The sequence below is a fragment of the Segatella bryantii genome (assembly GCF_022024215.1).
GTDB classification, from domain to species: Bacteria; Bacteroidota; Bacteroidia; order Bacteroidales; family Bacteroidaceae; genus Prevotella; species Prevotella bryantii.
The window spans coordinates 1,488,872-1,546,542 of record NZ_CP091798.1 but is presented as its reverse complement, the minus strand read 5'-3'; the positions used below and the strand labels follow the sequence as shown (position 1 = coordinate 1,546,542).

Sequence of the window (57,671 nt, the reverse complement as noted above, 5' to 3'; positions counted from 1 at the left end):
GATGCTTCGTAAACAGTTTGAAGTAGAATGTGTACAGTGCAATCAGCTTCTTCGGCGAGAAATAAAAAAAGTTGCTTTATGCGGTGGAGCTGGTAGCTTTATGCTCGATACGGCTATTGCAGCAGGGGCAGATGCTTTTATCACTGGTGAAATGCATTATCATGAATACTTTGGACATGATCAGGAAATTCAGATCTGCGTAATCGGTCACTATCAGAGTGAACAGTATACTAGGGAGATCTTTAAGCAGATTATCGAAGAAAAATGTCCTGGTGTAAGATGTGTATTATCTGAGATTAATACCAATCCGATTATCTATCTTTAATAAATAGTTATAAAAGAAAATAATAAAGATAATAGAATTACATAAATTATATCATTATGGCAAAGAAAGATCCAACAGATTTGACAGTTGAAGAGAAATTGAAAACCCTCTTCCTGCTTCAGACTACTTTGAGTCAGATAGACGAAAAGCGTGCTTTAAGAGGTGAACTTCCATTGGAAGTAAAAGACTTGGAAGACGAAATCGAAGGTCTTCATACTCATGAAGAGAAAATCGGAAGAGAAATTGAAGATTTCCGTCGTGCCGTTATTCAGAAGAAAGGCGAAATAGAGGATGCTGAAGCAAGTGTTGAGCGTTATAAAATGCAGCTTGATACTGTTGCTAATAACCGAGAATATGATACTCTTACAAAGGAAATCGAATTCCAAACTTTGGAAATAGAACTTTGTAATAAGAAAATTAAAGAGGCTCAGTTTAAGGTAGAAGATAAAACTGCAGAGTTAGAGAAAACTCGTCGTAAAATTGAGGATCGTACTTCTGCTCTCGAGAGCAAACAGGCTGAGCTTGATGACATTATGCAGGAAACTCGTGAGGAAGAAGAGCTCTTAAAAGAGAAGGCTGCAGAATTAGAAAAGAAGATAGAACCAAGATTGTTGACTAGTTTCAAGCGTATTCGTAAGGGTGCTCGTAATGGTTTGGGTATCGTGTATGTACAGCGTGATGCATGTGGTGGTTGCTTCAATAAGATTCCACCTCAGCGCCAGCTAGATATTAAGATGCATAAGAAAATCATTGTTTGTGAGTACTGTGGTCGTATTCTTATTGATCCTGAATTGGCAGGTGTAAAGGTAGCAGCTCCAGGTTTGGAAGAAAAGCCTAAGCGTAAGCGTGTTATTCGTAAGAAAAAAGCTGACGACGAAGAGGCAGAATAATTATATAATGTAACCATGGGAAAATTAATTGTAAATAGCTATGATGAGTTTGCCTCTTATTTAGGCAAGGAACTCGGTACGTCAGAGTGGTTGAAGGTAGATCAAGAGCGTATTAATGCTTTTGCTGATGCAACACTCGATCATCAATGGATTCATGTTGATGTTGATCGTGCTAAGGTGGAGAGTCCTTATAAGAGTACTATAGCTCATGGATATCTTACTTTGTCATTACTTCCTTATTTCTGGAATCAGATTATCGAAGTTAATAACCTCACAATGATGGTAAATTATGGTATGGATAAGATGCGTTTCGGTATCCCTGTGCCAGTAGGAAGTAAGTTGCGCCTTGTGACTAAGTTGGCAAGTATAGAGAATCTTCGTGGTATCTGTAAGGCTACCATAGACTTCCAAATGGAAGTGGAGGGTCAAAGAAAACCAGCATTAAAGGGTGAGGCTACTTTCCTCTATTATTTTAAATAAATGAGTGTTCTAAGATATTCTAAAACAAGAGTGACTTAGATAAAAATAGTTAAGGTTCCTTTGCTAATACATAGGAACCTTAATTGCTTCTTTTAAGATGTTGTGAACATTTTGAATTTACAAATTGAGCAGCCACAATGCTGCTGTAACAAGAATAAATACGAATAGAATTTTTTGTTTTTTCATGTGAAGTTTTCTGGTTTATGCTAATCGCAAATATAATTTGTATTTCTCGGTTACAAAATTAGTCAAAATGTTACATAGTTGCAAGTATTTATAACGAAAATCTATCTTTGTTTATTAAAAAAAATATTTTTAGGCGATTTTGCTTTTATTTTCATACAAGACACCTTTTTATTTAAAGAAAGTTCTTAGCATAGTGATTGATGCCATTTGGATATATATGTGCAGCCAACTAAAATGCTGGTTAGACACCATGAAATAGGATAGCATAACATAAGATGTCCAAACCCTGGCCATATTGGACATATGAAGGTTATCCATGTTAAACGGAGCAAGCATGTTCCTATGATTGTAAGCAAGGCTGGTGTGAGTGAATATCCAAATCCTCTCATAGATGATGCAGGTATGTCATAACATGCAGCTATCGATTGGAATATTAAAACATAGTCCATTCGTAATTTGGCATATTTTATCACGTTTCCATCTGTCGTGAATAGATTCAATACTGAATCTGCAAATGTAATGAAGAGCATGTTGGCGATAAAGCATACTAAAGCTCCATTTATAAAGCATATCCAAAATATGTGTTTGCATCTATCGTACTTTGCTGCTCCGTAGTTCTGTCCTGTAAAAGTAACAGCAGCTCCGCTAAAAGCTAACATCAGGTAATAACAATAACTGTCAAATGTCTGAGATATAGATGCCCCAGCTATTGCTGCAGAACCGTAACTATTAATAGCAGTTTGGACAAATACGTTGCTGAATGAGAATACCATTCCTTGTAAACCTGCTGGTATACCTATCTTTAGAATGTGTTTTAATTCCGTTGTATAGATTTTTGGCTGGCTGGGATGTAATCGAAAAGCTCCGTTCTCATGGAGTAAAAGCCATATTATTGCTGCAGCGCTAAAAGCATTGGCAATGCCGGTAGCAATGGCAACGCCAGCTACATTCATCTTAAACACGATTACTAAAATAAGGTTGAGAATTGTATTCAAGACGCCTGCTGCTAATAGAATGTAGAGAGGCCGTCGGGTATCGCCCTTGCTCCTTAAAATGGCAGCTCCAAAATTGTATGTCATGAAGAATGGTGCACTAAGAAAATAAATTCTAAGATAGGTCGTTGCTGCATGAATAATATTTCTTGGTGTACCCATAGCCTTTAGTATTGGATCAGATAATAGTAAACCGAGGGCAAGAAGAATGGTACCACTGATAAGTGCTAGACTATATGTGGTACTTATTGCGTGTTTTATTTTGGTATCGTCATGTTGTCCTATATGATTAGCTAATATGACATTAGCTCCTATAGATATACCTATAAATAGATTTATCATCAGATTGATGATAAATGTATTAGCTCCAACGGCAGCTAAAGCTTCGCTGTTAGCAAATCGTCCAACGACAGCAACGTCTACTGTATTGAATAGTTGTTGTAGAATGCTGCTTGCTGCAAATGGAATTGCAAACTTAATAATTTTTCCCAATAAAGGGCCGTGTAGCATATCGATTTGATTAGCTTTCTGATTCATATTTTGAGATTAGTTGTTCAGGATGTATGACCATTTTACTTATAATAGTAAATTTTAATTGTAATCATCCCTTATTGCTTGTCTGTATATTGTTAATAATCTTATTTGGCTGCAAAGTTACATCTTTTAGGTGGATTACCTTTTGAACGAAAAGTAATTGCCTTATTATATGGTAGTAGGCTTGATGTATGTCAATTTGTTTATCTCTTATAAAAAATAAAAAGCGCTCTTGCATTTCCATTTTTATATGTACCTTTGTAATTTCTCATGAAAATTAAAAATATGAAGAAAGGACTTGTATTAGAAGGAGGTGCGCTTCGTGGATTATTTTCTGCAGGTGTCATGGATGTCTTGATGGAGCAGAAAATAGAGTTTGATGGTGTTGTTGGTGTTTCAGCTGGAGCCTGTTTTGGCTGTAATATTATATCACGTCAACCTGGGCGTGTGATACGGTATAACAAAAAACTAGCTCATGATTGGAGATATGCTTCTCTTCGATCTTGGTTTCTAACTGGTGATTATTTTGGTGGCGAATTTGACTACCATTATATGCCAGAATATATTGATGTTTTTGATGTGAAAACTTTCCAGGAAAATAAAACGGAATTTTGGATAGTTTGCACGGATGTAGAAACTGGTGAACCTGTTTATCAAAAGATAGATAAAGTTGATTATGAAAGTCTAGAATATATTCGTGCTTCGGCATCTATGCCCTTGGCTTCGAAGATTGTGAATATCAATAATCGAAAATTTCTCGATGGGGGAGTTGCTGATTCGATACCATTACGTTTTTTTCAGCAAAAGGGTTTTCAACAGAATGTGGTGGTACTTACCCAACCTGAAGGGTTTATTAAACAGAAAAATAAGTTAATGCCACTGATGAAGATAGTGCTCCGTAAATATCCAAGATTTATTGATGCGATGGCTCGGCGTCATGAAATGTATAATTTTGAGTTAGATTATCTTGCTGTAGAAGAGAAAAAAGGTAATATTTTAGTGATGAGACCGGCAAATAAATTGGCCATTGGACATATATCGCATGATCCAGAAGAAATGCAGATAACGTATGAGCTGGGTAGAAGAGTGGCAGAAAATCGATTAGATGATATTATTAGCTTTATGGTATAATATGTTAAGAGAATAGTTGGACTATTCTCTTTTTTTTAGTTTATGCTTTTTCATAGAACCAACTAATACTTTGTCATTAGAATTATTAATTAATTTATTTATACCTGCTAAAACTTTTTATTGTCAAAGATACGACTTTTAATTGCTGATTATATGCGATATCTAGTTGTCTTTTTCAAATGTAATCCTCCAATTACTTTAATTATTCTTTGTATTTTATCGGCATTCTACTAAAAAGCTGCCATATAAGCAAGATGGATAACTAAAATAACTTTTTAGTGACTGAAAATTATAGCTATTTATGACAAATCAATAAATCATAATATAATGAATTGATAAATAGTTTTTTGGGGTGATTGTATTTCGATTCTTGTAATACCATAATAATAGCTAGAGTAGGTCTTAAATCTTGCTTCTTGTTTATTCGTGAGTTTAAAAATATTGAAATTAATAAATGATAAATATATATAACTATAAATCATCAATAGTTATATTTATATATTGTTAAATGTAAAATCTATCTGTTGTCGTGTTTATTAATGATGTATTTAAATATAGAACAATCATTAATAATATATTTATAAGCGATTAATAGATAACGCATTAAGATATTAATGTTTTTATTATTAGTATATTAATGAGAAATCTTCTTTTTATAAATTAACTTATCATATAATGAATAATCTATAAATAGTGAGTGATATATGGATTTTGAAATAAATCTATTAGTAATTAATGTTTAAAATAGGGTAGGATAATCATTTTCTTTGTTTTGGTACTGTTACCGCATCTTTTCTCCTGGTTTTGTTAGTGTATTATTAATGGAGGAGGGTTTCCTTAGCGGTTTTATTCTAGAAGCTGTAAATAATGCTTTCAGAGAGGTTGTTTTAATAAAATGTTAGCAGAGTATGTTTCTCTATGATTTATAGTCTGTAATGGCTTAAAAATGCTTTTTGTTGCATTTATTGCTAATAGATGTGCTGTTTGTAGTATCATAAATCTTAGCTTACGAGTATTAAATGCCTAGAGTTAGTACTTTAAGTCGTCTATATTATATTCATTTTTTGGAGGGATGCTTTCAATTCTTGTTTCACTTTCTTTTTCTACAGAAATAGTATTAGTTAATTGAAAACTTTAATTCTTTCTTTTAAATTCATGCCTGTATATAATGTTAAATATTTTCATATCTTGGGATCTCTTTTAGAAATATATATTTTTGGTTTTTATAATCTATTTTGCAAATATAGTGTTGAATGCCATTTGATACAATTAAATAATCAACATGTAATAGCATATTGTATACAGTAATTTGATCAAATACCTTTTGTGTAATTTTTATGTGTGGTGCTTTATATTCGATAATCATCTGAGGATGTAAGTTCTTGTCATACAGTACACTGTCTGCTCTTACATTTTTGTCACCTATTTTAAGATTAACTTCATTAGCCATAAGAGATTGTGGATAATTCAGTTTTTCAATTAGATAATGTATAAAATGTTGCCTTACCCATTCTTCAGGAGTAATGGAAACATATTTTTTTCGTAGAATATCAAAAATGGTAGGCTTCTCTATAGTGCCTGATAATTTTGTTTTAAATGGGGGAAGGTTTAATGAAATCATTTTGCTAACTTTGCATTTGTTCATGCAAAGATAGTAATTTTATCTTTCTTAAATCAAGGTTATGATAGAAAAGAAATCTGAAGTGAGTTATGGATCTCTTATGAAGGATCTAAAGGCTCGGAATTTCTCGCCAATATATATATTAGAAGGTGATGAAAGTTTTTATATTGATAAAATTTCAAATTACATTGTAGATAACGTTCTGCAGCCCGATCAAAGAGATTTTAATCAGATAATAGTTTTCGGTTCTGATGTTACTGCAGCTCAAATTGTAGATATTGCATCGAGATATCCTATAATGGCTGAATATCAGGTTGTTATCGTGAAAGAATCGCAAAATCTAAAAAATTTGGATATTTTAGAGAAATATTTCCAAAAACCAGCTAAAAGTACGATTTTGGTATTTTGTCACAAGAACGGTCCTATAGATAAAAGGAAAAAAATCTATGCGATAGCTCAGGCTAATGGTGGTGTAATTTTTGAAAGTAAAAAGTTGCGTGATAGGGAGCTTCCTGGTTTTATAGAAACTTATTTAAAAGAACGAAAAGCTACCATTGAAGCTAAGGCTTCGATGATGATTGTTGATCACGTGGGTGCAGATTTGAGTCGATTAACCTCAGAGTTGGATAAGGTCCTAATCTCTCTTCCTGAAAATGATAGACGAGTAACACCTGAAATTGTAGAAAAGGAAATTGGAGTTAGTAAAGATTTTAATGGATTTGAATTGAGAAATGCAATAATCAATAGAGATGTTTTTAAAGTAAATCAGATAGTAAAATACTTTGACAGTAACCCAAAGGCTGGTTCTATGTACTCTTTTCTCCCTTTGCTCTTTTCTTATTTCGAAAATTTGATGGTAGCATACTATGCTCCACAAAAACAAGATCCTGATGCTCTTGCAAATTTCTTGGATTTGAGAAATGGATGGGCAGCTCGTGATTATATTACAGGAATGAAGAACTATTCTGGTATGAAAGTAATGCAGATTGTAGATAAGATGAGAGAGGTCGACGCAAAGAGTAAAGGTATTAAAAATCCAAATACAGGTGCGGGAGAATTAATGAAAGAATTGGTCTTTTTTATTCTTCATTAATCTGTGAGATAAATGGGAATTTCATATTAATTATTGGATATGTTTTTTTTGATGGTAGCTTTCTCTTTCTAAGAATAGTTTTAGAAGTTTTCTAGTTCTAGGCTCTATTTAACATGTGTTAGCAGTTAAATAGAGCCTTTTTTATATTAATATAGGTGTTTTCTTTTAAATAATAGAATATTTTTGGGGCAAATTAGCTCTGTTTAAAGCTAGATTGCGTTCTTTTTAGACATTTAAAATCTGTCATAAAGTGTTGGTATATAGTAAGTTATGTTGTTTTTAGTGTGCTAAAATTCTCGTATTTTTTAGAATTGTATAGTACTGTGGTGAATTTCAGAAAAAAAGGGATTTTCATTATTTTTAGTTCGATTTGATTTACCATTAACAAATTGTTACATTTAATTTCTTGAATCTTTATTTGTGTGATTTATATAAATAAAGTTGATTTTACTTGTTTATAGGTATTATTTATAAAACTAAAGAAAATATTTAGTTTACTGATTAAAATTATAAAATATAAAACCTTAATAATTCAAAATTTAAACCTATAATTATACAATTTGAATAATACTCAGATAAGTGCCTGAAAGTTAGATACTTACATGTGAAACTTTTTTCTTTTTACTTATGTGAATCATATTTTTTAGGGGTAAATCATCAATATGTCTACATATTGGTTATTCTTCTTGTAATGTAACTGAGGAATAGTCAGTATTTTATGTTTTTTTTCTAAATACTTGCTTTGCAGGGTATTACATACCTGTATTTACATTTATAAATCTAAAAGATCGAAATACACTTTGCTAATTATGTTATTTATGAATTTAAAGATTATAAATCTTAATTTATAATTCAAAATATTTAATTTACATATTGTATATTTCGAAAAAATATTTTATCTTTGTAAAATCTTTAAGCGAGAAGTATTTTTCGCCATTAATACAAAAAACTACTGTAATTATGAAAGATCGAATCAAGCAATTGATGGAAAGTCAGCATATGACTCAACAGAGTTTTGCAGCTTATATAGATATCTCAGCAGCATCACTAAGTAATATTTTTGGTGGTCGTACAAAGCCAACCCTTAATACAGTTGAAGCTATTCAGAAAAAGTTCCCTACCATTAATTTGGCATGGCTTATGTTTGGTCAGGGAGAAATGTTTCAAAATGAAGCTTCAGAGGTAGCTCCTACCCTTATTGAGCAAAATGGTGATCAAGTAGATAATGAAGTAAATGATGATTCTAGTTTACTATCTTCCATGCAATTTGATACACCTGATACACATTGTGTACAAAATACACCCAAAATACATAGTCATATTGTGGTAAAAGATGTTGACAAACCTAAACGAAGAGTTGCTACGATTACTGTATTTTATGATGATGGAACATTCGATACGTTTGTGCCTAAAAAATAATTTTTGTATCTTTGCATAAACATATTGCAAAGAGCAAAAATGAAAAAGTTTATTTTAGACCTTCAAGTAATCTCGGTAGAAGCTTTGAGTGATAAACATGTACTTATCAAGTTAACAGATTTAAAGCCTTTACCAGAGATTATTCCTGGACAATTTCTAGAGGTGCGAATAGATCATTCGCCTGCGACGTTCCTTCGTCGTCCAATTTCAATTAATTTCGTAGATCGTGACAATAACCAATTATGGCTTTTGGTAGCTATTGTTGGTGATGGTACTCGACAGTTGGCAAAGTTGAAAGCCGGTGATACCCTCAATTGTGTAATGCCATTAGGTAATGGGTTCACTCTTCCTATAGAAACAGGCAAAAAGTTTTTGCTTGTTGGTGGTGGTGTAGGTGTTGCTCCTTTACTATATTTTGGTAAGGTAATTAGAGATATGGGGTGTGAACCAGTTTTCCTTCTTGGAGCACGTTCTGCCAAAGATTTGCTTGAGCTTGAATTGTTCAAGCAATATGGACGTGTATATGTAACTACAGAGGATGGAAGTTTGGGTGAGAAAGGTTTTGTTACTAATCACAGTATTCTTGAGAATGAGTCTTTTGATCAGATTTCTACTTGTGGTCCTGGTCCAATGATGGTTAGTGTAGCTCGTTTCGCTAATAAAGCTGGCATTGAGTGTGAGGCTTCTTTAGAAAATAAAATGGCTTGTGGTGTAGGTGCTTGTTTATGTTGTGTTGAAAATACAACAGAAGGAAATCTTCGTGTTTGTCAAGATGGACCTGTATTTAATATAAAGAAATTACTATGGCAGCTTTAAATGTAAAAATAAATGACTTAAAACTTAAAAACCCTGTAATGACAGCATCTGGTACCTTTGGTTATGGGCTTGAATATGCTGATTTTGTGCCTTTAGAAGAAATAGGTGGTATTATAGTTAAAGGTACCACTTTGCTTCCTCGTCAAGGTAACGACTATCCTCGTATGGCAGAAACAGCTCAGGGTATGCTTAATTGTGTGGGGTTACAGAATAAAGGTGTAGATTACTTCATTAATCATATTTATCCTCAAATTAAGGATATAGACACAAATATGATCGTCAATGTAAGTGGTAGTTCTCCAGAAAATTATGCAGCGTGTGCTGAAAAATTAGACGCACTTGATGGTATACCAGCTATAGAAGTTAATATTAGTTGTCCTAATGTAAAGAATGGTGGAATGGCTTTTGGTACAAGTGTAAGAGGTGCTTCAAGTATTGTTAAAGCTGTTCGCGAAGTGTATCATAAAACTATGATAGTGAAGCTTTCTCCTAATGTTACTGATATTGCTGAGATTGCACGTGCATGTGAATCTGAAGGTGCTGATAGTGTTTCTCTTATTAATACATTGATGGGCATGGCTGTGGATATAGAGAAGCGTAAGCCTCTTCTCAGTATTCGCACTGGTGGATTAAGTGGACCAGCTGTTAAGCCTGTAGCACTTAGAATGGTTTATGATGTAGCTCATGCTGTTAAAATCCCTGTTGTTGGTTTAGGTGGTATTTGCACAGCTCAGGATGCTATTGAATTTTTGATGTGTGGTGCAACTGCTATTGAAGTAGGAACTGCTAATTTCCTGGATCCAGCAGTAACTAAGAAAATCAAAGATGGTATAAGTGATTGGCTTGATGCACATGGATGTAAATCAGTTGAGGAGATTATTGGGGCTATTGACTAATACAGTTCATAAAACATAGTGTAAAGTCACTCGACTCTTTGGAAACAAGAGTTGAGTGACTTTTTAAGTTCGAAAATTTTCTTACTGGGCTGATATGTAGATTTTTATAGCAATTATATTTGATGTTGGTATTTATATGATACATAAATCTATAAATACAAATATTAATGAATGTAGTAATAAACTGATTAATTAATCCTAAATAGATAAATTGTGATTATGTCCTATTCTTAAAGTTTAATAGAGTAGGGTTTTTATGGGCTATTATGTAGGTACTATTTAGTTTATAGAATCTGTTAATGACGTAAATATTGAACAAAGCATAAGTAGAATGCTCTCTGCATTTTTTTTAAGATATAGATTTTTGATTGGTCTATTATAAATGAAATGGTATTTCATTTTGGAAACTTTTTTAAGAAGATAAAGTTCTAGAAGAACAGTATATAAACTGGATACAAGTTAAGGGGATATAAACAAATAGTAGAAGATTTGTGGCATGTATACGTTTTCTCTATACAGTTTTTATAAGTACAAATATGCATATTATATTATAAGCGCTTTATTAGAATAAGAAGGCCATAAAAATTTGAGGGTAACTTAAAAGCTACCCTCAACCAACACAAAAACTAAACTAGACTTAACTACTAAATAAAGAGGCTTTCACAAGTACCTTCATTTATTGTATAGTGCAAAGGTACAAAAAATCTCAATACGAACTACTATAATTCGTATAAATTTTCTTGTACTCTTATTTTTTTAGATTTTTGTAGTCTTATTCAGTAAATAATTATCAAGAATGACCATAGCGGCCATAGCTTCCACGATAGGGACAGCTCTAGGGAGTACACATGGATCATGTCTACCTCTTACATCCAATGATGTTGCTTCTCCGTGGATATCTACCGTATTTTGAGGATGAAGTAGAGTTGCAACAGGTTTAAATGCCACTCTAAAATAGATATCTTGTCCGTTACTTATTCCTCCTTGTATGCCTCCACTGTTGTTGGTGCAAGTCGTAACTTTATCAGCAAGGTTCTGGAGTGCAATATTTTTTCGAGGAATAAATTCATCGTTAACTTCACTTCCCCGGGCAGAAGCTCCATCAAATCCGTTGCCGTATTCGAATCCTTTTACAGCATTAATTCCAAGCATTGCAGCTCCTAACTGAGCGTGAAGTTTACCAAATTCAGGTTCACCAAGACCAACAGGACAGCCTTTGATAACGCAAGTTATAGTTCCGCCAATAGTATCGCCTTCTTTTTTGATTTGAGCGATGAGGTCTTCCATATCCTTGGCTTTTTCCTGGTCTGGGCATCTTACAATATTATCTTCTATAGTAGATAAGTCGTATTTGTGGTAATCTTTATCCAGAGCGATTGTACCCACTTGTGAGGTATAGGCTTGAATAGAAATATTCAATTGCTTTAGAGCGAGTTTAGCTAAAGCACCTCCTACACATCTTGCAATGGTAATTCGTGCAGAAGAGCGGCCACCGCCACGGTGGTCTCTTATACCATATTTATTATAATAGGTGAAATCTGCATGAGAGGGTCTAAAGACTTCGCGCATATTATCATAGTCTTTAGAGTGTTGATTAGTATTACGCACTTCGAAAGCAATGGGGGTACCTGTTGATTTACCCTCAAATATGCCACTTAAAAATTCGACTTGGTCGGGTTCTTTTCTGTCTGTCGTAATTTTGCTTTGTCCTGGTTTTCGTCTTTTCAGTTCATTCTGAATAAACTCTAAATCGATGTCTATGCCGGCAGGGAAGCCGTCAACTATACCACCTACAGCAGTACCATGACTTTCGCCAAATGAAGTCAGAGTGAAAATATTTCCAAAAGTATTCCTCATGATCTTTACCTCTTATAATATACGATATAAAAAGCAGAGCTATATTGGCTCTGCTTGTCTTTTTTAGTAATTATTTGCCACAATCGCAGCTACCATCGCCACAGTTGCAGCCACCGTCACCGCAATTTCCGTCGCAATTGCCGCCACAACCACTACAGCCACCTTCGCCACTCATCATTGAAGCCCACTTAGCCATTTCTTCTACGGTTGCTTCATGAGTTTCTACAACTTCGCCTTTGAAGCTAAGTTGTTTGCCAGCCAAAGGATGGTTCATGTCAATCTTTACTTTCTCGTCAGTGATGTTGAGAACACGACCATAAAAAATTTTACCGTCGCCACTGCGTAATGGAAGTACAGCGTCTACTTTGACATTCTCATCATCGAACTTACCATCACGAGAGAAAATTTCTTTCTCCAGTTCGAGCACATAGTTCTCGTCTCTCTCACCGTAAGCCTCTGTTGGACTAAGAGTGAATTCAAACTTGTCGCCTGTATTCAAGTCAAGTACCTGTTTTTCGAATGCCTCGAGAGCTATGCCCATACCTGTGATGAAATTGAAGTTCTTGTCTTCAGTAGTCTTCTCTACCAGTTCTTGTTTGCCGTTTGTAGTATCATACAAGGTGTAAGATATGGCAAAGAATTTGTTCTTCTTTTCGTTCATTTTAACTTTATATAATCTTATTGGGTGCAAAGGTACTAATAAAAAGTGGATTTCTGAAGTCTTCAGCTCGAATTGTGATAGAATGATTATGATTTTGCTATCTGTATCTTACAATCTATTACATAATTTGCGTTCAAATTTCAAAATGAAACTTAAAAGTTTGATTTAAGTCAAGAAAAACGGCTGTTTGCGATAACAGAGTAACGATTTGTTTGTTGGCTAAGATATAATTGCTATCTTTGCATTGTCAAAAGGAAAAAGATTACATCGAAAGATGTTTCCTATAACTAGGAGAAATCTATTTTTTAAGACAATTAGGATAATAATTTTAGGTTTAACAAAAGTGAAGCTTGGTTACTTCACGAAAAAGATTGAAAGGTAAAAAGATTATGAAAAAGATGATTTTATTAGCAGTAGCTTTGTTCAGTATGACAGCAACTTTTGCAGCAGATGAAAATACAACAGCTGCAACAGCAGTAGAAGCTTACAACTTGACCAATGTCAATATGGAGAGTCTTTCTAAAGCTCTTTCATTGAACATTCATCAGGAAGATGCCATCAAGGATATTCACAAGAATTTTAGTGCAGATCTTATGGATGCAGCAGCAGCTTCTAATAATTCAGATCGTAAGGAAATCATTGACAAGGCTATCAAGAATGATTTGAAGTACGTTCGTTCAGTTCTTACAGATTCTCAGTATCGTAAGTATCTTGTTCTTTTAAACACCACCCTTAACAACCGTGGTATCAACAAGTAACAGTTAAGATATTATTTCTATTCGCTATAAAAAGTCGTGAATCTGTTCATCAGGTTTGCGGCTTTTTTGTATGTGGATAGTATTATCACTATTCATTGGTATCTGCTTACTTAATTATAAGTATTTTTTATCGCAAACCTTTTCTTGTAAAACCATAATTTTTAGGTATTGCATGTTATTTAAAAAGCCTTTATCTTTGCAACTGTAAATCATAAGTTATTTCATTCATTTAAAATTTATCGAAAACCAAATGAAAAAGACAGTTGTAATATATGGTTCCACAACAGGAACATTGCAAGCTATCGCTGAGAATATTGCAGAGAAGCTAGGTGTAGAAGCTATTGATGTAGCTAATCTTGACTCGCAGGTTATTGCGGATCATGATAATCTTTTATTAGGTACTTCTACTTGGGGTGCAGGTGAACTGCAGGATGACTGGTATGATGGTGTGAACACCTTAAAAGATACTGGTTTAGCTGGAAAAACGGTTGCACTCTTTGGTACAGGCGATAGCGAGAGTTATCCAGATACTTTTAATGGAGCATTGAAAGAACTTTATGATGCAGTACAGGCTGCTGGTGCAAATGTTCTTGAAGGTGTATCTGCAGACGATTATACGTTTGATGATTCTGAAGCAGTGGTAGATGGAAAGTTTGTTGGTCTTGCACTTGATGATGTAAATGAAAGTGACAAAACGGAAGAGCGTATAGAATCTTGGCTTCAGGCAATTAAACCTAGTTTATAAATTTGAAGCAATAAAAGTGAATTTCTAATAGAAAGAATTCTCATCCATTTTTATATATACTATTTTTATATCTCTCACATCTTAAAGTTAGAATAGCATGCCACAGACAACCTTGATGCCAACCGATATGAAAGTTTTGATGAATCATATTTACGAATATCAAAAAGGAGTTCGTAGGATGGTACTCTTCACTTTCAATCAAAAATATGAAACATTTGCAGTAAAGCGTTTGCAAAGTCTTCATATTGATTATCTTATTCAGCCAGTAGGTAATGATCGGTTAAATCTGTATTTTGGCCGTCAAGAGTGTCTGGATGCTATTCGACTTATCGTGACAAAGCCTCTAAGTAAACTTACTCCTGAAGAAGATTTTATATTAGGTGCGATGTTGGGATATGACATTTGTGTGCAATGTGAGCGCTATTGTCAGCGTAAAGAAAAATGCCGCGAGTGCAAAAATGCACAATAACTGTATAGAAACGAGAATGTGATAAACTTTCAAATCTTGTTCGCTAAAATAAAATTCATAATGTTTTTGTATAATAAAGTAGAAGGAATGTCGTGAGACACTCCTTTTATTGTTTGTACACCCAGTAATATTTTGTGACTATATGTGTTTTACTTTATTTTCATGTAAACAAAAAAGCAGTCTCCATTTTTAGGATAACTGCTTTTTATTTGATCTTAAAACACTTAAATATATGCAATTGATATATCCTATGGGGTATTTCGATTTATCTTTCTGTATAATTGGTATATCTGAAAGCTGGTATACCAAGAGCCATTACAGCTTGGATATGATCAGTTACACCCATAATTTCTTCAAGTTTCTTCTGGTCACCATTGGTATATGCATTAAGTACATAGCCTAGATAAACTTGACTGATGCCTAATGCCTGAGCCATTAGTGAACTATTCTGATAAGCCAATTGGCAGTCTCGTATACCCATATCATGGTTACTTGTGAATACGAGGATTGCAGAACATCCGCGTAGAATTGTATCTCTGCCTCTTGTAGCCGATTTAACTAGACCTTCGAGCATGGCTGCATTATAGTAACCTTCGTTTGCGTTGTTTTCAGCTTTCATTTTAGCAGCCATTTCTAGGAAGGTATCCATAACATACTGCTTTACTTGGAGCAGTTGATCTGCATCTTTGAGCAAGGTAATTTTTACCTGTCGGTTGTTAACAGCAGTAGGGGCATAGTAGCCAGCTTCTATAATCTGTTCGAAAGCACTGTCTTGAATTGTTCTGTCTGTGAACGTTCGGTTAGATCTTCGAGCATGCAGCAAATTCATTAACTGCTCAGGTGTTGGCATATCCTTATAATCTATCTTATGTACCTTTTCATAAGGAATATTGCTATGCTCAATAGAGTGGGTAGGACATACGTCTACACAGTGGCCACAATCGATACAACGCTCTGGTTTGAAAACACGTATGGGAGTCTTCTTTTCGCGTTGCATGAAAATATGAGGAGGACAAACTTGAGTACACTTGCCACACATGATACAAGTGTCCGTATTGATATTAATTTCTGCCATTGTTTTTCCTAAATACTGTTCTTGATTTGTTTCGGGGTGCAAAGATACAATATTATTTGCACATTTGCAAAGAAAGTGGGCAAAAAAATCCCTGACTATCCGAAGAAAGCCAGGGAATATATATTGAACTAAATAATAATCTACCAGATTACTTCTTGTTCAAAGCCAAGTCTACAGCTACAGCGATAGAAACAGTAGCACCCACCATAGGGTTGTTACCGATACCCAAGAAGCCCATCATCTCTACGTGAGCAGGAACTGATGATGAACCTGCGAACTGAGCATCAGAGTGCATACGACCCATAGTATCAGTCATACCATAAGAAGCAGGACCTGCAGCCATGTTATCTGGGTGAAGAGTACGACCTGTACCACCACCTGAAGCTACAGAGAAGTATGGCTTACCAGCCTGAATACGCTCCTTCTTGTAAGTACCAGCTACTGGATGCTGGAAACGAGTAGGGTTAGTAGAGTTACCAGTGATAGATACATCAACGTTCTCTTTCCAGAGGATAGCAACACCCTCACGAACATCATCTGCACCATAGCAACGTACCTTTAGGCGGCTAGGATCTGTACCATAAGCCTTTTCCTGTACAATGTTAAGTTCAGACTTGAAATAATCGAACTTAGTCTGTACATAGGTAAAGCCATTAATACGGCTGATAATCTGAGCAGCATCTTTACCAAGACCGTTCAAGATAACGCGAAGTGGGTTCTTACGAACTTTGTTTGCCATTTCTGCGATTTTGATAGCACCCTCAGCTGCAGCAAAACTCTCATGACCAGCCAAGAATGCGAAACACTCAGTCTCATCACGGAGCAAACGAGCTGCCAAGTTACCATGGCCGATACCAACCTTGCGGTCGTCAGCTACAGAACCTGGGATACAGAAGCTCTGCAAACCGATACCGATGTATTCTGCAGCTTCAGCAGCAGACTTAGCACCTTTCTTGATAGCGATAGCAGCACCACATACATATGCCCATTTAGCGTTCTCAAAACAAATACGCTGTGTATCTTCACACATCTGATATGGATCGATACCAGCTTTTTCACAAATCTCGTTGGCTTCTTCAATACTGTTGATGCCGTTCTCCTTCAGAGCTGCAAGAACTTGGTTAATACGACGTTCCTGACTCTCAAAACTTACTTCTCTAATCATAATATCGTATTTCCTTATTCTTTACGTGGATCAATAACTTTAGCAACACCCTGTTCCTTCTTGGTACGACCGTATGTGCCAGTGAACTTCTTAACAGCCTCATTAGCATCCATTCCGTTCTTGATAGCTTCCATCATCTTGCCGAGGTGTACATACTCGTAACCACAGATTTCGTTATTCTCATCGAGGAAGTTCTTGGTGATGTAACCTTCAGTCAACTCGAGGTAACGAGAACCTTTAGCTACAGTACCGTATGTTGTACCTGTCTGGCTGCGAAGACCCTTACCAAGATCCTCAAGACCAGCACCGATTGCCAAACCGCCCTCAGAGAAAGCACTCTGTGTACGACCGTAAACAATCTGAAGGAACAACTCGCGCATAGCTGTGTTAATAGCATCGCAAACCAAGTCTGTATTCAAAGCTTCGAGGATAGTCTTGCCAGGAAGAATCTCAGAAGCCATAGCAGCTGAGTGAGTCATACCTGTACAACCAGTTGTCTCTACGAGGCACTCCTGAATTACACCATCCTTAACGTTAAGAGACAATTTGCAAGTACCCTGCTGTGGAGCACACCAGCCGATACCATGAGTATAGCCAGAAATGTCCTTAATCTCTTTAGCCTGAATCCATTTGCCCTCTTCAGGGATTGGAGCTGGACCATGATTTGCGCCTTTAGCAACGCTACACATGTTCTTAATTTCAGTTGAATAAATCATGTTACTAAAATTAAATTTTAAATGTTTATTTATAATAAATAGTATTTCTTAATTCTCGCTTTCGCTCGAAAATAATTTCTTGTTCTCTTGGGGACTTCCCTAAGGCTTATAAGTTAGCCACGTGCAAAATTACCTTTTTTTCGTGGATTGGGCAAGAAAATCGATAGAAAACATGCTATTTGGATTAAATCCAGATAATGAATGATGTCTACTTGATTTTATCGTATTTTACTTCTTAAGTGATTGCTAAATATAGGGAGGTGGTAATGTCTGGGTATGTTTCTAACTGCTTTTAAGTCTGTAGGTGGATATACAAATATAATAAAAAGCAAGAATATTGCTATCTTTTAACCTCTTCATCTAGGGAAAATAAACGTTACCTATTAGTATATATTCTTTCTCGAATACGCTTTTTTGCAAGTGATTTGTTAGAGCATAGTTTTTGGGTGTAAAGGGGGGAGAGTTGTTCTAATCTAAATTGAAGTTTAATGAATAAGATTTTATACTTTTAGGTGTCATTTGATGACATATTAGAATTTTGAATTTATAAATATGTTATAACTTGTTGAATATCTGTGTGTTGTGTTTGTACTATAATAAGCGTATTCCACTCAAGGTTTACAATTCCTGAATAAATCATGATTCTTATAGCATGTTTTTGTAATTATAATAATAATCTTATGGCTATACTGCTAGAAGGAGACCATATTCAGTTAGTCTTGTCTCTACGTCTCTATTTTGAAAAAACAATGCTTTTAAAGTTCGCTTTATTTGTAAAATGCTTATCTTTGCATAATATTAGAAGTGACTGATATTCTATTCCCTAAAAGTGAATATTTGTACTTCGTTAGATTATAATATGAGGTAATATAAAAAGGTTTTAAGAACACCAAAAAATATGAAGAAAATTAAGTTATTTGTAATTACAGTTTTAACAGCACTTACTTTTGTGTCTTGTGGGACAACTTCAACTGTTCCTTTGACTGGACGTCAACATCGAATTTCTGTATCTGATGAGTATATTTTGTCTCTTTCTAATCAGGAATATAAGCAATATATGGCAAAGGCAAAAAAGTCTACCGATGTAGCTAATACAGCTCTTGTTCAGCGAGTTGGTAAGAATTTGGCCAATGCGGTAGTTAGTTATCTCAAGAGTAATGGATATGCCAATGAAGTGAATAATTTTGCATGGGAGTTTAATCTTGTTGCAGACAAAAGTGCTAATGCATTCTGTATGCCTGGTGGTAAAATCGTAGTTTATGAAGGTTTGTTACCTTATACACAGAATGAGACAAGTTTGGCAATCGTTCTTGGTCACGAAATCGCTCATGCAGTAGCTAAGCATAGTGCAGAGCAAATAACCAAACAGAAAAATCAGCAAATGGGTACTTCAATTGTGGGTAATATTCTGAATCAAACTATTGGTGGTAATGTTGGTAATATTGCTGCGGGTGTAGCTGGTCAGTATTTCTCTTTTAAAAATCTGAAATATAGTCGAGAAAATGAGCTTGAAGCCGACAATATGGGCCTCATTTTTGCGGCTATGGCTGGTTATGATCCAGAGCAAGCTATTCCTTTTTGGAAACGTATGAGTTCGGCAGGCGGTAATACGAATGAACTTTTGAGTGATCACCCAAGTGATGCAACTCGTATCAGTGCTCTTCAGAAGGCAATGCCTACAGCATTGAAGTATTATAAGCCAAGAACAACAACTTCTAAGAAAACGACTGAAAGGGCTGTCAAAAAGTCTGGCAATAAAAGGAAGTAAATATTTTTAGGTTAATATAGTTAATCCCTGTTTCTTTCAAAAGATGAAAGCAACAGGGATTTTTTTGATATTAAGTTATGTATCTGTATTATCTGTGAATTAACTATTTTTGAAGAGCTCTTTAATTCCGCCTATGCTACCCATAAGATTGCTGGCTTCATAAGGTAGGAATACGGTCTTTGTCTTGTCACCATCAGCCACATCCTGCAACATTTGGATATATTTTTGGGCAAGCAGATAGTTAGCTGGATTAGTGCTTTTTCCTACCGCCTCTGTAATTCTGTTGATGGCTACAGCTTCAGCTTCAGCTTTGCGTATACGAGCCTGAGCCTGTCCTTCTGCGCGAAGAATAGCCTGCTGCTTATCAGCTTCGGCCTGATTGATACGAGCAGCTTTTTCACCTTCAGACTTTAGAATCTGGCTTTGTTTTTCACCCTCGCTGGTAAGAATGGCTGCACGTTTGTTACGTTCAGCTTGCATCTGCTTCTCCATAGCGTTTAACACGCTCTCTGGTGGAATAATATCCTGAAGCTCTACACGGTTCACTTTGATACCCCATTTGTTAGTAGCATCATCGAGCACACCACGAAGTTTACTATTAATAGTATCACGGCTCGTCAGCGTTTGGTCGAGTTCCATTTCACCGATAATATTACGAAGTGTAGTCTGTGTAAGCTTTTCGATAGCGTTTGGTAGATTGCTTATTTCGTAAACAGCCTTAAATGGATCTACAATCTGAAAATAGAGTAGAGCGTTAATTTGCATCTGAATGTTATCCTTAGTAATAACATTTTGACGGTCGAAATCGTACACCTGTTCACGTAAATCTATGGTGTCGGTGTAAGAATAGCGACCACGATTGATGGTAACAATTTCTTTGGCGCGATCTACGAACGGAATAATGATGTTGATACCCGGTTTAAGGGTTGCAAAATACTTGCCGAGGCGCTCGATAATTTTAGTTTCTGATTGCGGTATAATGACTACTGCCATTTTGACGAAAATGAGCACTAATACCACAATTGCAACAAGCACATAAGTAGCTATGTCCATAATCTTGAAATTTTAAAAAGTTTATAATTTGTATACTATATATTCTTAATTTTTCTAACGGTCATTATAATTGATTCGCGTTCCACGATTTCTACTTTTTCGCCTATGGCAATGTATGCGTCGTCGATAGATTTTGATTTCCATTGGTCTCCATCTACCTGTATGTAGCCATAGCCGTTAGCAGGAATAGTCTCGACTACTTTACCTATTTTTCCTATCAGTGCGTCGGCATTACTGTTACGTATATCTGCTCCTTTGTGTATGAGGTCAACCAATTTTGGGCGGATAAGCCAAATGCTCAGAACAGACATGACTGCCCATACCATAATTTGTACCCAAAGAGGCAGATGTGCTAAAGCTGGACAAACGGTTAGTAATGCACCGACAGCAAAGCATGTAATATAAAAATCGCCCGAACAAAGTTCAAGAATTAGGCATACGGCTGTGATAATCAGCCAAAAAAGCCATAGATTATTGGAAATATATTCGATCATACAGGGTTATAATTAGGGTTTATTATTAGTTGTATATCTATTCTTAGGTGTAAAGATATAAAAAAAATGATAAAGTTGAAAATTTTTCGTGCTTTTTTCGAAAAAAGTGGTACTTTTGCATTAAATAGTATTAAGATGAAAATAGCAATTATTGCGGGCGCACGCCCTAATTTTATCAAGGTAGCTCCAATATTAAGAGCCGTACAAAACTGCAAGAATGAGCGTTTGAATGTAAAACTTGTGTATACAGGTTCAGCAGACGATAAAACATTAGAAGATTCGCTTTTTGATGATTTGCAGATAGCTCGTCCGGATGTGTTTCTTGGAGTAGATTGTGAGAATCTGAACGAACTTACAGGTAAAGTCATGTCGGCATTTGAGCAGTATCTTCATGAATTTCCTACTGATGCTGTCATTGTTGTAGACGATTTGGCTTCTACTATGGCCGTTTCTATAGTTACAAAGAAAAGAGGTATATTATTAGCTCATATAGCAGCGGGTACCCGTAGTTTTGATATAACTATGCCTAAAGAGATTAACCGCTTAGTTATTGATGGTCTAAGTGATATTCTCTTTACTGCTGGCCTTAGCAATAACTCTATAGCTAATAAAGAGGGTGCGGAGTTGAGTAAGGTTTATATGGTGGGTAACATTCTTATTGATAATATCCGCTTTTTGCAAGCCTTTATGCATCGTTCTCAGTTGATGGAGGATATGCAGTTGCAGGATAAGCAGTATCTTGTATTTACGTTGAATCGCAAGGCTATTATCGAGAATCACGAGAAATTGTTTGCTATGCTTGAAGCTGTTGTCAATAATGCTGGCCATCTGCCGGTTATAGCTCCATTGCGTGATTTAGCAAAAGAGATAGTTGAATCTATTGCTGCAGAAAAGCAATTAGATATGTCACATTTTCATATTGTAGAGCCTCAGGGGTATCTCGACTTCAGTTATCTTACAGCTCATGCAAAGGGCATTATTACCGATAGTGGCAATGTGGCAGAGGAAGCTACTTTTAACCAAGTGCCTTGTATTACGCTTAATGATTATACAGAGCACATTGAAACTGTTAAGGTTGGTACTAATGTCCTTGTGGGTGAGGATGCAAATCTACTGGCTTCTTCTTTGAAAGATATTTTGGCAGACCGTTGGAAAAAGGCTGATATCCCTGAGCGTTGGGATGGACGAACAGCAGAACGTATTTTGCAGATTTTACTTGATGCGTAGCTGCATCTTAAAAGGTTACTAGCCCGTTGAATTACATTTGATAAAACATGAATTTGAAAACGATAAATATTGCGAATTAATTTTAGATAGTGCTGCAAGAAACTGATAAATATAAATTTTTGACTGAGGCTCCAGTAAATGGCGTAATTCTTAAAATGGCCATTCCTACTATTATGTCGATGCTTGTTACGAGCCTTTATAATATGGTGGATACCTATTTCGTGGGGCGGCTGGATACGCAGTCTACTGCAGCTGTTGGTATTGTTTTCTCGTTCATGTTTTTTATCCAATCGTTTGGTTTTTTCTTTGGTCATGGATCTGGCAATTATATTTCTCGAGAATTAGGAGCTAAGCATCATGCCAAAGCCGAGAAAATGGCGAGTATTGGTTTCTTTTCGTCTTTTCTTTTTGGTTGTATCATTCTTTTTTATGGTGAAATATTACTCAAGCCTTTGAGTTTGCTGTTAGGAAGCACACCAACGATTTTACCATATACTGAGCGCTATTTGTGGATTATTCTTCTCGGAACGCCATTTTTAACATCATCGCTTACTCTAAACTGTCAAATGCGGCTTCAGGGTTATGCTAATAAAAGTATGCAGGGAATGGTGTTGGGTGCTCTACTTAACTGTATACTCGATCCTCTTTTTATCTTCACATTTAATATGGGTTTATCTGGAGCAGCCATAGCAACGGTTGTCGGCCAAATTGTAAGTTTTGGTATCCTGTTAGCTATGACTCGCCAGGATGGAATAATAGGTATACGATGGTCAAATTTTAAGCCTACATGGATAGCGATGAAGGAAATATTCTATGGTGGCAGTCCTTCTTTGTCGCGACAAGGGCTAGGGTGTTTTGCCACAGTAGCGCTTAATTATACTGCAGGAATATATGGCGATGCTGCCATAGCTGCTATGAGTATAGTTAATCGTATTACCATGTTTGTCATGTCTATTGTGGTAGGTTTAGGACAAGGTTTTCAGCCTGTATGTGGATTCTGTTATGGTGCAAGGCTTTTCGACCGATTAAAGCAGGCCTATTGGTTTGTTGTTAAGGTGGGTACCATATTTTTGATAGTTATGGGATTGATAGGCATCTATTATAGTCATGAAATAGTGAGTTTGTTTCGTGATGATGCTGCTGTTGTCGCTATAGGAGCTCCAGCTCTGGTATGGCAGCTTGTTGCTTATCCGCTTAATGCGCTTTCTATGGCAAGTAATATGATGACTCAAACATGTCGTAAACCATGGCGTGCAAATATTCTAGCTGCAGCACGTAAAGGCCTTTTCTTTGTTCCACTTATCCTTATACTTCCTTATTTCTTTGGGTTAAAAGGAGTAGAGATGTGTCAGGCCTGGAGTGATATACTTGCTTTTATTCTTACTGTTCCTGTTATGATTTATACTTTCAAGCAATTGGATAGCGAGTTTAAAGAGGAAAACGGTGATATTCATTATAGTAATGAAGTTTTAGAATAATAATAATAAAGTTAGTACGTTTAATATTAAAGCCTTTTGGTGAAGAATTTGATTTAAACATTAGAAATAGATAGTATTAGACATCTACTATTTAAATAATTATTGCATAAAAAAGGAGATCTTTATTATGGAAACAACCTTGTATATCAAAAATATGGTCTGTCCGCGTTGTAAAATGGCAGTAGATCAAGTGTTACGTGATATGCAACTTCATCCTAAATCAGTTGATTTAGGTGAAGTACACATCGAAGAGGAACTATCTGAAGAAACTCTCATCGATTTGCAAAAACGTTTGGAGAGTATTGGTTTTGAACTGCTAAATGATAAGAAAAAGCAGACTATTAATCATATTAAGTCAGCTATTATTCAATTAGTACATTATAAGTATAATAATTCCACATTAAATTTAAGTGACTTTGTAGCACGTGAATGTCATAGTGATTATAGTGCCCTTAGTAAATTATTTAGTGAAGTAGTAGGTATTACTATCGAGCGTTATTACATCGAGCAGAGAGTTGAACGTGTAAAGGAACTAATAAAATATGATGAACTTTCCCTCACAGAAATCGCTCTTCTGTTGAAATATTCTAGTGTAGCCTATCTGAGTACTCAGTTTAAAAGTGTGACAGGAATGACGCCTTCACAATTTAAAGCTTTGAAAGTGAATAAGCGTATAGATTTGGATAAAATAGGAGAATGAACAAAAAGCAGAATATGTTTTTTGTATTATCATATTGCAACTAAAAAAGCTGCCAGAACTATATTCTGGCAGCTTTTTGTTTATGGTTTATTCTCGCATTAAGATAATCCCTCTATGATACCATTAACTACATCAATTTTTTCAGCCTGTGGATGTTTTGGCAATCCTGGCATACGCATGATGGTACCAGCAATTGCTACAATCATTTCCGCACCTGCATTGATGACAAGATCTCTGATGGTTATACTGAAATTTTTAGGCATACCATATGCTTTGGCGTCTTCTGAGAAGGAGTATTGTGTCTTGGCAATACATACAGGGAACTTATCATATCCAAGAGCTTTAATACGTTCCAACTGGCGCTTGGCTGCAGGTTTCAGTATGATTCCGTCAGCACCATAAATCTTTTTGGCTACCTTGGTAATTTTATTTTCGATACTGTCTTCGTCACCATACATCAGAGCGAGAGGGGAAGAAGGAGCCTTCTCTATGGTATCAACTACCAATTGGGCTAGCTCTTCGGCACCCTTACCACCATCAGTAAAAGCCGTGTTAACAGCGCAGCCTACACCAATCTCGCGGCAGTGCTCACGAACCATTTCGATTTCTTCTTTTGTGTCAGATGCAAAATAGTTATAGCAGATTACTACATTTTGGCCAAACTTACGCATGTTCTCCACGTGCTTGTCCATGTTAGCAAATCCACGCTTTAGGCCTTCCATATTTGGCTCTTTGATATTTTTAATATCAACACCACCATGCATCTTTAGTGTTTGTGCAGAAACCACCATAACGGTAAGTTTTGGTTGAAGACGTGCTTTACGGCACTTAATGTCAAAGAACTTTTCTGCTCCCAAGTCAGCTCCGAATCCGGCTTCCGTGATACAATAATCGCCTAAGGTCATAGCTAATTTGGTAGCTAGTATAGAGTTACATCCATGAGCGATATTAGCAAATGGACCACCATGAATAAAAGCTGGCGTATTTTCAGTGGTTTGTACTAGATTAGGGTGAATGGCATCGTGCAGCAGAGCTACGATGGCACCACCTGCATTCATATCCTTAACAGTAAAAGGTTCTCCTTCGAGAGTGATTCCAAGAAGGATGTTGTCAATGCGTCTGCGAAGATCTTCCTCACTGGTAGCAAGACAGAAAATGGCCATAATCTCTGATGCTGGTGTAATATCGAAACCTGTTTTCTGGGTAATGCCATCTGTTGCACCACCAAGACCGGTAACAACACCTCTCAAGTTACGGTCATTAACATCAAGTACGCGTTTCCATAAAATTTCACGCATACCAAAACCTTCATCGCGATGCTGATAGATATAATTGTCGAGCAAGGCAGCAATCATATTGTTGGCCGATGTGATAGCGTGAAAGTCGCCTGTAAAGTGGAGATTGATTTTCTCCATAGGTAATACTTGAGCATATCCACCACCAGCTGCACCACCTTTCATTCCAAAGCAAGGACCAAGTGATGGTTCGCGAAGTGCTAAAATGGCCTTCTTACCGATGCGTTGCATACCAAGAGCCAAACCAACGCTTACCGTAGTTTTTCCTGCACCTGCCTTGGTTGGAGTCATTGCGGTTACTAAAATTAAGTTTGAGCGCTTAACCTTTTCCTCGTCGATAAGTGTGTAAGGTACTTTTGTGATGTACTTACCATAAGGCTCAAGATGTTCGGTTGGAATACCTAGTTGCTCTGCAATAGAAACAATAGGTTCCATGTGGGCTTCATGAGCAATTTCAAAATCTGTCTTCATTCAAAAACAAATAGTTATGTTGGTTTTTTATTCTTTTTTCATTTGCAAAGGTACGTATATTCTAAATAATATGAAAATAATTAGACTAGAATAGCTAAATAAAGTTGTGAAAAGAATCTCTTATGGATTCTGTATATGAATAAGAATGTGCATGAAAACTAATTTATTGGATTTTTATGGAAAAAAATAGTTATAATTCTCTACAAAATTAAAAAATATTAATAATAAATTCTAATAATTAATATTAAATGTTTAACAATTGCAAATTTTCGGAGGAATTATTGTAAATTAGCATTTTATTCTAAATATTAGAAAAATCATAGAACTTTTAATACATTTACAAAGAATTAAATGAAAAAACAAGCTTTAGCATTGGTGGCGTTGATGCTTGTAGAAGGTAGTGCCCTTCAGGCCTCTCCTCTATATAAAAACGTTTTAGCAAAAGACTCTATACAGGCAGAGCAGAAAGCCGATAAGTCTGAAAATAAAAAAGAAGCTAAAAAAGCTGACGCCAAGAAAACAGAGAAAAAGATTAGTGAGTATCAGAAACTTATCAAGAAGGGGGGAAGTAAGCAAGAAGGTCTGTTTACTGTTCGACATATTGAGAATAAATGGTATTACGAAATTCCAGATGAGAAGTTGGGTAAGTTACTTTTGGCCGTTACTCGTTTTACCGCTGTGCCAAGTGGTTTTCAGTATAATGTTGGTGAGGAGGTTAATGAGAATGTCATCTACTTTGAAAAGCGTGACGATAAGACCATTTGGCTTCGTTCTTATACCCACGATCGTATAGCTGATGCTCAAGATAAGATTTCTATGTCAGTAGAAAAAGCTACGATAGATCCTATTATAGCTAAATTTAATATTATTCAGGATGATAAGAAAGGTGCGAAGAAGCATGGTTATCTTATCGATGTCACAGCTTTTTATACTGAAGATAATCAAGTAACTTCATTTAGTGTAAACGATCGAAAGGTCATGAAATTAGGGGCTCAGAAAAAAGATATTACTTATATCGATACCCTCAAGTCTTTTCCTATTAATATAGAGGCAAGTACACTTCGTACTTATGCTTGTGAGCCGGGTAAGACAGCTGCTTCTAAGGTTGGTGCTATAACTTTGAGTCTGAATACCAGTATAGTAGAACTTCCTGAAAATCCGATGCAACCTCGTTTGGAGGATGAACGTGTAGGATATTTCGTTAAGAAGTTCACAAAGTTCTCAGATTATGATATGCTTAAGCATGATGCTATTGTAAGTCGCTATCGTTTGGAGCCTAAGGATGAGAAAGCATATCTTGCTGGTAAACTTGTAGAGCCAAAGAAGCAGATAGTATATTATATTGACCCTGCTACTCCAAAGAAATGGGTACCTTATCTTATGGCAGGTATCAATGATTGGAACAAAGCTTTTGAAGCGGCTGGTTTCAAGAATGCTATTGTTGCTAAAGAGTGGCCTAATGATAAGAATATGAGCGTGGATGATGCTCGCTACTGTGTGCTACGTTATTTGCCATCTGAGATTTCTAATGCTTATGGTCCTCGTATTGTAGACCCTCGTTCTGGTGAAATTATTGAAAGCCATATCTGTTGGTATCATAATGTAACCGACTTACTTCGTCGTTGGTATATGGTGCAATGTGGTCCGCTAGATAAACATGCTCAAACGATGGAATTTGACGAGGAACTTATGGGGCAGCTTATTCGTTTCGTATCTTCTCATGAGGTAGGTCATACTCTTGGTCTTCGTCATAATATGATAGCTTCAAGTGCTACTCCTGTTGAGAAACTTCGTGATAAGAAGTGGGTAGAAGAGCATGGTCACACATCAAGTATCATGGATTATGCTCGTTTTAACTATGTGGCTCAACCTGAAGATGGTATTAGCACCAAGGGACTTTTCCCACGTATCAATGATTACGATAAATGGGCTATTAAATGGGGCTATCAGTGGCGTCCTGAATATAAGGATTCATATAGCGAAAAAAAAGCTTTGCGTGCAGAAGTAACTAAGGTTCTTGCATCTAATCCTCGTTTACGTTATATGGGAGATGAAGGAAGAGGGGTGGATCCTCGCTCTCAGACAGAAGACCTAGGCGATAACTCAATGAAGGCTAGTGATTATGGTATCAGGAACTTGAAGCGTGTGATGGCTAATTTGGAAAAGTGGACTGCTCAGCCTGATGGTCAGACAGAATACTTGCAGGAGATGTACAACGCAGTGAAGAGTCAGTACTCTCGTTACACCATGCATGTTCAGAAAAATATCGCGGGTAAGTATGCTGCCAATTGGCCGGCAGAAAAGAATCTTGATTATGTATCTAAGGCTACTCAGAAAGAAGTTCTTAGCTGGTTGAAACGTAATGTACTCACAGTACCACACTGGTTGTATCCTGAACGTATTTTAGATAAGGTAAAACAGGAACCAACTGAAGATATTAACAACCGTAATAGTGCTTTGGTACGGTATCTAATACAGCCAAACTTGCTTAATAATCTGAAGAAAGAAGGCAAGTATCCTATTGATGAATGGCTCAACGATGTATTCAGTATTGTGTGGACACCTATGAGTGCTAAAAATGAATGGCAGAACAGCTTTACACGTTCTTATCAGCGAGCATATATTCGTAGTCTGAAGAATACTCTTATAGGTATAGATGATGCTAAAGCTGGTGTTCAGGCTGGAACCAAAGATTCTGATGTATATCTTTACATTTTGCAGCATGTAGATAAACTTGAAAACTACCTAAATAATCAAGCTAAAAATACGGCAGCAGGTTCTATTGCTCAGTTGCACTATCAGAATTTGCTTCTGCAGGTAAAACAGATGAAGGCTAGCTATAACAAGATTGATAAATAGTTGTAAGATTATAATATGATAAGGGATGTCTCCATGGTGAGATTTCCCTTATTTCTTTTTCTTTATAAAATCTTATAACATTCATCCATAATATTATAAGGTATACTTGTAAGAAATCTTGTATCTTTGCAGTAAAAATAACTTTTAAAAGTGATAAGATAATGATTAAGACATTTACTGTTAATGGTATGAAGTGTGTACATTGTAAGGCTAATGTTGAAAATGCTTTGAAAGGCCTTAATGGTGTAAGTAATGCTGTAGTAAGCTTAGAAAATAAAAATGTAGAGGTAGAGTATGATGAGAATATTATTATTAACGAAGCCTTGAAAGCGGCTGTAGATGCAGCTGGGCACTTCGAAATGATACTGTAACTCTTATATATAACAAAAGAAGGCATATTCGAGTATGGGATATGCCTTCTTTTGTTATATATAAGAGTTCTTTTTATTTTAAGGGGTAGGGTAGTCGTACTGTTTATAATATTGTGATTTTTGATCATGATACCAGACTCCCTCCACGTTTACCCCTATCGAGAAAGTCTTATTCTTATTAGTATAGCGAATGCCAGTACCAAGCACGTTGGCACCTGGTACTCCCATGCCATAACTCCATGGTGAGCTGAAGGCATAACCTATACCGTATACCGGGAATCCTCCCATGCCATAACCTGGATAAAATCCTAGTAAACCATAGGGACCATAATTACTATAATAATATTTGTTATAGTTATTGCTTACGCTCAGTTGTCCATATATGTAAGCCTCCCAATGATCATCAATTTTATAGCCTAACATTCCGTGTAAACCTACATCATAATAATTATCACTTCCCCAGTTTGTATGGTTCATGTATCCTCCAAAACTGGTCCATATTTTTCCATCACGTGTGATAGGAGCTACATAATTGAGATCTATATTTTGAGAGAATCCACCACTATGAGGTACGTTTTTGCCGAATGTGGCAAATGCAGAGGCTCCTAGTGAAACATTGAGACCTTGATGCAGCCCGTAACTATAATCTTCGATAATACTTGGTGGAGTGATAAGAGAGTCCAATGAAGTGAGGTGAGGCATACTGTTGCCTATTATTTTTGTTTGGTCGTCAATAGGTACGGGCACCGTATCCGCTACCATCTTGCGCCACATCTTTTTTTGAGTTTCCAAATCGATGTGCTGGGCATGGATATTTGACAACTCACTTATTAAAAGTAATATAGCGATAACAATCTTTTCCATATTATAAATTTCAAGTGTGATGCAAAGATAAAAATAAAAGCGAAATGCCATACTTTTATTCGCAAAAGTTAAACTTTTTATTTCAAAATTGTGTTAAGGAGTGCCAATCAAAGGTAATTCTTTAAAGCTATTGTATGTTTTTTCGAAGACTTTTAATTATCTTTGCCAAATAACTTAGTAAAAAATTGGAGAATATAATTAACTGTATATGAAAAAGAATATTTGTGCTATTATGGCTATTATGTTAATACTAGCTATACCTGTATCAGCTCAGAATGCTAATACCACCAAGAAGCAGTCGTTTATTGAAAGAGCTTCTAGTCTTTTCAAAAAAAATAAAAAGCGATTTAATAAGCAGGTAAAACAGATGAAGGATGATATTGGTTTAGATGGTAAAAGCTATAATCAAGATAAGGATATTAAGGTGAATGGTGAATATTATATGCCTATTTATGATGTCAACTTGTTTAAGGGAAGTGAAGCTCAAGAGATGCGCAATCTATGTGAGCAAGTTTTCCGTACTCGATATCCAGAAGCAGTACTGATGAGCAGTGCACTACCACAGACAGATTGGATTATAGATAATGTAAAGAAAGACGGTATAATTGTAGGATATCGTGAAACAATGTACTGTTATGTCCTAGGTCAGGATGGTGGTGATGGCTATATTAATATGAAATTTACATTTCAGCGCTACAAAGATGTAGGTAAAAGCTATACTAATGTAAAAGGTGTGTGGCCAATGCTCTCTAGAATCAATATCATCCCAAAGTCGGCTTTTGGTGAACTAAAGGACAATTAATACTGTTCAAACAGTTTCTCTTAAATGTATATCTGTATTCGTTTCTATAACCAGATTGGAAAATTTGAGAGAGCTGGAAAAAGCAAAACAGAAGATGAAATGCATAAAATTTTGTCATTTTAGAGATAGATAAAGAAAAATATAAGCAAAATCTAAATTTTTATTTCAATTTGTTTGCGAGAACAAAATAAAAGTTATACTTTTGCAATCGTAAATAATAATTAAAGAAATTAAGAACTATGGTTAAATCATACGCATCTTTTTATTACTTTTATTTTTACTTTGCAGGGAGTGGCAAAGCGGGAAGTTGCGTGTAAATTTCAACTTATGGTTTCATAAATAAGAAAATATACAAAACGGTCCCGCTTACAAGAGAGTGGGGCCGTTTTTGTTAATATGTTAATTGGTGAAAAGATAATGAAGAGAATCGCTATACAGGGAGAAATCGGATCGTTCCACGATATTGCGTCGCACGAGTACTTTAAGGGTGAACAGGTTCAACTGATTTGTTGTAACACCTTTGAAGATGTATTCGAGAGTATTAAGAAAGATCCTACAGTCGTCGGCCTTTGTGCCATAGAGAATACCATAGCGGGTTCTATCCTACACAACTATGATTTGCTCAGACAGAGTGGATGTATGGTCGTAGGGGAGCATAAATTACACATAGAACACTCTATCTGTTGTCTACCAGATGATGACTGGGATGATCTTAAAGAAGTTCATTCACATCCTGTGGCTTTAGCGCAATGTAGTAACTTTCTTAGCAAGCATCCTGGTTTGAAAGCTGTACAGGGAGAAGATACAGCAGGTAGTGCAGCATATATTTATAATCACCAAATGCATGGATGGGCAGCTATTTGCTCTCATTATGCTGCAGATCTATATGGCATGAAAGTGTTAGAGGATGATATACATGACAATAAACATAATTTTACAAGATTCCTCGTTGTATCATCAGTACAAAAAGCAGATTTTCTGCGTTCGCTTGAGACGGTGAACAAGGCTAGTCTTGTTTTTACTTTGCCTGATCAACCTGCATCGCTCAGCAAAGTTCTCACGATATTGAGTTTTTATGATATTAATCTTACCAAGATTCAAAGTCTGCCAATAATAGGGCATGAGTGGGAATATATGTTTTATGTTGATTTGTCGTTTGAAAATCTTACCAGATATCGGCAGAGCATAGATGCAATTACCCCCCTCGTAAGAGATATAAAAGTATTAGGAGAATATCAAGAAGCATAAAAAATACCATTATGAATATACAACCTGCTAATAGAGTAAACGAAATACAAGAATATTACTTCAGTAGAAAACTTAAAGAAGTAGCTCAACTGAATGCAAAAGGGGAGAACATTATCAGTCTGGCTATCGGTAGTCCGGATATGCCACCTTCACAACAGACTATAGATAAATTATGTGAAGTGGCTCAAGATAAGTCTGCCCATGGGTATCAGCCTACTGTGGGGATACCCGAATTGCGCCAAGCTATGGCAAATTTCTACAAGAAGTGGTATGATGTAGATCTCGATTGGCAGGGAGAAATTCAGCCGCTTATTGGTAGCAAAGAGGGTATACTGCATGTTACCTTGGCTTTTTGTAATCCTGGTGACGAAGTGTTGATACCAGATCCTGGTTATCCTACATATACTGCTGTAAACAAAATATTAGGTACGAAAATCGTGAACTATACTTTGCGCGAGGATAATGGATGGCAACCAGATTTTGATGAACTTGAAAAAATGGATCTGAGTAAAGTAAAACTGATGTGGACCAACTATCCGAATATGCCTACTGGTGGTGATGCACAGATGGAAACCTATGAAAAATTGGTAGCTTTTGCTCAAAAGCACAATATTGTAGTGGTAAACGATAATCCATACTCGCTTATATTAAATGAACATCCGATGAGTATATTACAGGTGCCTGGAGCTAAAGAGTGTTGTATCGAATTTAACTCAATGAGTAAAAGTCACAATATGCCAGGGTGGCGTGTTGCGATGATTTCGAGCAATAAGCTGTTTATCTCTTGGATACTTAAGGTAAAGAGTAATATTGACAATGGTAGTTTTAGAGGTATTCAGTTGGCTGCAGCAGAAGCTTTCAATACTAATGATGAAACATGGCATCGTGAATATAATATTAACAATTATCGTCGTCGTCGTGATATTGCAGAAAAAATCATGTTAACATTGGGATGTACCTTCGACCCTAAACAAGTAGGTATGTTCCTCTGGGGTAAAATACCAGAAAAATATGCAGATGTGGAAGAGCTTACTGAACGTGTGCTCCACGAAGCAAAAGTATTTATTACTCCTGGGTTCATTTTTGGTAACAACGGCAAACGGTATATACGAATCAGCCTTTGTGCCAAAGATGATAAAATGAGAGAGGCTCTAGAACGTATAAAACAAATAGAGTGGTAAAATAGATTAAAACGTGAATCAACAATACGAATAACAACAACTAAAAATACAAGATTATGGAACTGGAATTGGAACCATTAAATTTGCCTTCTGATAATGGAGGTCGTCCTATTGTTATCGCTGGCCCTTGTTCAGCAGAAACAGAAGAACAAGTAATGAATACAGCTAAGCAATTAGCAGCAAAAGGCTGTCATATGTTTCGTGCAGGAGTATGGAAACCACGTACAAAACCAGGTGGTTTTGAAGGTAATGGCGAGGCTGCTCTGCCATGGATGAAACGAGTAAAAGAGGAAACAGGTATGCTTACAGCAACAGAGGTGGCAACTCCTGAACATGTAGAACTAGCTCTTAAATATGATATCGATGTTCTTTGGGTTGGTGCACGTACAACAGCTAATCCATTTGCTATGCAGGCATTGGCAGATAGCTTGAAAGGTTTTGATGGTCCTATATTAGTAAAAAATCCTGTTAATCCTGATCTTGAACTTTGGATAGGTGCATTAGAGCGTATCAATCAGGCAGGTGTAAAGCGCCTAGGTGCAATACACCGTGGCTTCTCATCGTATGATAAGAAAATCTATCGTAATTTGCCTATGTGGCAGATTCCTATTGAGTTACATCGTCGCATACCAGAGCTTCCTATTATTTGTGACCCAAGTCATATCGGTGGTCGACGTGATCTAATTGCACCTCTTTGTCAGCAGGCTATGGATTTAGGCTTTGATGGCCTTATTGTGGAAAGTCACTGTAATCCAGATGAGGCTTGGAGTGATGCTAAGCAACAAGTATCTCCAGATATACTTGATTATATTCTGAGTCTTCTTGTTGTACGTGATGTTCATAATACTACAGAGGATATCCGACAGTTGAGAAGTCAGATAGATGATCTTGATAATAATTTGATGGATTTATTAGCTAAGCGATTCCGTGTATGTCGTGAGATCGGCACATTTAAGAAAGAGCACAATATGACAGTGCTTCAGACAGGCCGTTACAACGAAATTTTGGAGAAGCGTGGTGCTCAGGCAAGTCTTTGTGGCATGGATCCAGAGTTTGCAGCACATGTATTCGAACTTATCCATGAGGAGAGTGTTCGTCAACAGTTGCAGATTGTAAACGAATAAGCAAATGAAAATATTAATATTGGGAGCAGGTAAGATGGGGTCTTTCTTTATCGACCTGCTCAGTTTTGACCATGAAGTAGCTGTATACGAAAAAGATGCTAAGCGTCTGCGTTTTACCTATAACTGTTATCGCTTTCAGGCATTGGACGAGATTAAAGAGTTTAAACCAGAACTCGTTATCAATGCTGTTACAGTGAAATATACTCTTTCTGCTTTTAAAGAAGTATTACCTTATCTTCCAGACGATTGTATCATCAGTGATATTGCCTCTGTAAAGACAGGTCTTAAAGCCTTTTATGAGGAAAGTGGTCATCCTTATGTTTCTACTCACCCGATGTTTGGTCCTACCTTTGCTAATCTGAATCAGTTGAGTGAAGAAAATGCCATTATTATCAGTGAGGGCGACTATATGGGGCGTATCTTTTTTAAAGATCTGTACCAAAGACTTGATTTGAATATATATGAATATACTTTTAAGGAACATGATGAGACTGTGGCTTACTCACTGAGTATCCCATTTGTTAGTACCTTTGTCTTTGCTGCAGTGATGAAGCATCAAGATGCACCTGGTACAACCTTTAAGCGCCATATGCGTATCGCTAAAGGTGTTCTTAATGAAGATGACTTTCTTCTTCAGGAAATCTTGTTTAATCCATATACTAATGGACAGGTAGATCAGATACGTGAGGAATTATCAGAATTGAGTGATATTATCAAAAATAAAGATGCTAAACGTATGAAGCAATATCTGACTAAAATCAGAAACCATGTTAAAGAGGACATAGCCGATTAAGGTTATGTCTTTTTTATATATGACTTTTCTCTTCTTTATTTTGATAATTTTTACCTAAAAGCTATTAACAATGCCCAAATCATTTGTGAAAAGCAAAATAGTGTTATATCTTTGTCTAATAAAAAAGTACTAACACTGTTAAAATCAAAAGTAGTAGTGAGAAAACGTCACACCATTATTATAATACCAATCTTTAAAAGTATATTTATGGTACTTTTTATGCTGACAAGCATGGTTGTTAAAGCTCAGCAAGTAGATTCTATGGCACAAAAGCAAAAAGAGCGTATTTATTGTGTTATAAGTGCTGAAGGTAAAGTACCAATGAGAGATGTCGTAATCCATACCAATACTGAGCATTGGGCTATGACCGATTATACCGGACGCTTTATGATGAAATATGATTGGGATTCGGCGACTGTGTCTAAACCAGGATTCGTAGAATTCAAAATTTATGCTAAATCCATACAGGATACGATAGTTATGATTCCGAACGCTCGTCATATAAGTGAAGTCGAGGTGTGGGGAAAGGATATGCAACAGCAAAATCTTGATAGACTGAGTAAAAGTGCTCGTGATGCTGCTAAGGATGCGGCAAAACCTGGCGGAATACAAGTAGATATGCTTGGTTGGATGGATAGGCGAGGAAAACGGGATGCTAAACATCTAAAGAAGGCCGCAGAGGTGATAGATAGTCTGAACTCTAAGCAAGATATAGAGGAGGATCCGATAATTAGAGCATATATTAAGACGACTGGAAAAAAATATAAGGGGAAAGAAAATACTACAGAAGGTTCTAAATAAATAATTGGTGATTTTAAGGCTTTATAGGATTTGATTTTTTGGCAAAAATTAATATAAGAATACACGAGAGTTGTCTATCTAATTCTTTTTAGTTGAGTTTATAGGAATTTTTATATAGTTTGTATGTTTAAAAAAACTTAATTAGTTCTTAATATCACCTATTATTATTACTTTTGCACTTGAATTGGAGGGACCTTTTACAAAAATTAAATCTGATTTATAGATATTACTGTAGATTAATAAAAAAATATGTTTGAAAATCTTAGTGACAGACTTGAACGCAGCTTTAAGATTCTTAAAGGTGAGGGCAAGATTACCGAAATAAATGTAGCTGAAACAATGAAGGATATTCGTCGCGCTCTGCTTGATGCCGACGTGAACTTCAAAGTAGCAAAGGACTTTACTAATCGTGTAAAAGAGAAAGCTCTAGGCCAAAATGTTCTGACAGCTGTCAGTCCTGGTCAGATGTTGGTTAAGCTTGTACACGATGAATTGGCAGAGCTCATGGGTGGTGAGTCTGTACCTATGAAACTTGAAGGTCGTCCTGCTATTATTCTGATGAGTGGTTTGCAGGGAAGTGGTAAAACGACATTCAGTGGTAAATTGGCTAATCTGCTTAAGGCAAAGCAGCATAAGAATCCTTTGCTCGTTGCTTGTGACGTATATCGTCCTGCTGCTATTGATCAGTTGAAGGTTGTTGGTGAGTCTGTTGGTGTGCCTGTTTATTGTGAACCAGAGAATAAAGATGTTCTTTCTATTGCAGACCATGCTTTGCAGGAAGCTAAGGCTAAGAGTCACGATGTCGTTATCATTGATACTGCCGGTCGTTTGGCTATTGATGAACAGATGATGACAGAGATTTCTAATCTGAAAAATCATGTTCATCCAGATGAAACCCTTTTTGTTGTAGATTCAATGACTGGTCAGGACGCTGTCAATACTGCGAAAGAATTTAATGAGCGTCTTGATTTTGATGGTGTTGTACTGACTAAACTTGATGGTGATACCCGTGGTGGTGCAGCTTTATCTATTAGAACAGTCGTTGATAAGCCAATCAAATTTATTGGTACGGGTGAGAAGATGGAAGCACTTGATGTGTTCCATCCGTCACGTATGGCAGACCGTATCCTGGGTATGGGTGACGTAGTCTCTCTTGTAGAGCGTGCTCAGGAACAGTTTGATGAAGAAGAAGCAAAGAAATTACAGAAAAAGATTCAGAAGAATCAGTTTGATTTCAACGATTTCTTGAATCAGATAGAACAGATAAAGAAAATGGGTAACCTGAAAGATCTGGCAAGTATGATACCAGGTGTAGGTAAGGCTATTCGTGATGTGGAAATAGATGATAATGCATTCAAGGGTATTGAAGCTATTATCAAGAGTATGACCCCTGAAGAGCGTTCTCATCCAGAAATACTGAATTCAAGCCGTCGCAAACGTATTGCAAAGGGTTCTGGTACAGATATTCAAGAAGTAAACCGACTTATCAAGCAGTTTGATCAAACTCGCAAAATGATGAAGATGGTTACTGGTAACAAGATGGCTAGCATGATGGCACGTATGAAGGGAATGAATATTCCTGGTATGCCCAAATTTTAACCATTTGGTAAAAACAGACAAACGTACAAAACCAAAAACTAAAGAAGTATACTAAAATAATGGAGCTAATCGATGGTAAGGCAACTGCTGCAGCTATCAAAGCTGAAATAGCAGAAGAGGTAAAGAAAATAGTTGCAAATGGTGGTAAGCAGCCTCATTTGGCAGCTGTATTGGTAGGGCATGATGGTGGTTCAGAAACCTATGTCAAAAATAAGGTTATCGCTTGCGAACAATGTGGCTTTAAAAGTACATTGATACGCTATGAAGCTGATGTAACAGAAGATGAATTATTGGCTTGTGTAGATAAACTTAATAAAGATGAGGATATCGATGGATTTATTGTCCAGTTGCCATTGCCAAGGCATATTGATGAGCAGAAGATTATTATGGCAATCGACTATCGTAAGGATGTTGATGGTTTTCATCCAATTAATGTTGGTCGTATGGCTATCGGTCTTCCTTGTTTCATCTCTGCGACTCCATTAGGTATTATAACTCTATTGCAGCACTACCATATTGAAACCTCAGGAAAAAAATGTGTAGTGCTTGGTAGAAGTAATATAGTAGGTAAGCCTATGGCTCAGTTGATGATGCAAAAGCAATTTGGTGATGCTACAGTAACTGTGTGTCACTCGCACTCTGCAAATTTGAAGAAAGAGTGCCAAGAAGCTGATATTATCATTGCTGCGATCGGTAAGCCTAATTTCGTAACTGCTGATATGGTTAAAGATGGTGCAGTTATCATTGATGTTGGTACTACTCGTGTACCTGATGCAACTCGTAAGAGTGGTTTTCGTCTCAATGGTGATGTTAAATTCGACGAAGTAGCACCAAAGTGTTCTTTCATAACTCCTGTTCCGGGGGGGGTAGGTCCAATGACAATATGCTCACTTATGAAGAATACATTGGCTGCAGGAAAAAAAGAATTTTATAAGTAAAGATTACAGTAATACTTGACTTTTTTATAACTCTCTAATTTGTTTGGGCTTCTTTGCAGGGATGCAAGGAAGCCCTTTTTATTAAATTTCATTTTTGTTTGATAAGTAATACAGCATTATTGATAGAATTTGTACTTTATAAGATATTTCTTTTGCCGTTTGTCAGAAAATGAGTAATTTCGCCCTATATTCATTTATAAATCTGATAATTATCATCTTTTATGAAAAAAATAGGGTTGGTTTCCTTTGCCTTAGCGATTGCTATGCAGTCGCATGCACTTAGTGTGAAGCCTGCATATACGGTAATGGGAAATGATACGACAGTACAGATATTTTTATATTCGCCAGATAGTCGGCAAGGACTTCATGCTGCTTATATGGGTGATGATGAATGTTGGCATGAGATTGGTAAGCTGCTAGATAGCGACTATGGACCTTGGGGATCTGACAAAAAAATGTTTCATCCTTTTGTAACAAAAGCAAACGATGGAACATGGAGAGCTTTGTGGGGCGTAAATGATAAAGCTCCTGCGTTTGCTGTGGCTTATAGTGAAGATCTTCTAATATGGCGTCCACAAGATTATCCGGTGTTGCGTGAAAAAGGTGTGTCTGAACCTGTTGCGTACGAAATGCAAGATGGTACGTGGGATGTGTATGTTAAGACCAAAGAAGGTAAAAGATATCTGCATGGTGATCAGCAGATGCGTCATTTTGAGGAAGATTCATTGATGGTTACGGCAGATGATATCTTGTGGGATAGAGATACCGCTACGGTTAATGGTAAGTGTTATCAGGGAAATGAGTTTGATATACCTTTGCTTCATCTTAATTATTTGGCTTCTGAATTACAGGCCCGTGATATGCAAAATGAGGCTGATACAAAAGCTCTTCCTCTTGTCTTTATGAATAATGTAGGAAAACCTGTCACATCTCCTGTATTTGCTACTTTAGATGTAGATTTTAATCATACTAAACAAATATCAGATCGTCTTTATGGCATCTTTTTTGAAGATATTAGTTATGGCGCTGACGGAGGACTTTGGGCTGAAATGATACAGAATGGTGATTTCGAATATAATAAAGATGATCGAAAGAAAGTATGGAATGCAACCACGGCATGGAAGCCAGAGCTCAAAATCGATACTAAACAGCCATTGAGCCGTAATAATCCTCATTATGCAGTTTTGTCAAAGGCTCCAGTTTATAATTATGGTTGGGATGGTATAGAAATCAAAAGAGGAGCTCAATATACGATATCTTTTTATGCCAGAAATATTGATGCTAATAGTAAGCGTGAGAAACTCAGAATAGCCTTGTTAAATGGGAATCACGAAGTTATCACTGACGCAAAGTTCAAAGTTGAAAATCATCAGTGGTCTTATTATCAAGCTATTTTTAATATAGAGGATAAGCCCAAGAAAAATATTAGTCTTGATAAAGTATTTTTGGCTATTATCCCAGATGAAAAGGCTAAGGGTGAAATTGCTATTGATATGGTTTCTCTTGTGCCTCAGGATACTTACAAAGGACACGGATTGCGTAAAGATTTGGCAGAAACAATAGCCGAACTACAACCTAAATTCGTACGTTTCCCAGGTGGATGTATGCTTCATGGTGATGGCTTAGGTAATATCTATCATTGGAAGGAAAGTATAGGAAAATATCAAGATCGTAAACCGGCTCCTAATATTTGGCGTTACCATCAGACGAAGCGAATGGGTTTTTATGAGTATTTTCAGTGGTGTGAAGATATGGGAGCTGAACCACTTCCAGTCTTGGCTGCAGGAGTGCCTTGTCAGAATTCACAGGCAAATGAGGACGGCTTGGCTGGTCAACAGAATGGTATCCCTATGAGTCAAATGCCTGCTTATGTGCAAGACGTGCTTGACTTGATAGAGTGGGCGAATGGTGATGCTAACACTTCGAACTGGGCTAAAATGAGAGCAGAAGCTGGTCATCCTGCTCCTTTTAACTTGAAAATGATAGGTATTGGTAATGAGGACTTGATTTCTACTGTTTTTGAGGAACGCTATCTCATGATCAGTAGAGCCGTAAAAGCAAAGTATCCTGATATGGAAGTTATAGGAACAGTAGGTCCTTTTCATTATCCATCTAGTGATTATATCGAAGGCTGGAAAATTGCTAAGCGCGAAAAGTTTAAAGATAGCAAGGGCAATGTTGCTAATCTCTTTAGTGCGGTAGATGAACATTATTATGAGCAACCATCGTGGTTCTTAAATCATCAGAATTATTATGACGATTATGATCGTAAGGCTTCTAAAGTATATTTAGGTGAATATGCTAGTCGTGGAAAAGATGAAAGGGATAATGCTTTAGCAGAAGCTTTGCATCTTACAAATATTGAGCGAAATGGAGATGTCGTGGAAATGGCTAGTTATGCTCCTATGCTATGTAAAGTGGGACACAGTAACTGGCAACCTGATATGATATATTTCACAAATAGGGATGTTAAGACAACTTTGAACTATCAAGTACAGAAAGATTTTAGTACACATAGTGGAGATATTTATGTTGAATCTAAGCTTAATATTGATGAGGCTTTGAAAAAGTATGTTGGTATAAGTGTAGTTAAGAATTCTAAATCAAACAAGACTTGGCTTAGAGTGGTGAATATTCTGTCACAGCCTTTGAATCTAAAGATAGGTGAAAAGACTATTATGGTAAACGCAAGAGATTGGAAAGTTATTGAATTATAAATGAAAATAGTTCTTGTTAGACACACAAGTGTAGGTGTTCGGAAAGGAACTTGCTATGGGTGGAGTGATGTGCCTTTAGCAGAATCTTTTCCGGAAGAAGCACAACGAACGTATGAAACTCTTAGAGCCCTTGTTGGAAAGGATGAAAACGCTTCAACTTTGAATAATTGTTTTGATGCTGTTTATTGTTCTCCTTTATTACGTGCTCGGAAGTTAGCTGCTCATTGTGGCTTTATATATCCGAAATTTGATGATCGGCTAAAGGAATTTAATATGGGAGATTGGGAAATGAAGAGCTATGACCATTTATGGATTAGCGATCCTTATTTCAAATTATGGTCTGAAGATTATCTTCATTTACCTACTCCTCATGGTGAATCGTTTCCTGAATTTTATAAGCGAGTAACTTGCTTTCTTTCAGAATTAACCAAGTATGGTTATGAGCGTGTTATTGTATTTGCACATGGTGGAGTCTTGTTATGTGCAGGTATATACGCAGGATTATTTGATGTGGAACATGCTTACGGATCTGATGGGCATTTGGTAGATTATGGGGGTATAGAGGTTATTCAAATTTAAGTGAGCGTCTTCTGTAATAGATTATGTTGTAACGATGTTATAATATATTGTGCCTGCAAAAGCGATGTAGAAAGTAAGCTCACAGAGGAGAAAAATTGCACCACAACAGTCACCTGTATAACCTCCTATTTTCTTGTTCATCAGTGTATAAAGAAGAAACATGGTTATACAAGGTGCAAAGATAATCCAATTTATATGAGCAAAGCCTGTACTATATAAGAGTGGTATCATAGGTAATACCCCTTGGACAAATAGACTAATTCCTGATTTTAAGCTTAATTTGCGGTAGACCACACCATTTTTTGCTGTTTCGGCATTTCGGGTATATGGTAGAAATTGAATAATTTGAGCAGCTATCATTTTCGAAAAAGCATCACCACCTATTATTGCAAATATACAAGTCTTCATTTCTGTTATGCTACAGATTGTAGATATTGTCTGGAAAAATATTAATTCGTATAAGATGAGCCCTATAACTCCATAAGTGCCAATGTGGCTATCTTTCATGATGGATAATATTTTTTCACGTGAAGTACCTCCGCCAAATCCATCGCAAAAGTCTGCTAATCCATCTTCGTGTAATGCTCCAGTTAGGAGTATTCGAACGAGCATGGCTAAAAGGATAGATAGAGATAAAGGAAGTATCAAGTGACATAGATATAGTGTTCCTGCCATTGCTATTCCTGTTAGCCATCCTACTAATGGCCAATGTTCAACAACGGTTTCGTATGCCTCACGTGTAGGTTGGTATATTCTCCAAAAAGGTAATCTTGTAAAAAAGATAAAAGCTGCATAGATTCGATCCTTTATCTTAATCTTTTTATCTATTGGTATTTGCATTTTTACGTAATCAGATAGAATAATTTTGGGTAACAGTATGTAAATTAAAAATATTTGGTGATTTTTGCATTTTCGAAATTGTTCATTTCATTTATCATACGACATGCGGAGTCAACTATAGGAAAAGCGCATAAGGCCCCTGTACCTTCGCCTAATCGTAGACCAAGTTGCAATAATGGTTGAGCATGTAGTAAGTTGAGCATTTTCTGATGGCCTGATTCGTCGCCACAATGCCCAAAGATTGCATAGTGAAGAACATTTGGATATAGTTTGCTTGCACCGAGTATGCAAGCCGTCATGATAAAGCCGTCAATTAAAATCGTAACGTGTCTCTCTGCTGCTCGCAACATTGCACCTATAGCTGCTGCCATTTCAAATCCAGAAAAATAATAAAGAATTTGTTCTGTTTGTTTAAAAGTGTAGTTTGGACATTTGCCTTGAGGTGTATTGCTCAGTGTTTCTGCAATATCTGGGAATTTGGTCAGGAATTTTTGTACACTTTTAGTTAATACCTTTAATTTATGTTGAATGCCAGCACTGTTTAGGCCTGAGCCCGCACCAATGCAGATATCGAGTGGCATATTTCCAAAAAGACTCATCCATATACTGGAAGGGGAAGTGTTCCCTATACCCATTTCTCCTATACTAATAATGGTGCTTCCTTTTGCTATACATTGATCGACGAGCTGACAACCTCTTTCTATACATTCATTCCATTGCTGTAGAGTCATTGCTTCTTGTTGTAAAAAGTTGGCTGTACCATGAGCTATTTTATAATTAATGATAGTATGAAAATCGGATAGGTCGTAATCAACTCCCATATCTACAATTTTGAGCTCAAAATTGTGTTGCCTGCACATAACATCAACGAATCCGCCTCCACGAGTGAAATTTATCATTTGTTGCCAAGTTACTTCTCGTGGCGAAGCGGATACTCCTTCACGCTCTATGCCGTGATCAGCTCCTAAAAGAAGATGACAAGGATAGTGGAGAGAAGGGGATAAAGTCTGTTGGATAAGACAGAGCTTAAGTGCAATGTTCTCTAGAATACCTAAAGATCCTTTGGGCTTATTTAGGTTATCTATTTTTTCAAGTGCTTCTTGACGAATAGTTTGGTCTGGTTCTAAAATATGAAAGTGCTGCATAAAAATATCTTATTCTTTAATTTTGACAGGGATGCCGGAAACCATTAATATTACTTCGTTGGCTTTTGCTGCTACATATTGATTCATCCATCCCTGTAAGTCGGTAAATCGACGCTGTACAGAACTATTGCTAACTCCACCACTTCCAATTTCATTAGTTACAAATATAAAAGTAGCATCTTGTTGAGTAAAGTGATCGAATTCATCTTTGAGGTTTTGAAGTACTTCGTTAATAGATGGTTGATTCATTTCTTTTTTAGTGCTGTCGAAGAAAAAATTAGTACACCATAAAGTGATACAGTCAATAACACAGACTTTATTATGTATATGATGTTTGGATAGATATTTTTCTTCTTCGATATTAATCCAGTTTCGACCTCTTCTTTGTTGATGTCGAATGACACGCTGACGAAACTCTTCGTCCCAAATATGAGCGGTGGCTATATAAATAGGATTAGGAGACAATGATAAAGCTAATTTTTCTGCAAAACTGCTTTTACCAGATCTTTGTCCTCCTGTTATTAATATAATTTTTTTCATCAGATACCAAAAATACAAAAAAAATACAAAAAAAGAGCCATTTTGCATTTAAAAAGCAAGAAAAATACACTATTTTCACTTTTCTTAAAGGAAAATTCATTTTTCTTCATAAAAAATTTGCTTGTTTCGAAAAAATTTTATTCCTTTGCAATGCTTTTAAGAGATAAGTAAAATTAAAAATCAATTTTATAAACTACAAGAGAGTATGAAGAAATTAGGATTACTGCTTGCAGCTGCTACGATGGCAGTTTCAGCATCAGCTCAGACTGTAACTGAAAGCAAGACATTTGACAATTTTTATGTAGGTATTAATGGCGGTGTTGCAACAAAGGCAACAGGTCACTCTTGGTTGAAAAACTTAAACCCTAATGCTGGTCTTCGTATCGGTCGTTGGTTTACTCCAGTATTTGGTTTGGCTGCTGAGAGCAATGCTTATTTTTCAAACAAGCCAGGTGTTTCTCGTGGTACTGTAGTTCGCGGTTTGAATACAAGTTTGCTTGGTACTGTAAACTTGAGTAACTGGTTTGGTGGTTATAAAGGTGAGCCACGTGTATTTGAGGTTATCCCTGTAGCAGGTTTGGGCTGGTTCCATCAGTTTGGTACTGAAAGCGCTGGTAAAAATCACAATGCATTGACTTCTAAAGCAGGTATCGACTTCGCATTCAATTTAGGTTCTTCAAAGGCATGGCAGATTTATGTTGAGCCATCTATGACTTGGTATTTGAATGGCGAGAATGGTGGTCAGGGTATTGAGTATAACCTCAATAAGAGTTTCTTCCAGCTTAATGCAGGTATTGTTTATAAGTTCAAGAACTCAAATGGTACTCATAACTTCACAATCGCTCAGCTTCGTGATCAGAACGAAATTGATGGCTTGAATAATCAGATCAATAGCCTTCGTTCAGATTTGAACGATAAGGATGCTCAGCTTTCTGCTAAAGATAAGAAGATCGCTGATCTTCAAAATGCTCTTGATGAGTGCCAGAAGAAGCCTAAGAAGGCTGCTACTGCAACAAATCTTCAGCCAACAGTTCTCTTCCGTCAGGGTAAGAGTTCTATTGACAAAGCTCAGTATGCTCCAATTGAGTTGATCGCTTCTTACATGAAGAATCACCCAGAGGCAAATGTAGAGATTAAGGGTTATGCTTCTCCAGAAGGTAATGCTGAGTTCAATCAGAAACTTTCTCAGGCACGTGCTGAAGCTGTTAAGAATGCTTTAGTTAAGAAGTACAAAATTTCTGCAGATCGTTTGAAGGCTACTGGTTGTGGTGTAACTGATAAGCTCTTTGAGCAGGTAGAGTTCAACCGCGTTGCTACTTTTAACGATACAACAAAGGATTAATCTTTAATTAAAAGATTTAAATATAATCCCAAGCCTTATAAAGGCTTGGGATTTTTTTTGTTTAAAATCGTGTCTTATGACTTTTTTGTTTTGTTAGCAGGTATACAATAATCATTATCTGTGTGTTTTAATCTGTAGTAGTTTAGATGTTTTTGAAAAGCTTGTGATATTAAAATACTTATAATCTAATTATTATTTATTGAATTTAGTAACAAATTTGCTTTAAAACGGTAAAGTTTATTAGAAAATTGTTGGTTGTTACTGATTTTATGTTTACCTTTGCAGAATAATGAGAGACGAAATAGAAAATATATAATAACAGATATGAAACATCAGTTAAGAAGTGCTGTCTGTACTCAAGGCAGAAGAATGGCTGGTGCCCGTGCTTTGTGGGTAGCAGCTGGTATGAAACACGAGCAGATGGGAAAACCAATTATAGCAATTGTAAATTCATTTACTCAGTTTGTTCCGGGACATACACATCTTCATGAAATCGGCCAAATTGTAAAGCAGGAGATTGAGGCTATGGGATGTTATGCCGCAGAGTTTAATACTATTGCAATTGACGATGGTATAGCTATGGGGCATGATGGTATGCTTTATTCTCTACCAAGTCGTGACTTGATAGCAGACTCTGTTGAGTATATGGTAAATGCTCACAAGGCTGATGCTATGATTTGTATCTCAAATTGTGATAAAGTGACACCTGGAATGCTTATGGCTTCAATGCGATTGAATATCCCTACTATTTTCTGTTCAGGTGGTCCTATGGAAGCAGGTCGTTGGAAAGGTCAGAATGCAGATTTGATTACTGCCATGATTAACGGTGGTGATACTTCAGTTAGTGATGAGGATTTGGAGAAAATTGAAAATAGTGCTTGCCCAGGTTGTGGTAGTTGTTCCGGTATGTTTACAGCTAATTCTATGAACTCTCTGACAGAGGCCATTGGGCTTTCACTCCCTGGTAATGGAACTATTTTAGCAACTCATGAGAATCGTATTCGTCTCTTTAAGGATGCTGCTCGTCAAATAGTGAAGAATGCATATGCTTATTATGAAGATGGTGATGAAAGTGTATTACCAAAAAATATTGCAACCCGTGATGCTTTCTTGAATGCTATGACATTAGATATTGCTATGGGTGGTAGTACAAATACTATACTTCATTTGTTGGCTGTTGCACAAGAAGCGGGTGCGGAGTTTAAGATGGAAGATATTGATAAGTTGAGTCGTGCAGTACCTTGTCTTTGTATGTTGTCTCCTAACACTCAGAAGTATTCTGTACAAGAATGTAATCGTGCTGGAGGAATTTTGGGTATTTTGAATGAATTGAATAGAGGTGGTTTAATTCGTGGAAATGTAAATCGAGTAGATAGATTAACATTGGATGAAGCCATCAGTAAGTATGATATTACAGGTAATACTGTAAATGACGAGGCAAATAGAATTTACCATAGTGCTCCTGGGCGTCGTTTTTCTACTAAGATGGGTAGCCAGAACGAACAGTGGGAGAGTTTGGATACAGATCGTGAGAATGGTTGTATTCGTGATTTACAGCATGCATACACTAAAGATGGGGGGCTAGCCGTGCTTTTTGGCAATATTGCACAGAAGGGTTGTGTTGTAAAAACTGCTGGTGTAGCACCTGAATTGTGGCATTTTGAGGGTCCTGCTGTGTGCTTTGATTCTCAGGAAGATGCGTGTGAGGGCATACTTGGTGGTAAGGTAAAATCAGGAGATTGTGTGGTTATTACACATGAAGGACCTAAGGGTGGTCCTGGTATGCAAGAGATGCTTTATCCAACATCTTATATTAAAAGCCGTCATTTGGGTAAAGAATGTGCTCTTATCACTGATGGTCGTTTTTCTGGTGGAACTTCTGGATTGAGTATCGGTCACATCTCTCCAGAAGCTGCTTCAGGTGGAAATGTAGGTAAAATTAAAGATGGTGACATTATTGTTATTGATATTCCAAGTCGTTCAATTAATGTTAAGTTGAGTGATGAGGAACTTGCAGCTCGTCCACAGCAGCCTTTAAAACGTGATCGAGTCGTCAGCAAAGCCTTGAAAGCATATGCTCAGAGTGTAGCATCCGCAGATTTGGGTGGTGTTAGAATTATAGATTAAAGAAGTTAAACTTTTATTTAAATATAGGGTGCCGTAAAATAAAATAATTTTGTTTGTACGGCACTTTTGAATAGAAAGTATTCATAAATATGGCTAAAGAATTGATAACAGGAGCTGAAGCTTTGATGCGCTCCCTAAAAAACGAAGGTGTAAAGACCATCTTTGGTTATCCCGGTGGAGCTATCATGCCAGTCTTTGATGCTCTTTATACTTACACGCGAGGTGAAACTAAACTGTTCGACCATGTATTGGTCCGTCATGAGCAAGCTGCAGCTCATGCAGCTCAAGGTTATGCTCGAGTCAGTGGTGAAGTAGGTGTATGTGTTGTTACTAGTGGACCAGGCGCTACGAATACCTTGACGGGTATTGCTGATGCTATGATGGATTCAACTCCATTAGTTGTTATTGCAGGTCAGGTTGGTGTTGGTGCTTTGGGTACTGATGCATTTCAAGAAGTAGACTTGGTGGGTGTGGCACAGCCTGTGTGTAAGTGGGCTTATCAAATTCGTAGACCAGAGGATGTAGCGTGGGCAGTTAGTCGTGCTTTTTATATTGCGCGTTCAGGTCGTCCTGGGCCTGTTGTTCTTGACTTCCCTAAGAATTCACAAGTTCATACCTGTGAATGGATTCCTGTAAAGGTTGAACATGTTCGCAGTTATGTACCTTATCCACAACTTAACCCGGAAAGAATTAAGGAGGCTGCAGATTTAATTAATCAAGCAAAGAAGCCTTTTGCTTTGGTTGGTCAAGGCGTTGAATTGGGAAATGCTCAAAATGAGTTAATTGAATTTCTTGAAAAGGCAGATATCCCTGCAGGACGTACGTTGCTTGGACTTTCTGCACTTCCTAGTAATCATCCTTTAAATAAGGGTATGTTAGGAATGCATGGAGCTTATGCTACCAATATGCAAACTCAGGAATGTGATGTGCTTATCGCTATTGGCATGCGTTTCAGCGATCGTGTAACAGGTTTGCCTTCTACATATGCGAGGCAAGCAAAAATTATTCATTTAGATATTGATAGCGCTGAACTGAACAAAAATATTAAGGCAGATGTACCTGTTTTGGGCGATTGTAAGCAAAGTTTACCAGCTATTACACGTCTTCTAAATAAAAATGAGCATAAGGAATGGATAGAGTCTTTTCAGAAGTATGCTGATTTGGAAAATGAAAAAGTTATTCAGCCTGATATTCATCCTACAGAGGGACCTTTGTTAATGGGAGAGGTCGTAAACGAAGTTGCAGAGCAAACTTATGGTGAAGCAGTATTGGTAAACGACGTTGGTCAAAACCAGATGATTTCTAGCCGTTATTTCAAGTATCATAAAAAGCGCTCTATTGTAACGAGTGGTGGTTTCGGTACTATGGGTTTTGGTCTTCCTGCAGCAGTTGGTGCTTGTTTTGGGGCTCCTGACCGTACAATATGCTGTTTTATGGGTGATGGTGGCTTTCAAATGAGTATTCAGGAATTAGGTACAATTATGGAGCAGCAGGTACCTTTGAAGATGATTATCCTGAATAATAATTATCTTGGTAATGTACGTCAGTGGCAAGATTTGATGTTTAATGGACGTCATTCTTTTACACATATGATGAATCCTCAGTATGATAAGATTGCCTGTGCTTATGGTATTTCTTATGATATTGTTATTGAGCGTAAGGATCTTAAAGCTAAGATTGCTAAGATGCTTAGCACTGATGGCCCATATATTTTGGAATGTGCTATTAAGGAGAATGAGGATATAGTGCCAATGACATTGCCTGGAAAGAGTGTCAACGAAATGCTGTTGGAACTCGATTACTAATTGTTAAAATGAAGATTACAGAAATGGATAAGAAATTATATACATTGCTGGTTTATTCAGAGAATATCGCAGGTATCCTTAATCAGATCACTGCAGTATTTACTCGTAGACAAGTAAATATTGAGAGTTTAAATGTATCAGCGAGTAGTATCAAGAATATTCATAAATACACGATAACGGCTTGGAGTGATGAAGAGCAGATAAAGAAGATAACTAAGGCTATTGAAAAAAAAATAGATGTGGTGAAGGCTCAGTATTATACAGATGATGAACTATTTATCTATGAAGTAGCCCTCTTTAAGATTGCGACTCCTACATTGTTGGCTAATCCTGAAATTAGTAGAGCAATTCGTCATCTTGATGCACGTATGTTAGAAGTCAACCCAACATACACTACAGTTTTGATGGGTGGTGTAACAGAAGATATAGCTACATTGTTTAAAAAGTTGAATGAGGCAAACTGTATTTTGCAGTATACTAGAACAGGTAAGATAGCTGTTACTAGAAGTAAAGAAGAAACCATCACTGATTTTCTTGATGAACAGCAAAATATTGAGGCAGGATCGTCTGATTAATAAAATATATAGATAATAAATAACGAGGGAGAAATTATGAGTGAATTATTGCCAAAAGTTGGTAAATACAAATTTATGGCAGAGCCATTCCATTGTGATTTTTCAAAGAAGCTTTTTATGGGGCATTTGGGAAATGCAATGTTGAATGCTGCAGATTTTCACAGTAATGATCGTGGATATGGTATGTTATACCTTAATACGATTCAGAAAACATGGGTGTTGAGTAGGCTTGCGATAGAGATGGAAGAAATGCCTGAAGCTTATGATCCGTTTTTTGTTGAAACATGGGTGGAAAGTGCAATGAAGTTTTTCACAAGTCGTAATTTCAAGGTTACAGGTGAGGGTGGACATGTATACGGATATGGTCGAAGTGTATGGGCCATGATAGATACAGAAACCCGACAGCCTGCTGATATTTTATCCATTGAGGATGGTAAAATCTTGAATTATGTAGAAACCGAGTTGCATGATCCGATTAAGGCTTGTTCAAGAGTAAAGATGAGCAAAGACGTAGAACTCGTTCGTGTCATCGATACTAATTATAGTGATGTCGATATTAATGGTCATATTAATTCAGTAAAGTACATTGAGCATGTATTAGATCTTTTTGATGTCGATTTTTACAAACAATATCGATTGAAAAGATTTGAGATTGCATATGTGGCAGAATCTCATCAAGGTGATAAATTATGTTTCTATCGTGAGCAAGTAGGTGATAATGAATACAATATACGCATAAATAAACGTAGTTCAAATGAGCAAAATGAAGTTGAAGTTGTAAGAAGTAGCGTTAAATTTGTAAAAGATTGAAAGAAAATTTTGTAGTTTAATTATAATTTATTATCTTTGCAATCGATTTTAGATTTAAGACAAATAAATAAACCGCGATATAAATAAATCGCATAAAAATTAATTAATATGGCACAAATGAATTTTGGTGGTGTTGTCGAGACTGTTGTCACCAGCAAAGAGTTTTCTTTGGAGAAAGCACATGAGGTTTTGAAAAATGAAACTATTGCCGTAATCGGTTATGGTATTCAGGGTCCTGGTCAGGCATGTAACCTGCGTGATAACGGTTTTAATGTCATTGTGGGCCAGCGCGAAGGTAAAACTTACGACAAAGCTGTAGCTGATGGTTGGGTACCAGGTAAGACTTTGTTCTCTATCGATGAGGCTGTTGAGAAGGGTACTATTATTTGTATGTTGCTTTCAGATGCAGGTCAGATTGCAGTTTGGCCTCAAATTAAAGATAAATTGGCAGGTAAGACTTTGTACTATTCACACGGTTTTGCAATTAACTGGGCTGATCGTACAGGTGTTGTTCCTGGTAAAGATACTGACGTAATCATGGTTGCTCCTAAGGGTTCTGGAACTTCACTTCGTACAATGTTTCAGGAAGGTCGTGGATTGAACTGTTCTTATGCTGTTTATCAGGATGCTTCTGGTAAAGCAGAGGAAAAGACTATAGCCTTTGGTATTGGTATTGGTGCTGGTTATATGTTCAAAACTACATTCCAGAAAGAAGCTACTTCTGACCTTACTGGTGAGCGTGGTTCTCTGATGGGTGCTATAGAGGGTCTTCTCGAAGCTCAGTATGAGGTACTTCGTGAGCATGGTCATTCTCCATCAGAAGCTTTCAATGAAACAGTAGAAGAGCTTACTCAAAGCCTTGGCCCATTATTCGGTGAAAAGGGTATGGACTGGATGTATGCTAACTGCTCTACAACAGCTCAGCGTGGTGCTCTTGATTGGCGTCCACGTTTCAAGGAAGCTATTAAGCCTGTAATGGAATGGTTGTATCTGAGTGTACAGAATGGTACTGAGGCTCAGATTTCAATCGATAAGAATTCTGAACCAGATTATCGTGAAAAGTTGAATGCGGAGTTGAAGGAAATGCATGACATGGAAATGTGGCGTGCTGCTGAAACTGTTCGTCAACTTCGTCCTGAAAATAACTAATTTTTTTCTCGTACATAATGTTGAAACCGGGAGTGGCCATTGTGAAATGGTCGCTCTTTTTTTATGTCTTTTCTGAAAAGCATTCTATAGATAAATTGCTATTTATGCTATTCTGATTTCTGAATACTCAATAAAAACCTGATTTTCTAGAATGAGCGATTCTAATGCTTCATCAAATATCTTTTCAGGAAGATTTAAAGTTTTAAGCTCAGTAATTAAATGAGTCTCTTTGTCACTTAAGTATTGTAGAATGTCTTTTTTAGCCTGTTCTATGTCTTTCTGTGATGTTTGTGTATGGTGGGTTAGGCATACATCGCATTGTTCACAATCATGATTATTATCTTCACCGAAGTATAAAAGAAGTTGTCGGCTTCTGCAGACGTAATCATTTTCAGCATAGTTGATCATAGCTTCAATTCGTTTGACAAACTGTTCCTTTCTATTTTCATATACTGATGATGGTATCTTAATATTTATGCCATCTTCCCTGTCTCGTAGATAGGTAATGTATGGCATCTTTCTTCTTGGAATAAAGTTGATGATATGTCTTGCACTAAGATTTTTTAGTATCAGATAAATTTTTTCTAAAGGAATATTCGTTTTTTGTGCTATAAGAAATTCGTCTATATAGACGTAATCAGTAAAAAGTCCTCCATAATCACGAAGTAATTCTGTTATGATGAGTTCTTCGTTTGCGGAAAGTGAATTCAGCTGATACAAATCATTTCTCCCTAATATAAAGCGCAAGCGTGCCTTGCTGTCAGGATTATCTTCATAATGAATATATCCACATCGATCCAGGATATGTAGTGAACTGTTTACTGGTATAGGAAAGAATTTATATGTATAACTAAACTTATCAATATGAAATTCGAAAGTATTTCCATATCCACTTCCTACACCAATTTGGTAAAAGTAAGCGAGATGTTCGTATATGTTTCTAATATAATCTTTCTCTGGGAAAGTATCGATAACACGTTTGTGAAGTTTAAGTTTGTCATTATCATTGTACAATAGTACAGCATAAGCTTTTTGTCCGTCTCTTCCACCACGGCCTGCCTCTTGGAAATATGCTTCTAAGGAGTCGGGACAGTCGATGTGTACAACGATGCGTACATCAGGTTTGTCGATACCCATACCAAAGGCATTTGTGGCAACAATGATTCTTTTTTCATTATTTTGCCAAGCCTTTTGTCGTTCATCTTTGATGATTGGGTCTAACCCCGCGTGATAGAAAGTAGAGCTTATTCCGCTATCATTGAGCATAGAGGCAATCTCTTTGCATCGTTTTCGACTTCTAACATATACAATGCCACATCCTGGTACTGAAGATAGTATATGAATAAGTTCTCCATATTTATCAGCAGTCTTTCGTACCACATAAGCCAAATTTTTGCGTTCAAAGCTCATGCGGAAAACATTTTTATGCTTGAAATCAAGTTTTTCTTGGATATCATCAATTACTTCTGGAGTTGCCGTAGCAGTAAGGGCCAGGATTGGCACGCCTGGTTTCATTTTTCTGATGTCGGCAATTTTTAGGTATGACGGACGAAAGTCATATCCCCATTGGCTGATACAGTGTGCTTCATCTACGGTGATAAAGCTCACTTTAATATGTTTAAGTTTTGTTTGGAATAGTTCAGTAGATAAACGTTCTGGCGAAACATATAAAAATTTCGTTCTTCCGAAAATGCAATTTTCGAGTATTTGAATGATTTCAGAATGGTTTTTGCCCGAATAAATAGCATCAGCCAAAATACCTTTGTCCTTTAAATGGGCCACCTGATCTTTCATTAGTGCGATGAGTGGTGTTATTACAATGCAGACACCATCTTTTGCAAGCGCAGGAACTTGAAAGGTGATAGATTTTCCACCACCAGTAGGCATAAGTCCAAGAGTATCCTGACTTTTGCCAATAGATTCAATGATTTCTCTTTGAATACCGCGAAAGTCAGGATACCCCCAGTATTGATGAAGTATCTTTAGATAATCCATGTATGTATTTAATATTCTGTAGGACGAATATCTTCTATCTGCAACTGAACTTGATTCTTTTTGAATACGTTGTCTTCTATAGTATACGCTATGTCGAAACTGCGTTTGCTTTTGATGTATCGTGCACTTGCACTCTGTCCAAAGGCTATACCATTGACCACGTTGCTTGATTTCGAATCGACTAATTCTAATTTGATATGTTCCTGTTGCCTGCCAACTACTTTGCTTGTGCCATAGTCATAGACACCTATGGTGCAGAACAAAGGTTTTGGATTTCCAGGACCAAAAGGTGCAAATTTTTTCAAGTCAGTATGCAACTTTTTAGTAATATCCTTAAAATCGAGCACAGCATCGATATCAAGTGTTGCTTCGATTTGTTCAGGTTCGATATGGCTTTCGACATATTCCTGGAATCGTTTTCTGAATTCCTTTACATCTTCCCATTTCATAGTAAGACCTGCAGCATAAGTATGTCCGCCAAAGTTGATAAGGAGATCGCGGCAACTTTTAATTGCAGAATAGATGTCAAAACCTGTGACACTTCGAGCAGAACCTGTTGCGAATTCACCAAATTTAGTGATAACTACGGTAGGTCGAAAATAGATTTCTGTCAGTCGAGATGCTACAATACCGATGACACCTTTTTTCCAGTTTTCATCATAGAGTACAATACTCGACTGATGTTTTTGGCTTTCCAATCTTCCTACGATTTGGTTGGCTTCTTCCGTCATCTGCTTGTCAATATCTTTGCGCTGTTCGTTATATTCGTTGATATGTTTTGCCATTTGGATAGCGGAGGAGAAATCCTTTTCAACTAGCAAGTCTACGCTTTCCTTACCATTCTCCATACGTCCAGATGCATTAATTCTTGGACCTATTTTAAAGATTATATCGCTCATCGTGATATTTCTTCCATTTAGGCCACAGATATCGATAATTGCTTTCAAGCCGACGCTTGGATTCTGATTTAGTTGTTTGAGTCCATGGAAGGCAAGTATACGATTTTCATCAACTACAGGAACGATGTCTGCTGCAATTGCCACAGCACAAAAGTCGAGGAGAGGAATTAACTGCGAGAATGGAATACCATTATTTTTAGCCCAGCCTTGCATAAATTTAAAGCCGACACCACATCCGCACAAGTGTTTGAAAGGAAAACTATCGTCTGTTCTTTTGGGATTGAGAATGGCCACAGCTTCAGGCATCACATCGTCAGGAACGTGATGGTCACAAATGATAAAGTCTATGCCAAGACTTTTCGCATAGGCTATCTCTTCAATAGCTTTGATTCCACAATCAAGTATAATAATCAGTTTAACACCGTTTTCGTATGCATAGTCTATTCCTTGTTTGCTCACACCATATCCCTCGTTATAGCGGTCGGGTATATAGTATTCTATATTGGAATAGAATTGCTGTAGAAATTTGTACACCAGTGCTACTGCTGTGCATCCGTCCACATCGTAGTCGCCATATACCAAGATTCTTTCTTTTCTACCCATAGCATCGTTCAGTCGATCTACGGCCACATCCATATCCTTCATAAGGAAAGGGTTGATGAGGTCGCCCAATTGTGGGCGAAAAAATCTTTTGGCGGCACTTTCTGTGGAGATGCCACGTCGTATAAGCAATTGCGCTAGGATAGTGCTCATGTTGAGCTTTTCTCCTAAGGCTTTAGCTGCTTCGTCTTGTTCTGATGTAGGTGTCGTGTATTTCCATTTAAAATGCATTTTAAATTATTTTTATTTCTGCCCGTAAAGTTACAAAAAAAAAGCGTAAAACAATATTGTTTTACGCTTTTTTGTATCTTGTAAACTATTCCGCTTAGCGGATAGGTTTGACTTGTACTTATTTAGATGCCAAGTTTCTTACGAAGGTTCTTAGGTACTGCATTTTTATTTACCATGAAATCCATGGTCTTGTAAGCAACATATTTTTTGGTCATGTACCATGTGCCATTATACTTACCATACTTACCCCATGAGTTCTTTACCATGTAGTATTCCTTACCATTTTGGTCTTTAGCGATACCATAGATATGCATACCATGGTCGTCTGTTGTTTCCCAGTTATCATATGCTTCCTGACGCATTTCCTGAGTAGGAGTGATTTCTGGAGCATTTACACCTAGAGAATCAAATTTTTCTTTCTTTTCATCCTTAGACATTTTGAACCAATGGTCAGCATCGGTACCTGCCATAGAGCGAACCTTCTTTACATCGAAGGCAATGCCAAGACCCTGACGGGTGAATCCATCCTCAGTTACGTCGCCACCCCATGCTACAGTATAACCATTTTTGATAGCGTTATCAATGATAGCGCAAAGATCGTCCATTGGTACGTTGTAGCTCATTGGCCAACGCCAGTTATCTTGTACTTCTACTGCAAACTGGCTCCAAAATGGGTGATGAGTAAAGCTAGTGAATGACACATAATCGTTCCAATCAAGACCCAAACTTGCTGCGAAAGACTGTGGGGTATATGTCTTACCCTGATATGTGAATTTCTCTGGGCAGTTGCCGATATAAGAATTAAGGATGCCCTGGAGACCATTCTTCCATGCTGGAGATAGTTTCTTCTTATTACTCTTAGCAATAGCCTCAACATAAGGTGTAAGTACAGAGAAGAATTCACCGAAGTTTGCTAAAGAGTCACCTGTAAGTGTACCTGGAGCAGGCATAGCAGATTCAGGTACGATACCATAGTGCTGAATGCAATACAATGGGTCGTAAGCGCTTCCACCTTCAGAGAAAGATACATCACCATGCATACGAACAGCCATTACAGCACGATCCATGTAGGTTTTGTTAGCAACAAACATCTCTGAGAGATCGTAAGTCTTACCAGTTTTTTTCAAAATCTCGCTCTCAAAGAAACTTAAAGTTGAGTAAGCCCAGCACGTACCGCTACGATTCTGATCTTTTACACTTGTGATAGGGTTCTCTTTAATTACTGTGAATACAGGAGCATTCTTGTTAACCTTAGTTGTGTCCTTGTCAGACTTAGCATTTGCACTCAATGCAAGTCCTGCAAGAGCTGCCAAAACTAAAACTTTTCTCATAATTTTAAATTGCGTCGTGTTAAGAAATAAAAATATACTTATGTATCTCTCTTCGACTGTTTTTTGTGTTATTGTTATTATTTAAATTCTC

General features: G+C 36.7%; 50 protein-coding genes (1 of these 50 cut by a window edge). 33 read left to right on the top strand and 17 right to left on the bottom strand.

Annotation, left to right across the window (positions count from 1 at the left end; translation table 11 throughout):
• The 3 genes in view from L6471_RS10560 to L6471_RS10550 are tightly spaced (at most 56 nt apart) and all read left to right on the top strand, a layout consistent with a single transcriptional unit that may run on beyond the window.
• Nucleotides 1-325: the end of a Nif3-like dinuclear metal center hexameric protein gene (locus L6471_RS10560; RefSeq protein ID WP_094448090.1), read on the top strand. 488 nt of this gene lie to the left of the window's left edge; only the last 325 of its 813 coding nucleotides appear in the window; its start codon lies beyond the left edge, outside the window; the stop codon is at nt 323-325.
• Nucleotides 326-381: 56 nt separating this feature from the next.
• Nucleotides 382-1,215, top strand: coding sequence for a zinc ribbon domain-containing protein (locus L6471_RS10555; protein ID WP_006281841.1), 834 nt, complete (start codon nt 382-384; stop codon nt 1,213-1,215).
• Nucleotides 1,216-1,230: 15 nt separating this feature from the next.
• Nucleotides 1,231-1,695 (top strand): MaoC family dehydratase, encoded by a 465-nt coding sequence (locus L6471_RS10550; RefSeq protein WP_027452927.1) that lies wholly within the window; start codon nt 1,231-1,233, stop codon nt 1,693-1,695.
• A gap of 371 nt (nt 1,696-2,066) precedes the next feature.
• On the opposite strand, the gene L6471_RS10545 is transcribed toward L6471_RS10550, so the two are convergent.
• Complete coding sequence (locus L6471_RS10545) at nt 2,067-3,410, bottom strand: MATE family efflux transporter (protein ID WP_051214612.1); 1,344 nt, start codon at nt 3,408-3,410, stop codon at nt 2,067-2,069.
• A gap of 282 nt (nt 3,411-3,692) precedes the next feature.
• On the opposite strand from L6471_RS10545, the gene L6471_RS10540 reads away from it, so the two are divergent.
• Nucleotides 3,693-4,538: a patatin-like phospholipase family protein gene (locus L6471_RS10540; RefSeq protein ID WP_027452926.1), complete on the top strand. Its 846-nt coding sequence runs from the start codon at nt 3,693-3,695 to the stop codon at nt 4,536-4,538.
• Nucleotides 4,539-5,709: 1,171 nt separating this feature from the next.
• On the opposite strand, the gene L6471_RS10535 is transcribed toward L6471_RS10540, so the two are convergent.
• On the bottom strand, nt 5,710-6,159 hold the full coding sequence (locus tag L6471_RS10535) for a type I restriction enzyme HsdR N-terminal domain-containing protein (RefSeq protein ID WP_237797298.1): 450 nt from the start codon (nt 6,157-6,159) through the stop codon (nt 5,710-5,712).
• A 61-nt stretch (nt 6,160-6,220) separates the two neighbouring features.
• On the opposite strand from L6471_RS10535, the gene holA reads away from it, so the two are divergent.
• From holA to L6471_RS10515, 4 genes are all read left to right on the top strand, one after another.
• Complete coding sequence (gene holA, locus L6471_RS10530; RefSeq protein ID WP_237797297.1) at nt 6,221-7,252, top strand: DNA polymerase III subunit delta; 1,032 nt, start codon at nt 6,221-6,223, stop codon at nt 7,250-7,252.
• 960 nt (nt 7,253-8,212) lie between these two features.
• Nucleotides 8,213-8,671 carry a helix-turn-helix domain-containing protein gene (locus L6471_RS10525; protein ID WP_027452923.1) on the top strand — a complete coding sequence of 153 codons (459 nt, stop codon included), beginning with the start codon at nt 8,213-8,215 and terminating at the stop codon, nt 8,669-8,671.
• Nucleotides 8,672-8,710: 39 nt separating this feature from the next.
• The gene (locus tag L6471_RS10520) at nt 8,711-9,487 is read left to right on the top strand and encodes a dihydroorotate dehydrogenase electron transfer subunit (protein WP_006283354.1); all 777 of its coding nucleotides are present in this window, start codon (nt 8,711-8,713) and stop codon (nt 9,485-9,487) included.
• A complete protein-coding gene (locus tag L6471_RS10515) occupies nt 9,475-10,383 on the top strand; it encodes a dihydroorotate dehydrogenase (RefSeq protein ID WP_006283355.1) in 909 nt (302 codons plus the stop codon). Before L6471_RS10520 ends, L6471_RS10515 begins: the two co-directional genes overlap by 13 nt.
• Before the next feature lie 756 nt (nt 10,384-11,139).
• On the opposite strand, the gene aroC is transcribed toward L6471_RS10515, so the two are convergent.
• Nucleotides 11,140-12,240, bottom strand: coding sequence for a chorismate synthase (gene aroC, locus L6471_RS10510; protein WP_027452922.1), 1,101 nt, complete (start codon nt 12,238-12,240; stop codon nt 11,140-11,142).
• Nucleotides 12,241-12,310: 70 nt separating this feature from the next.
• On the bottom strand, nt 12,311-12,901 hold the full coding sequence (locus L6471_RS10505) for an FKBP-type peptidyl-prolyl cis-trans isomerase (protein WP_006283357.1): 591 nt from the start codon (nt 12,899-12,901) through the stop codon (nt 12,311-12,313).
• 389 nt (nt 12,902-13,290) lie between these two features.
• On the opposite strand from L6471_RS10505, the gene L6471_RS10500 reads away from it, so the two are divergent.
• From L6471_RS10500 to L6471_RS10490, 3 genes are all read left to right on the top strand, one after another.
• On the top strand, nt 13,291-13,659 hold the full coding sequence (locus L6471_RS10500) for a hypothetical protein (RefSeq protein ID WP_039871114.1): 369 nt from the start codon (nt 13,291-13,293) through the stop codon (nt 13,657-13,659).
• Nucleotides 13,660-13,909: 250 nt separating this feature from the next.
• Nucleotides 13,910-14,404 carry a flavodoxin FldA gene (gene fldA / locus L6471_RS10495; RefSeq protein ID WP_006283359.1) on the top strand — a complete coding sequence of 165 codons (495 nt, stop codon included), beginning with the start codon at nt 13,910-13,912 and terminating at the stop codon, nt 14,402-14,404.
• Nucleotides 14,405-14,501: 97 nt separating this feature from the next.
• On the top strand, nt 14,502-14,873 hold the full coding sequence (locus L6471_RS10490; protein ID WP_006283360.1) for a DUF2023 family protein: 372 nt from the start codon (nt 14,502-14,504) through the stop codon (nt 14,871-14,873).
• Between the two features lie 265 nt (nt 14,874-15,138).
• Here the strand turns inward: L6471_RS10490 and L6471_RS10485 are convergent, their stop codons facing one another.
• The 3 genes from L6471_RS10485 to L6471_RS10475 all read right to left on the bottom strand — a co-directional run bounded on the left by L6471_RS10485 (nt 15,139) and on the right by L6471_RS10475 (nt 17,829).
• Nucleotides 15,139-15,948, bottom strand: coding sequence for a nitroreductase family protein (locus L6471_RS10485; RefSeq protein ID WP_006283361.1), 810 nt, complete (start codon nt 15,946-15,948; stop codon nt 15,139-15,141).
• Nucleotides 15,949-16,096: 148 nt separating this feature from the next.
• Nucleotides 16,097-17,113: a GGGtGRT protein gene (locus tag L6471_RS10480; RefSeq protein WP_006283362.1), complete on the bottom strand. Its 1,017-nt coding sequence runs from the start codon at nt 17,111-17,113 to the stop codon at nt 16,097-16,099.
• Between the two features lie 14 nt (nt 17,114-17,127).
• On the bottom strand, nt 17,128-17,829 hold the full coding sequence (locus L6471_RS10475) for an iron-sulfur cluster assembly scaffold protein (protein ID WP_027452918.1): 702 nt from the start codon (nt 17,827-17,829) through the stop codon (nt 17,128-17,130).
• Nucleotides 17,830-18,727: 898 nt separating this feature from the next.
• Here L6471_RS10475 and L6471_RS10470 point away from each other — a divergent pair.
• A complete protein-coding gene (locus tag L6471_RS10470; RefSeq protein ID WP_237797296.1) occupies nt 18,728-19,597 on the top strand; it encodes a M48 family metallopeptidase in 870 nt (289 codons plus the stop codon).
• A gap of 99 nt (nt 19,598-19,696) precedes the next feature.
• Here L6471_RS10470 and L6471_RS10465 read toward each other — a convergent pair whose 3' ends face one another.
• Nucleotides 19,697-20,650 carry an SPFH domain-containing protein gene (locus L6471_RS10465; protein WP_006283365.1) on the bottom strand — a complete coding sequence of 318 codons (954 nt, stop codon included), beginning with the start codon at nt 20,648-20,650 and terminating at the stop codon, nt 19,697-19,699.
• A 35-nt stretch (nt 20,651-20,685) separates the two neighbouring features.
• A complete protein-coding gene (locus L6471_RS10460) occupies nt 20,686-21,144 on the bottom strand; it encodes an NfeD family protein (protein WP_237797295.1) in 459 nt (152 codons plus the stop codon).
• 135 nt (nt 21,145-21,279) lie between these two features.
• Between L6471_RS10460 and L6471_RS10455 the strand changes: the two genes are divergently transcribed.
• The 3 genes from L6471_RS10455 to L6471_RS10445 all read left to right on the top strand — a co-directional run bounded on the left by L6471_RS10455 (nt 21,280) and on the right by L6471_RS10445 (nt 24,549).
• Entirely contained in the window at nt 21,280-22,371 is a 1,092-nt protein-coding gene (locus L6471_RS10455; RefSeq protein ID WP_027452916.1) for a UDP-N-acetyl glucosamine 2-epimerase, read from the top strand.
• An 89-nt stretch (nt 22,372-22,460) separates the two neighbouring features.
• Complete coding sequence (locus L6471_RS10450; protein ID WP_006283368.1) at nt 22,461-23,849, top strand: MATE family efflux transporter; 1,389 nt, start codon at nt 22,461-22,463, stop codon at nt 23,847-23,849.
• 127 nt (nt 23,850-23,976) lie between these two features.
• Nucleotides 23,977-24,549, top strand: coding sequence for a helix-turn-helix transcriptional regulator (locus L6471_RS10445; protein WP_006283369.1), 573 nt, complete (start codon nt 23,977-23,979; stop codon nt 24,547-24,549).
• A 98-nt stretch (nt 24,550-24,647) separates the two neighbouring features.
• Here L6471_RS10445 and L6471_RS10440 read toward each other — a convergent pair whose 3' ends face one another.
• Nucleotides 24,648-26,315: a formate--tetrahydrofolate ligase gene (locus L6471_RS10440; RefSeq protein ID WP_237797294.1), complete on the bottom strand. Its 1,668-nt coding sequence runs from the start codon at nt 26,313-26,315 to the stop codon at nt 24,648-24,650.
• Nucleotides 26,316-26,666: 351 nt separating this feature from the next.
• Here L6471_RS10440 and L6471_RS10435 point away from each other — a divergent pair, with 351 nt between their 5' ends.
• A complete protein-coding gene (locus tag L6471_RS10435; RefSeq protein ID WP_237797293.1) occupies nt 26,667-29,174 on the top strand; it encodes a zinc-dependent metalloprotease in 2,508 nt (835 codons plus the stop codon).
• A 161-nt stretch (nt 29,175-29,335) separates the two neighbouring features.
• Nucleotides 29,336-29,545, top strand: a complete 210-nt coding sequence (locus tag L6471_RS10430) for a heavy-metal-associated domain-containing protein (RefSeq protein ID WP_006283372.1) — start codon at nt 29,336-29,338, stop codon at nt 29,543-29,545.
• 78 nt (nt 29,546-29,623) lie between these two features.
• Here L6471_RS10430 and L6471_RS10425 read toward each other — a convergent pair whose 3' ends face one another.
• On the bottom strand, nt 29,624-30,409 hold the full coding sequence (locus L6471_RS10425) for a hypothetical protein (protein WP_027452911.1): 786 nt from the start codon (nt 30,407-30,409) through the stop codon (nt 29,624-29,626).
• Between the two features lie 208 nt (nt 30,410-30,617).
• Between L6471_RS10425 and L6471_RS10420 the strand changes: the two genes are divergently transcribed.
• The 10 genes from L6471_RS10420 to cobC all read left to right on the top strand — a co-directional run bounded on the left by L6471_RS10420 (nt 30,618) and on the right by cobC (nt 42,191).
• A complete protein-coding gene (locus L6471_RS10420; protein WP_027452910.1) occupies nt 30,618-31,211 on the top strand; it encodes a hypothetical protein in 594 nt (197 codons plus the stop codon).
• 417 nt (nt 31,212-31,628) lie between these two features.
• Complete coding sequence (locus L6471_RS10415) at nt 31,629-32,459, top strand: prephenate dehydratase (RefSeq protein WP_027452909.1); 831 nt, start codon at nt 31,629-31,631, stop codon at nt 32,457-32,459.
• 11 nt (nt 32,460-32,470) lie between these two features.
• Nucleotides 32,471-33,640 (top strand): pyridoxal phosphate-dependent aminotransferase, encoded by a 1,170-nt coding sequence (locus L6471_RS10410; protein ID WP_006283375.1) that lies wholly within the window; start codon nt 32,471-32,473, stop codon nt 33,638-33,640.
• A 56-nt stretch (nt 33,641-33,696) separates the two neighbouring features.
• Nucleotides 33,697-34,764, top strand: a complete 1,068-nt coding sequence (locus L6471_RS10405) for a bifunctional 3-deoxy-7-phosphoheptulonate synthase/chorismate mutase type II (protein ID WP_006283376.1) — start codon at nt 33,697-33,699, stop codon at nt 34,762-34,764.
• Between the two features lie 4 nt (nt 34,765-34,768).
• Nucleotides 34,769-35,557: a prephenate dehydrogenase gene (locus tag L6471_RS10400; RefSeq protein ID WP_006283377.1), complete on the top strand. Its 789-nt coding sequence runs from the start codon at nt 34,769-34,771 to the stop codon at nt 35,555-35,557.
• 207 nt (nt 35,558-35,764) lie between these two features.
• A complete protein-coding gene (locus tag L6471_RS10395; RefSeq protein WP_006283378.1) occupies nt 35,765-36,358 on the top strand; it encodes a hypothetical protein in 594 nt (197 codons plus the stop codon).
• A gap of 249 nt (nt 36,359-36,607) precedes the next feature.
• On the top strand, nt 36,608-37,957 hold the full coding sequence (ffh, locus tag L6471_RS10390) for a signal recognition particle protein (RefSeq protein ID WP_006283379.1): 1,350 nt from the start codon (nt 36,608-36,610) through the stop codon (nt 37,955-37,957).
• A gap of 59 nt (nt 37,958-38,016) precedes the next feature.
• Nucleotides 38,017-38,895, top strand: coding sequence for a bifunctional methylenetetrahydrofolate dehydrogenase/methenyltetrahydrofolate cyclohydrolase FolD (gene folD, locus L6471_RS10385; RefSeq protein WP_027452907.1), 879 nt, complete (start codon nt 38,017-38,019; stop codon nt 38,893-38,895).
• Nucleotides 38,896-39,116: 221 nt separating this feature from the next.
• Nucleotides 39,117-41,612, top strand: coding sequence for an alpha-L-arabinofuranosidase C-terminal domain-containing protein (locus tag L6471_RS10380; protein WP_237797292.1), 2,496 nt, complete (start codon nt 39,117-39,119; stop codon nt 41,610-41,612).
• The gene (cobC, locus tag L6471_RS10375; protein WP_006283382.1) at nt 41,613-42,191 is read left to right on the top strand and encodes an alpha-ribazole phosphatase family protein; all 579 of its coding nucleotides are present in this window, start codon (nt 41,613-41,615) and stop codon (nt 42,189-42,191) included. It abuts the gene before it with no gap.
• Nucleotides 42,192-42,212: 21 nt separating this feature from the next.
• On the opposite strand, the gene cobS is transcribed toward cobC, so the two are convergent.
• From cobS to cobU, 3 genes are read right to left on the bottom strand one after another with little or no spacing between them, the layout of a single operon-like run.
• On the bottom strand, nt 42,213-43,031 hold the full coding sequence (gene cobS, locus L6471_RS10370) for an adenosylcobinamide-GDP ribazoletransferase (RefSeq protein ID WP_006283383.1): 819 nt from the start codon (nt 43,029-43,031) through the stop codon (nt 42,213-42,215).
• 44 nt (nt 43,032-43,075) lie between these two features.
• Nucleotides 43,076-44,176, bottom strand: a complete 1,101-nt coding sequence (locus L6471_RS10365) for a nicotinate-nucleotide--dimethylbenzimidazole phosphoribosyltransferase (protein ID WP_006283384.1) — start codon at nt 44,174-44,176, stop codon at nt 43,076-43,078.
• A gap of 9 nt (nt 44,177-44,185) precedes the next feature.
• The gene (cobU, locus tag L6471_RS10360) at nt 44,186-44,716 is read right to left on the bottom strand and encodes a bifunctional adenosylcobinamide kinase/adenosylcobinamide-phosphate guanylyltransferase (protein WP_027452904.1); all 531 of its coding nucleotides are present in this window, start codon (nt 44,714-44,716) and stop codon (nt 44,186-44,188) included.
• 205 nt (nt 44,717-44,921) lie between these two features.
• Here cobU and L6471_RS10355 point away from each other — a divergent pair, with 205 nt between their 5' ends.
• The 6 genes from L6471_RS10355 to ilvC all read left to right on the top strand — a co-directional run bounded on the left by L6471_RS10355 (nt 44,922) and on the right by ilvC (nt 52,524).
• Nucleotides 44,922-46,058: an OmpA family protein gene (locus L6471_RS10355; RefSeq protein WP_006283386.1), complete on the top strand. Its 1,137-nt coding sequence runs from the start codon at nt 44,922-44,924 to the stop codon at nt 46,056-46,058.
• A 324-nt stretch (nt 46,059-46,382) separates the two neighbouring features.
• Nucleotides 46,383-48,185, top strand: coding sequence for a dihydroxy-acid dehydratase (gene ilvD, locus L6471_RS10350; RefSeq protein WP_006283387.1), 1,803 nt, complete (start codon nt 46,383-46,385; stop codon nt 48,183-48,185).
• 89 nt (nt 48,186-48,274) lie between these two features.
• Nucleotides 48,275-49,990: a biosynthetic-type acetolactate synthase large subunit gene (gene ilvB, locus L6471_RS10345; protein ID WP_006283388.1), complete on the top strand. Its 1,716-nt coding sequence runs from the start codon at nt 48,275-48,277 to the stop codon at nt 49,988-49,990.
• 23 nt (nt 49,991-50,013) lie between these two features.
• A complete protein-coding gene (gene ilvN, locus L6471_RS10340) occupies nt 50,014-50,565 on the top strand; it encodes an acetolactate synthase small subunit (protein WP_027452901.1) in 552 nt (183 codons plus the stop codon).
• A gap of 36 nt (nt 50,566-50,601) precedes the next feature.
• Nucleotides 50,602-51,375: an acyl-[acyl-carrier-protein] thioesterase gene (locus L6471_RS10335; RefSeq protein WP_006283390.1), complete on the top strand. Its 774-nt coding sequence runs from the start codon at nt 50,602-50,604 to the stop codon at nt 51,373-51,375.
• A gap of 108 nt (nt 51,376-51,483) precedes the next feature.
• Entirely contained in the window at nt 51,484-52,524 is a 1,041-nt protein-coding gene (gene ilvC / locus L6471_RS10330; RefSeq protein WP_006283391.1) for a ketol-acid reductoisomerase, read from the top strand.
• Nucleotides 52,525-52,626: 102 nt separating this feature from the next.
• On the opposite strand, the gene L6471_RS10325 is transcribed toward ilvC, so the two are convergent.
• The 3 genes from L6471_RS10325 to L6471_RS10315 form a co-directional block, all read right to left on the bottom strand.
• Complete coding sequence (locus L6471_RS10325; protein ID WP_237797291.1) at nt 52,627-54,519, bottom strand: RecQ family ATP-dependent DNA helicase; 1,893 nt, start codon at nt 54,517-54,519, stop codon at nt 52,627-52,629.
• Nucleotides 54,520-54,527: 8 nt separating this feature from the next.
• Entirely contained in the window at nt 54,528-56,249 is a 1,722-nt protein-coding gene (gene recJ / locus L6471_RS10320) for a single-stranded-DNA-specific exonuclease RecJ (protein ID WP_006283393.1), read from the bottom strand.
• Nucleotides 56,250-56,371: 122 nt separating this feature from the next.
• A complete protein-coding gene (locus L6471_RS10315) occupies nt 56,372-57,580 on the bottom strand; it encodes a C1 family peptidase (protein ID WP_027452899.1) in 1,209 nt (402 codons plus the stop codon).
• Nucleotides 57,581-57,671: the final 91 nt, after the last annotated feature.

Bases quoted from the DNA above. Each gene is read 5' to 3' on its own strand.
- L6471_RS10525 (WP_027452923.1), top strand. From the start codon at position 8,213: ATGAAAGATCGAATCAAGCAATTGATGGAAAGTCAGCATATGACTCAA.
- L6471_RS10440 (WP_237797294.1), bottom strand. From the start codon at position 26,315: ATGAAGACAGATTTTGAAATTGCTCATGAAGCCCACATGGAACCTATT.
- L6471_RS10480 (WP_006283362.1), bottom strand. From the start codon at position 17,113: ATGATTAGAGAAGTAAGTTTTGAGAGTCAGGAACGTCGTATTAACCAA.
- L6471_RS10335 (WP_006283390.1), top strand. From the start codon at position 50,602: ATGAGTGAATTATTGCCAAAAGTTGGTAAATACAAATTTATGGCAGAG.
- L6471_RS10460 (WP_237797295.1), bottom strand. From the start codon at position 21,144: ATGATCGAATATATTTCCAATAATCTATGGCTTTTTTGGCTGATTATC.
- L6471_RS10540 (WP_027452926.1), top strand. From the start codon at position 3,693: ATGAAGAAAGGACTTGTATTAGAAGGAGGTGCGCTTCGTGGATTATTT.
- L6471_RS10410 (WP_006283375.1), top strand. From the start codon at position 32,471: ATGAATATACAACCTGCTAATAGAGTAAACGAAATACAAGAATATTAC.
- L6471_RS10520 (WP_006283354.1), top strand. From the start codon at position 8,711: ATGAAAAAGTTTATTTTAGACCTTCAAGTAATCTCGGTAGAAGCTTTG.
- L6471_RS10475 (WP_027452918.1), bottom strand. From the start codon at position 17,829: ATGATTTATTCAACTGAAATTAAGAACATGTGTAGCGTTGCTAAAGGC.
- L6471_RS10420 (WP_027452910.1), top strand. From the start codon at position 30,618: ATGAAAAAGAATATTTGTGCTATTATGGCTATTATGTTAATACTAGCT.
- L6471_RS10395 (WP_006283378.1), top strand. From the start codon at position 35,765: ATGGTACTTTTTATGCTGACAAGCATGGTTGTTAAAGCTCAGCAAGTA.
- L6471_RS10485 (WP_006283361.1), bottom strand. From the start codon at position 15,948: ATGGCAGAAATTAATATCAATACGGACACTTGTATCATGTGTGGCAAG.
- L6471_RS10490 (WP_006283360.1), top strand. From the start codon at position 14,502: ATGCCACAGACAACCTTGATGCCAACCGATATGAAAGTTTTGATGAAT.
- ilvN (WP_027452901.1), top strand. From the start codon at position 50,014: ATGGATAAGAAATTATATACATTGCTGGTTTATTCAGAGAATATCGCA.
- L6471_RS10455 (WP_027452916.1), top strand. From the start codon at position 21,280: ATGAAAATAGCAATTATTGCGGGCGCACGCCCTAATTTTATCAAGGTA.
- cobU (WP_027452904.1), bottom strand. From the start codon at position 44,716: ATGAAAAAAATTATATTAATAACAGGAGGACAAAGATCTGGTAAAAGC.
- ffh (WP_006283379.1), top strand. From the start codon at position 36,608: ATGTTTGAAAATCTTAGTGACAGACTTGAACGCAGCTTTAAGATTCTT.
- L6471_RS10325 (WP_237797291.1), bottom strand. From the start codon at position 54,519: ATGGATTATCTAAAGATACTTCATCAATACTGGGGGTATCCTGACTTT.
- L6471_RS10465 (WP_006283365.1), bottom strand. From the start codon at position 20,650: ATGGACATAGCTACTTATGTGCTTGTTGCAATTGTGGTATTAGTGCTC.
- ilvB (WP_006283388.1), top strand. From the start codon at position 48,275: ATGGCTAAAGAATTGATAACAGGAGCTGAAGCTTTGATGCGCTCCCTA.
- L6471_RS10365 (WP_006283384.1), bottom strand. From the start codon at position 44,176: ATGCAGCACTTTCATATTTTAGAACCAGACCAAACTATTCGTCAAGAA.
- fldA (WP_006283359.1), top strand. From the start codon at position 13,910: ATGAAAAAGACAGTTGTAATATATGGTTCCACAACAGGAACATTGCAA.
- L6471_RS10505 (WP_006283357.1), bottom strand. From the start codon at position 12,901: ATGAACGAAAAGAAGAACAAATTCTTTGCCATATCTTACACCTTGTAT.
- aroC (WP_027452922.1), bottom strand. From the start codon at position 12,240: ATGAGGAATACTTTTGGAAATATTTTCACTCTGACTTCATTTGGCGAA.
- cobS (WP_006283383.1), bottom strand. From the start codon at position 43,031: ATGCAAATACCAATAGATAAAAAGATTAAGATAAAGGATCGAATCTAT.
- L6471_RS10470 (WP_237797296.1), top strand. From the start codon at position 18,728: ATGAAGAAAATTAAGTTATTTGTAATTACAGTTTTAACAGCACTTACT.
- L6471_RS10425 (WP_027452911.1), bottom strand. From the start codon at position 30,409: ATGGAAAAGATTGTTATCGCTATATTACTTTTAATAAGTGAGTTGTCA.
- L6471_RS10405 (WP_006283376.1), top strand. From the start codon at position 33,697: ATGGAACTGGAATTGGAACCATTAAATTTGCCTTCTGATAATGGAGGT.
- L6471_RS10535 (WP_237797298.1), bottom strand. From the start codon at position 6,159: ATGATTTCATTAAACCTTCCCCCATTTAAAACAAAATTATCAGGCACT.
- L6471_RS10515 (WP_006283355.1), top strand. From the start codon at position 9,475: ATGGCAGCTTTAAATGTAAAAATAAATGACTTAAAACTTAAAAACCCT.
- recJ (WP_006283393.1), bottom strand. From the start codon at position 56,249: ATGCATTTTAAATGGAAATACACGACACCTACATCAGAACAAGACGAA.
- ilvD (WP_006283387.1), top strand. From the start codon at position 46,383: ATGAAACATCAGTTAAGAAGTGCTGTCTGTACTCAAGGCAGAAGAATG.
- cobC (WP_006283382.1), top strand. From the start codon at position 41,613: ATGAAAATAGTTCTTGTTAGACACACAAGTGTAGGTGTTCGGAAAGGA.
- folD (WP_027452907.1), top strand. From the start codon at position 38,017: ATGGAGCTAATCGATGGTAAGGCAACTGCTGCAGCTATCAAAGCTGAA.
- L6471_RS10415 (WP_027452909.1), top strand. From the start codon at position 31,629: ATGAAGAGAATCGCTATACAGGGAGAAATCGGATCGTTCCACGATATT.
- L6471_RS10380 (WP_237797292.1), top strand. From the start codon at position 39,117: ATGAAAAAAATAGGGTTGGTTTCCTTTGCCTTAGCGATTGCTATGCAG.
- L6471_RS10555 (WP_006281841.1), top strand. From the start codon at position 382: ATGGCAAAGAAAGATCCAACAGATTTGACAGTTGAAGAGAAATTGAAA.
- L6471_RS10400 (WP_006283377.1), top strand. From the start codon at position 34,769: ATGAAAATATTAATATTGGGAGCAGGTAAGATGGGGTCTTTCTTTATC.
- L6471_RS10435 (WP_237797293.1), top strand. From the start codon at position 26,667: ATGAAAAAACAAGCTTTAGCATTGGTGGCGTTGATGCTTGTAGAAGGT.
- L6471_RS10355 (WP_006283386.1), top strand. From the start codon at position 44,922: ATGAAGAAATTAGGATTACTGCTTGCAGCTGCTACGATGGCAGTTTCA.
- L6471_RS10500 (WP_039871114.1), top strand. From the start codon at position 13,291: ATGAAAAAGATGATTTTATTAGCAGTAGCTTTGTTCAGTATGACAGCA.
- L6471_RS10545 (WP_051214612.1), bottom strand. From the start codon at position 3,410: ATGAATCAGAAAGCTAATCAAATCGATATGCTACACGGCCCTTTATTG.
- holA (WP_237797297.1), top strand. From the start codon at position 6,221: ATGATAGAAAAGAAATCTGAAGTGAGTTATGGATCTCTTATGAAGGAT.
- L6471_RS10315 (WP_027452899.1), bottom strand. From the start codon at position 57,580: ATGAGAAAAGTTTTAGTTTTGGCAGCTCTTGCAGGACTTGCATTGAGT.
- ilvC (WP_006283391.1), top strand. From the start codon at position 51,484: ATGGCACAAATGAATTTTGGTGGTGTTGTCGAGACTGTTGTCACCAGC.
- L6471_RS10445 (WP_006283369.1), top strand. From the start codon at position 23,977: ATGGAAACAACCTTGTATATCAAAAATATGGTCTGTCCGCGTTGTAAA.
- L6471_RS10550 (WP_027452927.1), top strand. From the start codon at position 1,231: ATGGGAAAATTAATTGTAAATAGCTATGATGAGTTTGCCTCTTATTTA.
- L6471_RS10430 (WP_006283372.1), top strand. From the start codon at position 29,336: ATGATTAAGACATTTACTGTTAATGGTATGAAGTGTGTACATTGTAAG.